The 57,671-nt window shown below is 72.6% G+C and carries 48 protein-coding genes and 1 pseudogene (2 of these 49 only partly in view); 25 read left to right on the top strand and 24 right to left on the bottom strand.

Annotated features, from left to right (window positions below; translation table 11 throughout):
- Together EV562_RS06145 and EV562_RS06140 are read right to left on the bottom strand one after the other, a co-directional pair.
- Positions 1-139 carry the start of a citrate synthase gene (locus EV562_RS06145; protein WP_133885640.1) on the bottom strand. The gene continues 1,151 nt to the left of window position 1, outside the view, so 139 of the gene's 1,290 nt are visible here — the first part of the coding sequence; the start codon lies at positions 137-139; its stop codon lies beyond the left edge, outside the window.
- Positions 140-376: 237 nt separating this feature from the next.
- Positions 377-2,641, bottom strand: coding sequence for an ATP-dependent RecD-like DNA helicase (locus EV562_RS06140; RefSeq protein ID WP_133885639.1), 2,265 nt, complete (start codon positions 2,639-2,641; stop codon positions 377-379).
- 393 nt (positions 2,642-3,034) lie between these two features.
- Between EV562_RS06140 and EV562_RS35430 the strand changes: the two are divergent.
- Positions 3,035-3,145 (top strand): annotated as a pseudogene (locus EV562_RS35430) (ATP-binding protein); the annotation flags it as partial.
- A 15-nt stretch (positions 3,146-3,160) separates the two neighbouring features.
- Here the strand turns inward: EV562_RS35430 and EV562_RS06125 are convergent.
- From EV562_RS06125 to EV562_RS06115, 3 genes are all read right to left on the bottom strand, one after another.
- A complete protein-coding gene (locus EV562_RS06125) occupies positions 3,161-3,814 on the bottom strand; it encodes a hypothetical protein (RefSeq protein ID WP_133885638.1) in 654 nt (217 codons plus the stop codon).
- A gap of 36 nt (positions 3,815-3,850) precedes the next feature.
- Positions 3,851-4,468 (bottom strand): TOPRIM nucleotidyl transferase/hydrolase domain-containing protein, encoded by a 618-nt coding sequence (locus EV562_RS06120; RefSeq protein ID WP_133885637.1) that lies wholly within the window; start codon positions 4,466-4,468, stop codon positions 3,851-3,853.
- A 131-nt stretch (positions 4,469-4,599) separates the two neighbouring features.
- Positions 4,600-5,595, bottom strand: a complete 996-nt coding sequence (locus EV562_RS06115; RefSeq protein ID WP_133885636.1) for an RNA polymerase sigma-70 factor — start codon at positions 5,593-5,595, stop codon at positions 4,600-4,602.
- A gap of 131 nt (positions 5,596-5,726) precedes the next feature.
- Between EV562_RS06115 and EV562_RS06110 the strand changes: the two genes are divergently transcribed.
- Positions 5,727-6,212: a carboxymuconolactone decarboxylase family protein gene (locus tag EV562_RS06110; protein ID WP_133885635.1), complete on the top strand. Its 486-nt coding sequence runs from the start codon at positions 5,727-5,729 to the stop codon at positions 6,210-6,212.
- Positions 6,213-6,298: 86 nt separating this feature from the next.
- Here the strand turns inward: EV562_RS06110 and EV562_RS06105 are convergent, their stop codons facing one another.
- Both EV562_RS06105 and EV562_RS06100 read right to left on the bottom strand, forming a co-directional pair.
- Positions 6,299-7,495: a macrolide family glycosyltransferase gene (locus EV562_RS06105; RefSeq protein WP_243859978.1), complete on the bottom strand. Its 1,197-nt coding sequence runs from the start codon at positions 7,493-7,495 to the stop codon at positions 6,299-6,301.
- A 58-nt stretch (positions 7,496-7,553) separates the two neighbouring features.
- Complete coding sequence (locus tag EV562_RS06100) at positions 7,554-8,207, bottom strand: CatB-related O-acetyltransferase (RefSeq protein ID WP_166661612.1); 654 nt, start codon at positions 8,205-8,207, stop codon at positions 7,554-7,556.
- Positions 8,208-8,306: 99 nt separating this feature from the next.
- Between EV562_RS06100 and EV562_RS06095 the strand changes: the two genes are divergently transcribed.
- The 6 genes from EV562_RS06095 (at position 8,307) to rbsD (ending at position 15,035) form a co-directional block, all read left to right on the top strand.
- Positions 8,307-8,930 carry a TetR/AcrR family transcriptional regulator gene (locus EV562_RS06095; RefSeq protein WP_133885633.1) on the top strand — a complete coding sequence of 208 codons (624 nt, stop codon included), beginning with the start codon at positions 8,307-8,309 and terminating at the stop codon, positions 8,928-8,930.
- Between the two features lie 167 nt (positions 8,931-9,097).
- Positions 9,098-10,153 carry a LacI family DNA-binding transcriptional regulator gene (locus EV562_RS06090; RefSeq protein WP_133885632.1) on the top strand — a complete coding sequence of 352 codons (1,056 nt, stop codon included), beginning with the start codon at positions 9,098-9,100 and terminating at the stop codon, positions 10,151-10,153.
- Positions 10,150-11,697 carry a sugar ABC transporter ATP-binding protein gene (locus EV562_RS06085; RefSeq protein WP_133885631.1) on the top strand — a complete coding sequence of 516 codons (1,548 nt, stop codon included), beginning with the start codon at positions 10,150-10,152 and terminating at the stop codon, positions 11,695-11,697. The genes EV562_RS06090 and EV562_RS06085 overlap by 4 nt, the downstream gene beginning before the upstream one ends.
- Complete coding sequence (locus EV562_RS06080) at positions 11,687-13,642, top strand: substrate-binding domain-containing protein (protein WP_133885630.1); 1,956 nt, start codon at positions 11,687-11,689, stop codon at positions 13,640-13,642. The genes EV562_RS06085 and EV562_RS06080 overlap by 11 nt, the downstream gene beginning before the upstream one ends.
- Before the next feature lie 101 nt (positions 13,643-13,743).
- On the top strand, positions 13,744-14,649 hold the full coding sequence (locus EV562_RS06075; protein ID WP_133885629.1) for a ribokinase: 906 nt from the start codon (positions 13,744-13,746) through the stop codon (positions 14,647-14,649).
- On the top strand, positions 14,646-15,035 hold the full coding sequence (gene rbsD, locus EV562_RS06070) for a D-ribose pyranase (RefSeq protein ID WP_133885628.1): 390 nt from the start codon (positions 14,646-14,648) through the stop codon (positions 15,033-15,035). Before EV562_RS06075 ends, rbsD begins: the two co-directional genes overlap by 4 nt.
- 226 nt (positions 15,036-15,261) lie before the next feature.
- Here rbsD and EV562_RS06065 read toward each other — a convergent pair whose 3' ends face one another.
- The 3 genes from EV562_RS06065 to EV562_RS06055 are packed head-to-tail and all read right to left on the bottom strand — an operon-like array spanning position 15,262 to position 18,433.
- Entirely contained in the window at positions 15,262-16,128 is an 867-nt protein-coding gene (locus EV562_RS06065) for a sugar phosphate isomerase/epimerase family protein (RefSeq protein WP_133885627.1), read from the bottom strand.
- Complete coding sequence (locus tag EV562_RS06060) at positions 16,125-17,285, bottom strand: dihydrodipicolinate synthase family protein (RefSeq protein ID WP_133885626.1); 1,161 nt, start codon at positions 17,283-17,285, stop codon at positions 16,125-16,127. The genes EV562_RS06065 and EV562_RS06060 overlap by 4 nt, the downstream gene beginning before the upstream one ends.
- Positions 17,282-18,433 (bottom strand): Gfo/Idh/MocA family oxidoreductase, encoded by a 1,152-nt coding sequence (locus tag EV562_RS06055; protein ID WP_166661611.1) that lies wholly within the window; start codon positions 18,431-18,433, stop codon positions 17,282-17,284. The genes EV562_RS06060 and EV562_RS06055 overlap by 4 nt, the downstream gene beginning before the upstream one ends.
- 228 nt (positions 18,434-18,661) lie before the next feature.
- Between EV562_RS06055 and EV562_RS06050 the strand changes: the two genes are divergently transcribed.
- Entirely contained in the window at positions 18,662-19,729 is a 1,068-nt protein-coding gene (locus tag EV562_RS06050) for a LacI family DNA-binding transcriptional regulator (protein WP_133885625.1), read from the top strand.
- A 556-nt stretch (positions 19,730-20,285) separates the two neighbouring features.
- Positions 20,286-21,086, top strand: coding sequence for a sugar phosphate isomerase/epimerase family protein (locus tag EV562_RS06045; RefSeq protein WP_166661610.1), 801 nt, complete (start codon positions 20,286-20,288; stop codon positions 21,084-21,086).
- On the opposite strand, the gene EV562_RS06040 is transcribed toward EV562_RS06045, so the two are convergent.
- Together EV562_RS06040 and EV562_RS06035 are read right to left on the bottom strand one after the other, a co-directional pair.
- Positions 21,070-21,717: a GNAT family protein gene (locus EV562_RS06040; RefSeq protein ID WP_133885623.1), complete on the bottom strand. Its 648-nt coding sequence runs from the start codon at positions 21,715-21,717 to the stop codon at positions 21,070-21,072. The two genes, EV562_RS06045 and EV562_RS06040, sit on opposite strands and share 17 nt — an antisense overlap.
- Positions 21,714-22,652, bottom strand: coding sequence for an EamA family transporter (locus tag EV562_RS06035; RefSeq protein WP_133885622.1), 939 nt, complete (start codon positions 22,650-22,652; stop codon positions 21,714-21,716). Before EV562_RS06035 ends, EV562_RS06040 begins: the two co-directional genes overlap by 4 nt.
- 102 nt (positions 22,653-22,754) lie before the next feature.
- Between EV562_RS06035 and EV562_RS06030 the strand changes: the two genes are divergently transcribed.
- Together EV562_RS06030 and EV562_RS06025 are read left to right on the top strand one after the other, a co-directional pair.
- Positions 22,755-23,714: a LysR family transcriptional regulator gene (locus tag EV562_RS06030; RefSeq protein WP_133885621.1), complete on the top strand. Its 960-nt coding sequence runs from the start codon at positions 22,755-22,757 to the stop codon at positions 23,712-23,714.
- Positions 23,715-23,912: 198 nt separating this feature from the next.
- Positions 23,913-25,760 carry a glycoside hydrolase family 3 protein gene (locus EV562_RS06025; RefSeq protein WP_133885620.1) on the top strand — a complete coding sequence of 616 codons (1,848 nt, stop codon included), beginning with the start codon at positions 23,913-23,915 and terminating at the stop codon, positions 25,758-25,760.
- 89 nt (positions 25,761-25,849) lie between these two features.
- Here the strand turns inward: EV562_RS06025 and EV562_RS06020 are convergent, their stop codons facing one another.
- From EV562_RS06020 to EV562_RS06010, 3 genes are all read right to left on the bottom strand, one after another.
- Entirely contained in the window at positions 25,850-27,274 is a 1,425-nt protein-coding gene (locus EV562_RS06020) for a S28 family serine protease (protein WP_133885619.1), read from the bottom strand.
- A 64-nt stretch (positions 27,275-27,338) separates the two neighbouring features.
- Positions 27,339-27,731: a hypothetical protein gene (locus EV562_RS06015; RefSeq protein ID WP_133885618.1), complete on the bottom strand. Its 393-nt coding sequence runs from the start codon at positions 27,729-27,731 to the stop codon at positions 27,339-27,341.
- Positions 27,732-27,818: 87 nt separating this feature from the next.
- Complete coding sequence (locus EV562_RS06010) at positions 27,819-31,559, bottom strand: ABC transporter ATP-binding protein (protein WP_133885617.1); 3,741 nt, start codon at positions 31,557-31,559, stop codon at positions 27,819-27,821.
- 275 nt (positions 31,560-31,834) lie between these two features.
- Here EV562_RS06010 and EV562_RS06005 point away from each other — a divergent pair, with 275 nt between their 5' ends.
- The gene (locus tag EV562_RS06005) at positions 31,835-32,644 is read left to right on the top strand and encodes an endonuclease (RefSeq protein WP_133885616.1); all 810 of its coding nucleotides are present in this window, start codon (positions 31,835-31,837) and stop codon (positions 32,642-32,644) included.
- A 19-nt stretch (positions 32,645-32,663) separates the two neighbouring features.
- Here EV562_RS06005 and EV562_RS06000 read toward each other — a convergent pair whose 3' ends face one another.
- The 5 genes from EV562_RS06000 to EV562_RS05980 form a co-directional block, all read right to left on the bottom strand.
- Entirely contained in the window at positions 32,664-33,293 is a 630-nt protein-coding gene (locus EV562_RS06000; RefSeq protein ID WP_133885615.1) for a class F sortase, read from the bottom strand.
- 64 nt (positions 33,294-33,357) lie between these two features.
- Positions 33,358-34,140: a hypothetical protein gene (locus EV562_RS05995; protein ID WP_133885614.1), complete on the bottom strand. Its 783-nt coding sequence runs from the start codon at positions 34,138-34,140 to the stop codon at positions 33,358-33,360.
- A gap of 190 nt (positions 34,141-34,330) precedes the next feature.
- Positions 34,331-36,016: a thiamine pyrophosphate-binding protein gene (locus EV562_RS05990; RefSeq protein ID WP_133885613.1), complete on the bottom strand. Its 1,686-nt coding sequence runs from the start codon at positions 36,014-36,016 to the stop codon at positions 34,331-34,333.
- Positions 36,013-36,981, bottom strand: a complete 969-nt coding sequence (gene speB, locus EV562_RS05985; protein WP_133885612.1) for an agmatinase — start codon at positions 36,979-36,981, stop codon at positions 36,013-36,015. Before speB ends, EV562_RS05990 begins: the two co-directional genes overlap by 4 nt.
- 52 nt (positions 36,982-37,033) lie before the next feature.
- Positions 37,034-38,503, bottom strand: a complete 1,470-nt coding sequence (locus EV562_RS05980) for a sodium:solute symporter (RefSeq protein ID WP_133885611.1) — start codon at positions 38,501-38,503, stop codon at positions 37,034-37,036.
- 198 nt (positions 38,504-38,701) lie between these two features.
- Here EV562_RS05980 and EV562_RS05975 point away from each other — a divergent pair, with 198 nt between their 5' ends.
- Together EV562_RS05975 and EV562_RS05970 are read left to right on the top strand one after the other, a co-directional pair.
- Positions 38,702-40,240 carry a PucR family transcriptional regulator gene (locus EV562_RS05975; protein ID WP_133885610.1) on the top strand — a complete coding sequence of 513 codons (1,539 nt, stop codon included), beginning with the start codon at positions 38,702-38,704 and terminating at the stop codon, positions 40,238-40,240.
- A 60-nt stretch (positions 40,241-40,300) separates the two neighbouring features.
- Positions 40,301-41,089, top strand: coding sequence for a phosphatase (locus tag EV562_RS05970; RefSeq protein ID WP_133885609.1), 789 nt, complete (start codon positions 40,301-40,303; stop codon positions 41,087-41,089).
- Positions 41,090-41,098: 9 nt separating this feature from the next.
- On the opposite strand, the gene EV562_RS05965 is transcribed toward EV562_RS05970, so the two are convergent.
- From EV562_RS05965 to EV562_RS05950, 4 genes are all read right to left on the bottom strand, one after another.
- Entirely contained in the window at positions 41,099-42,076 is a 978-nt protein-coding gene (locus EV562_RS05965) for a cation diffusion facilitator family transporter (RefSeq protein ID WP_133885608.1), read from the bottom strand.
- A 5-nt stretch (positions 42,077-42,081) separates the two neighbouring features.
- Positions 42,082-42,954, bottom strand: coding sequence for an acyl-CoA thioesterase II (locus EV562_RS05960; protein WP_133885607.1), 873 nt, complete (start codon positions 42,952-42,954; stop codon positions 42,082-42,084).
- Between the two features lie 10 nt (positions 42,955-42,964).
- Positions 42,965-44,122 (bottom strand): acyl-CoA dehydrogenase family protein, encoded by a 1,158-nt coding sequence (locus EV562_RS05955; protein ID WP_133885606.1) that lies wholly within the window; start codon positions 44,120-44,122, stop codon positions 42,965-42,967.
- A 129-nt stretch (positions 44,123-44,251) separates the two neighbouring features.
- On the bottom strand, positions 44,252-44,869 hold the full coding sequence (locus EV562_RS05950) for a TetR/AcrR family transcriptional regulator (RefSeq protein WP_133885605.1): 618 nt from the start codon (positions 44,867-44,869) through the stop codon (positions 44,252-44,254).
- Between the two features lie 96 nt (positions 44,870-44,965).
- Between EV562_RS05950 and EV562_RS05945 the strand changes: the two genes are divergently transcribed.
- From EV562_RS05945 to EV562_RS05900, 10 genes are all read left to right on the top strand, one after another.
- On the top strand, positions 44,966-46,582 hold the full coding sequence (locus EV562_RS05945; RefSeq protein WP_133885604.1) for a carboxyl transferase domain-containing protein: 1,617 nt from the start codon (positions 44,966-44,968) through the stop codon (positions 46,580-46,582).
- Positions 46,583-46,650: 68 nt separating this feature from the next.
- Positions 46,651-48,588: an acetyl/propionyl/methylcrotonyl-CoA carboxylase subunit alpha gene (locus EV562_RS05940; RefSeq protein ID WP_133886031.1), complete on the top strand. Its 1,938-nt coding sequence runs from the start codon at positions 46,651-46,653 to the stop codon at positions 48,586-48,588.
- On the top strand, positions 48,585-49,538 hold the full coding sequence (locus EV562_RS05935; protein ID WP_133885603.1) for a hydroxymethylglutaryl-CoA lyase: 954 nt from the start codon (positions 48,585-48,587) through the stop codon (positions 49,536-49,538). The genes EV562_RS05940 and EV562_RS05935 overlap by 4 nt, the downstream gene beginning before the upstream one ends.
- A 5-nt stretch (positions 49,539-49,543) precedes the next feature.
- The gene (locus EV562_RS05930) at positions 49,544-50,704 is read left to right on the top strand and encodes an acyl-CoA dehydrogenase family protein (RefSeq protein ID WP_133885602.1); all 1,161 of its coding nucleotides are present in this window, start codon (positions 49,544-49,546) and stop codon (positions 50,702-50,704) included.
- A gap of 126 nt (positions 50,705-50,830) precedes the next feature.
- Positions 50,831-51,880, top strand: a complete 1,050-nt coding sequence (gene desE, locus EV562_RS05925; protein ID WP_133885601.1) for a siderophore-binding protein DesE — start codon at positions 50,831-50,833, stop codon at positions 51,878-51,880.
- Between the two features lie 38 nt (positions 51,881-51,918).
- The gene (locus EV562_RS05920; protein WP_133885600.1) at positions 51,919-52,788 is read left to right on the top strand and encodes a siderophore-interacting protein; all 870 of its coding nucleotides are present in this window, start codon (positions 51,919-51,921) and stop codon (positions 52,786-52,788) included.
- A gap of 153 nt (positions 52,789-52,941) precedes the next feature.
- Positions 52,942-54,384, top strand: coding sequence for a lysine decarboxylase DesA (gene desA, locus EV562_RS05915; RefSeq protein WP_133885599.1), 1,443 nt, complete (start codon positions 52,942-52,944; stop codon positions 54,382-54,384).
- The gene (locus EV562_RS05910) at positions 54,368-55,648 is read left to right on the top strand and encodes a lysine N(6)-hydroxylase/L-ornithine N(5)-oxygenase family protein (RefSeq protein WP_133885598.1); all 1,281 of its coding nucleotides are present in this window, start codon (positions 54,368-54,370) and stop codon (positions 55,646-55,648) included. The genes desA and EV562_RS05910 overlap by 17 nt, the downstream gene beginning before the upstream one ends.
- Positions 55,645-56,232: a GNAT family N-acetyltransferase gene (locus tag EV562_RS05905; protein ID WP_133885597.1), complete on the top strand. Its 588-nt coding sequence runs from the start codon at positions 55,645-55,647 to the stop codon at positions 56,230-56,232. Before EV562_RS05910 ends, EV562_RS05905 begins: the two co-directional genes overlap by 4 nt.
- Positions 56,229-57,671: the 5' portion of an IucA/IucC family siderophore biosynthesis protein gene (locus EV562_RS05900; RefSeq protein ID WP_133885596.1), read on the top strand. Its footprint extends 327 nt past the window's final position; only the first 1,443 of its 1,770 coding nucleotides appear in the window; its start codon is at positions 56,229-56,231; its stop codon lies off the right edge, out of view. Before EV562_RS05905 ends, EV562_RS05900 begins: the two co-directional genes overlap by 4 nt.

Raw genomic sequence — 57,671 nt, 5'->3', positions numbered from 1 at the left:
AACCGCTGTCCAGCGTCACCAGCCCGGTCTGGGCGCGGAGCTTCCCGATGTCGAAGCCCTTGTCGCCGACGGTGCTGTCGATCACCGGGTAGGTGTACTCGCCATCGCCGTACCGCAGTACTACAGAGTTGTCGCTCACGTCTTCCCTCACCGACGTAGTGCCTCATCTTCGAGGTGCCCTGACTGTCTCTACCATCCCCCACTTGGCTCAGGAGAGTGCACTCGGGGTCGACCATCGGGCCTATCGGCGGCACTCAGTGCCGTCAACTTGCTCATCCTGCCCCCTCCGGCGCCCATCCGGAAGTGCTGTGTGACCTTTACGACTCGTTTGATCGATCATTTTTTTCACACGGTCCGTGGGGCCCGCCGGAAGGTTTCAGGGCCGGGGCCCCGCCAGCCGGAAGTCGAGCGCCGTGCACCGCCGCCCGGCCGACACCGTCCGGACCGCCTGCCCGATCGCCTTGCGCGACCCGACCAGCACGACCAGCTTCTTCGCCCGGGTGACCGCCGTGTACAGCAGGTTCCGCTGGAGCATCATCCAGGCCCCGGTCGTCACCGGGATGACCACCGCCGGGTACTCGCTGCCCTGGGACCGGTGGATGGTGACCGCGTACGCGTGGGCCAGCTCGTCCAGTTCGTCGAAGTCGTAGGGCACCTCCTCGTCCTCGTCCGTCAGCACGGTGAGCCGCTGGTCCACCGGGTCGAGCGAGGTGACGACGCCGACGGTGCCGTTGAAGACGCCGTTCTCGCCCTTGTCGTAATTGTTGCGGATCTGGGTGACCTTGTCGCCGACCCGGAAGACCCGGCCGCCGAACCGCTTCTCGGGCACGTCCGGGCGCCCCGGGGTGACGGCCTGCTGGAGCAGCCCGTTCAGCGTCCCGGCGCCGGCGGGTCCGCGGTGCATGGGCGCGAGCACCTGCACGTCCCGGCGCGGGTCCAGCCCGAACTTCGCGGGGATGCGCCGCGCCGCCACGTCGACGGTCAGCCGCCCCGCCTCCTCGGTGTCGTCCTCGACGAAGAGGAAGAAGTCCTTCATGCCGTCGGTGACGGGGTGCTGCCCGGCGTTGATCCGGTGCGCGTTGGTGACGACGCCGGACTGCTGGGCCTGCCGGAAGACGCGGGTGAGGCGCACGGCGGGCACCGGGCTGCCCGGGGCCAGCAGGTCCCGGAGCACCTCCCCCGCACCCACGCTGGGCAACTGGTCGACGTCCCCGACGAGCAGCAGGTGGGCACCCGGGGCGACGGCCTTGACGAGCTTGTTGGCCAGCAGGAGGTCCAGCATCGACGCCTCGTCGACCACGACGAGGTCGGCGTCCAGCGGCCGCTCCCGGTCGTAGGCCGCGTCGCCGCCGGGCTTCAGCTCCAGCAGCCGGTGCACGGTGGACGCCTCGGCGCCGGTCAGCTCGGCGAGCCGCTTGGCGGCCCGGCCGGTGGGCGCGGCCAGCACCACCTTCGCCTGCTTGGCCCGGGCCAGCTCGACGATCGACCGGACGGTGAAGGACTTGCCGCAGCCGGGCCCGCCGGTGAGGACGGCTACCTTCTCGGTCAGCGCGAGCCGGACGGCCGCCTCCTGCTCGGGCGCGAGGTCGGCGCCCGTACGCCCCTTCAGCCACCCCAGCGCCTTGTCCCAGGCCACGTCCCGGAAGCCGGGCATCCGGTCCTCGTCCGTGCGGAGCAGCCGGCGCAGCTGTCCGGCCAGGGCCAGCTCGGCCCGGTGGAAGGGCACGAGGTAGACGGCGGTGACGGGGTCGCCGCCCTCGGGTCCCGGCACCTTCTCCCGTACGACACCGGGGTCTGCCTCCGGGTCGTCCGCCGGCTCGGCGGCCAGCTCGCCGAGGCACTCGATGACGAGCCCGGTGTCCACCTGGAGCAGCTTCACCGCGTCCGCGATCAGCTTCTCCTCGGGGAGGTAGCAGTGCCCCTGGTCGGTGGCCTGCGACAGCGCGTACTGCAGCCCGGCCTTCACCCGCTCCGGGCTGTCGTGCGGGATCCCGACCGACTGGGCGATCTTGTCGGCGGTGAGGAAGCCGATGCCCCAGACGTCGGCGGCGAGGCGGTACGGCTGGTTCTTCACCACGGAGATGGAGGCGTCGCCGTACTTCTTGTAGATCCGCACGGCGATCGACGTCGACACCTCGACGGTCTGGAGGAAGAGCATGACCTCCTTGATCGCCTTCTGCTCCTCCCAGGCGTCGGCGATCTTCCTGGTCCGCTTCGGCCCGAGACCGGGCACCTCGATGAGCCGCTTCGGCTCCTCCTCGATGATCGTGAGGGTGTCCAGCCCGAAGTGCTGCGTGATCCGGTCGGCGAAGACCGGCCCGATGCCCTTGACCAGCCCGGACCCGAGATAGCGCCGGATGCCCTGCACGGTGGCGGGCAGCAGCGTCGTGTAGTTCTCCACGTGGAACTGCTTGCCGTACTGGGGGTGCGACCCCCAGCGCCCCTCCATCCGCAGCGACTCCCCCACCTGCGCGCCCAGCAGCGCGCCGACGACGGTCAGCAGGTCGCCGGCGCCTCTGCCGGTGTCGACGCGGGCGACGGTGTATCCGTTCTCCTCGTTGGCGTACGTGATCCTCTCCAGGACGCCTTCGAGGACGGCGAGCCGCCGCTCACCGGGGGCCGCGGGGGGCTGGTCGGTCATGATCCGACGGTACCGGTGGGGTGTGACAGCGGACGTCCCGGAGCGGGTCTGCTCGGTACTCTCGGGGCATGGACTACGCCGGGATGCGCGCCATCGCCCAGGACCTGGGGGCTTTCGCGGAGCAGCTCGAAGGGTCGTGGACCGTCGAAATCGGGCCGTCCGGTCCGATACTGGCGATGACGTGTCCGTCGAAGCGGCACGATCCAGGTCCACTCCGACCCGTGCAAGGGCCGCTACGGCCGCACGGAGCCGTACATCTTCGGCGACGCGGTCGCTTTCGGGACGTGGAAGGTCGAGACGTCGGAGTTCCGCCGGTACGGCAGGGACGGTTGGCGGCGCGGCTGCGACCTCAGGGCCGCGAGGAAGGGGCGAAGGCGACGCGGGGCAAGGCGAGGGCGGGGGCTGGCGCTGGTGCGGGCCTGCGCGGACGGGTGGGGGTGGCATCCGCCCGCCAGGCACGGCAACCGGGGCACGTACGTGTGGTGTGAGCTGGCGGCGGCCTGAGAGAGGCCGCTCGGATCAGCCCGTGATCGAGAAGAAGAGCGTGTCCTGCGTGTACCAGTCGATGTTCTTCGTCGCGTACTCCCACTCCTCGTGCTCGAACTCCAGCTTCTCGATCACCTGGCGGACCTCGTACCGGAAGTCCTCGTCCATCCGGTCCAGCACCGCGCGGTAGGCGTCCGCCATGGGCTTGGTCCTGGACAGCGGGAGCGTGCCGATGTGCGGTCCGTCCACGGGATACGGCAGGGAGAAGGGCATGCCCGCCGGGGGCCCGGAGAAGAGGTGGTCGTACAGCAGGAGGTCGGGGGCCACGCCCAGCCGGCGCAGCTCGTCGTCGAGCAGGCCGAAGAAGGTGGCGGGCTTGGAGTACACGCCCAGGTCGGACGGGTCGGAGGCGTTGCAGTCGATGACGAGCTGGAGTGCGTGGTGGTAGGCGCCCGCCACGTAGTCCCCCTGCGCGCTCGCGTGACCGGCCACCAGGTGTTCGAGCGCGTCCGGTATGGACAGGCCCAGGTCGATGTCCTGCCCGTCGAGGTCGCGCTGGCGCTGCCGTGCCCGCTCGCGCATGATGCCGAGACGGCGCCGCTGATCGGCCGTCAGGTCCTCGGCGGCTCCCAGGAAGGCGAGGACGTCGGCCTTGTCGGCCGTGCTGTAGGAGATGATCCGGCTCATGATCGGCATCCTGTCAGCCGGCACTGACAGCGGCCGTCACAGCGCCGCGAACAGTCCCGCGAGCGGAGCCGGTGTGCGGGCCGGTTCCAGGGCCTCGACCAGGATGCGGCCGTAGTGGATCTTGCGGCCGGACTTGGTGCCGAGGAAGCGGCGGAGCTGCTGCTGTGCGGCGCGGCCCTGCTGGGCGGGCTGCCGCAGGAAGGTCTGGAGGCGGCGCGACTCCCCCTCCCCCACCACGAGTTCGGTCACCACGCTCACGCCCAGCGCGCGGATGAGCTCGTCCTCCAGGTCGGCCGCGCAGACGAAGAGGCCGTCCGGCTCGGCGTCGGCGCGGCGCAGGGCCCGGACGTAGAAGTCCTGCTCCCGCTCGTCGCACAGGCCCACCAGGCGCAGGTCCAGGCCGTCGGGGCCGAGGAGTTCGGCGAAGCGGCCGACGCTCATCGCGCCGCCCATCGGGAGGACGCAGACGCCGTCCGCCGCCAGGTCCCGGCCGCGGCGCGCGGCCATCGCCTCGACCGCCGCCGCGTCGCTCGGTCCTTCGAGGAGGACGGCGGTGTGTACGGCCAGCCGATCCGCCAAGTCCTGCGCCGGGCCGCCGGGGCCGCCCGCCGCCCAGGCGGTGACCGCGTCCCGGAGCATCCCCATGTTCGCCATGGGGGAAGTCTCCGCCCCCGCCCGCCGTGACGGTAGTGGGTTTTCGACTCGCGTCCCGGTGGCAGTCCCTGTGGCTCAGCGGCCCTGCGGCCCCGCGGCTCAGCGGCCCCGCGGCTCAGCGGCCCCGTGGCTCAGCGGCTCAGGACGGTCTCCTCGCGCATGAACGACAGTTTCTCCGGGTTGCGCACCGCGTAGAGCCCGGTGATCCGGCCGGCCTCGATGCGGACCGCCACCACCGTGTCCAGCTCGCCGTCGAGCCGGATGACCAGGGCCGGGTGCCCGTTGACCTGAGCCGGGTCCATGGTCATCGTGACCGGCAGCTTGACCAGGCCGCCGAGCATGAGGCGGGCCACCTTGTCGGCCCCGTTGACGGGCCGCAGGACGGCCTGCTTGATGCCGCCGCCGTCGCCCAGCAGGACGACGTCCGGCGCGAGGATGTCGAGCAGGCCCTGGAGGTCTCCGGTCACCACGGCCCGCCGGAACGCGGCGAGCGCGTCCTGGGTCTCGGACCGGGAGACGGCCTCGCGCGGGCGGCGTGCGGCGACGTGCGCGCGGGCCCGGTGGGCGATCTGCCGGACGGCGGCCGGGCTCTTCTCCACCGCCTCGGCGATCTCGTCGTAACCGAGGTCGAACACCTCGCGCAGGACGAACACCGCCCGCTCGACCGGCGCCAGCGTCTCCAGGACCAGCATCATCGCCATCGACACGCTGTCCGCCAGCTCGACGTCCTCGGCCACGTCGGGCGTGGTCAGCAGCGGCTCGGGCAGCCAGGAGCCGACGTAGGACTCCTTGCGGCGGCCGAGCGTACGCAGCCGGTTCAGGGCCTGGCGGGTGGTGATCCGGACCAGGTAGGCACGCCGGTCGCGCACCGTGCCGAGGTCGACGCCCGCCCACTTCAGCCAGGTCTCCTGGAGGACGTCCTCCGCGTCGGCGGCCGAGCCGAGCATCTCGTAGGCGACCGTGAAGAGCAGGTTGCGGTGGGCGACGAAGTCCTCGGTGGCCGCGTCCACGGCCGTCCCGTCCCCGGCGGGGACCGCCCGCCCGGTGGCGTCGCCCTGTGCGTGTCCGTCGTTCTCGCTGGTCACCCGCTGCTCCCGTTCGGTCGGTTCCGGAGGTGTCACGCGCACGAGACACCGGTCGCCGCTGTTCTGTGACACCCGCCCCGGGTGGCCTGTGCCACATCGTCGTCCTGTCACACGGCTCGGGCCACCGGCGTCTTGTGTGCGTCACCGAGGCACCGACAGCGAGGACGAAGATCATGGACACCCGATTCAACCTGTTCGAGAACGAGCTCGGCGGCCGGTTCGCGAAGCGGTTCGCGGGCACCGGGATGCTGGTTCACCAGTCGACGCTGCCGCGGGCCACGCAGGAGCTGGTCTCGCTGCGCGCCAGTCAGATCAACGGTTGCGGCCACTGCATCGACATGCACGTCAAGGAGGCCGCGGCCGCCGGGGAGAGCGCCGTCCGGCTGCACCTGGTCGCCGCCTGGCGCGAGTCCACGGTGTTCACCGAGGCCGAGCAGGCGGCGCTGGCGTTCGCCGAGGAGGGCACCCGGCTCGCCGACGCCCACGAGGGCGTCTCCGACGAGACCTGGGAGCTGGTGCGCAAGCACTACGACGACGACCAGGTGGCCGCACTGATCTGCCTGGTCGCCCTGATCAACGCGGCCAACCGGCTCGCCGTGATCACGCACCAGAAGGGCGGCTCGTACGAGGCCGGCATGTTCGAGGCGGCGATGGCCTGACCTCCGCGGGGGGCCGCACGGGGGGCGGCAGCGGAACCCGGGGTGAGGACGCCCCGGGTTCCGCTTGCTCCTTCCCTGCCCTGTTCTCAGCGCGCCGGGCCCCCGGCGGCGGCCAGGACGTCCTCGACGAGGTCGGCGGCGCGCGCGGTGCCGCCCTCGGCCCGGCCGTCGGCCTGCAACTGCCGGGACCGGTCGATCCGCTCCGGATCCGCGACCAGGTCGTCCAGCACCGCGCGGAGGGTCTCGGCGGTGGCGTCTGCGGTGTCCACGCGGCGGGCGACCCCCAGTTCCACGAGCCGGTCGGCGTTCATGAACTGCTCGGCTCCCTGCGGCACGGCGATCATGGGGACGCCGGCGAGCAGCCCCTCGCCGCAACCGCCCATGCCGGCGTGGGTGACGAAGGCGTCGGCCTGCTCCAGGATCGCCCGCTGCGGGACCCAGGAGTGCACCTCGACGTTGGCCGGGACGGTGCCGAGTTCCCCGGGGTCGGTGTACTTGCCGATCTGCAGTACGACGTGCCAGCCGGGCAGGTCGCCGAAGGCGGCGACGCACTGACGGTAGAACTCCGGTTGGCGCGTGTACGCCGAACCGAGCGAGACCAGCAGCACGTGGTCCGCGGCCGCCGGACGGGTCCAGCCGTCCGCGTCGGCCGGGGTGTCGAAGCAGGGGCCGACGAAGGTCACCGTGTCGGTGTCGACCCGGTCGGCGTGCGGCTGCATCGCGCGTGGGATCAGGGCGAGGGCCCGGGCGGGCGGGCCGGAGAAGGCGTCGACGTCCGTGGTGGCCGCCCCGCAGCCGGCGAGCCACCGCGCGAACCTGTCCCGGTACGCGTCGGCGCCCGGCAACTTCCGCAGGTGGGCCGCGACTTCCTCCTGGTAGCCGTCCCAGCCGACGAACGTCGGGGACAGCTGCACCAGCGGACGCCCCTGCGCCTCGGCGAGGGCACGCGCGGCATAGGCGCCGATGTCGTAGAGGTACAGGTCGGCCGGATCGTCGTCGTAGGCGGCGTGCAGTTGCGGGAGCGCCTGGACGGCGTCGTCGAGGAAGAGGCTCGACGCGGCGATGGGATCGGTGGGCCAGTCGTTGTCCGCGACGGGCAGCGTGGAGGTGCAGGGCACCAGCTCCGCGCCGGTGGACTCGATCCGGTCGGCCACGAACGGGTCGTTGGCGTAGGTGACCCGGTGCCCGCGGGCCACCAGCTCGCGGATGAGCGCGAGGCTGGGCAGGACATGGCTGACGATGGGGACGCCGACCATCGCTATGTGGGCGCGGCGACGGGACATGGGCGATCACTCGTTTCTGGCGCGGGGCGGGTTCGGGCGGTGCGGCGAGGAGGCGGTGTCAGGGCCGGTCGATCCGCGCGGCGGCCTCCTCCAGGTCGGCGACGCTCCCCGACATGATCGTCCGTACGTGCGCGGTGATGTGCCGCACGGGCCAGTCCCACCACGCCACGGCGAGGAGCCGGGCGACGTCCTCGGCGTCGTAGCGGGTGCGGATCAGCCGGGCTGGATTGCCGCCGACGATGCCGTAGTCGGGGACGTCGGCGGTGACCACGGCGCCGGCCGCGACGATCGCGCCGTGCCCGATGCGCACACCCGGCATGACGGTGGCGCCGTGGCCGAACCACACGTCGTTGCCGACGACCGTGTCTCCCCGGCCCGGCAGCCCGGTGATCAGGTCGAAGTGCTCGGCCCAGGAGCCGCCCATGGTGGGGAACGGGAAGGTGGAAGGGCCGTCCATGCGGTGGTTGGCGCCGTTCATGATGAACCGGGTGCCCGTCCCCAGCGCGCAGTACTTGCCGATGACGAGCCGCTCGGGACCGTAGTGGTAGAGGACGTTGCGCGTCTCGAACGCGGTCGGGTCGTCCGGATCGTCGTAGTAGGAGAAGTCACCGACCTCGATCAACGGTGACTTCACGAGCGGCTTGAGCAGCACCACGCGCGGGTGCTCGGGCATCGGGTGGAGGACGGTGGGGTCAGCGGGAACGGGCGGCATCGTGGAGGCGTTCCTCTCCGGTGAGGCTAGAGCGACAACCGTCGCATTAAGATGCTGACACAGCCCTGCCGCCTTGATCAACCGGATACTGGATTGCCGATGACAGACCCACTGGACACGACGGACCGCCGTCCGGGCGGCCGCACCGCCCGCGTCCGCGCCCAGGTCCTCGACGCGGTGCGCGCCGAACTCGCCGAACGCGGGCACGAAGGACTCACGATGGAGGGGGTCGCGGCGCGGGCCGGAGTGCACCGCGCCACGGTCTACCGGCGCTGGCGCGACGTCGGCGGCCTGCTCGCCGACGTCATCGGCGCCGCCGGTGAGATCGACTGGCAGCCGCCGGACACCGGCTCGCTGCGCGAGGACCTGACGGTTCTCAATCGGGAGATCCAGGAATCCCTGGTCGTGCAGCCGTCGTTCGCCGTCGCCCTGATGGCCGCCTCGTTCCACTCCGAACAGGCCGCGCGGGCCCAGACACGGCTGTGGACGGACCGGTACGCCCAGTGCGAGGTCCTCGTCGAGCGTGCCGTCGAGCGCGGCGAACTCCCCGGACAGCACCTGGACGCGCGGAGCCTGCTGATCGCCGCCACGGCGCCGGTCTACCACCGGTTGGTGCTGCTGCGGGCCGATCCGGACCCGCGCCTCCCGGAACAGGCCGCGCGGGCGGCGGTCCTGGCGGCCGCCGCGGGCGCCTTCCGCGTCCGCCGGGAAGAGAGCGCGTGACCGACCACGCCCCAGGTCCGTTCGTTTCGCCGTAGCCACGGGAACAGGACCGTCCCGCCCCTGCCCGGTCACGATTGGGTCTCGGCGGGACTCCACCCCTTGATTCCCTCCCGTGTAATCGTTTCCAATCCTCCGTGTAATCGATTCCACGAGGAGGTGGAACGACGATGGCGAGCATCAAGGACGTTGCCGCCGAGGCGGGCGTGTCCGTCGCCACGGTCTCGCGGGCGCTCAACGGCCACCCCTCGGTCAGCCCGGCCGCCCGCGCCCGCGTACTGGCCGCCGTCGAGACGCTGGGCTACCGGCCGAACGCCGTCGCCCGCTCCCTGCGCACCGACCGGACCCGCACCCTGGGCCTGGTCATCAGCGACGTGATGAACCCGTACTTCACCGAGCTGGCCCGCTCCGTCGAGGAGGAGGCCCGCGCGCTCGGCTACAGCGTCATCATCGGCAACGCCGACGAACGCCCCGACCTCCAGGACCACCACGTCACCACGCTCCTCGACCGGCGGATCGACGGGCTGCTCGTCTCCCCCACCGACGGCGGCTCCCCGCGCATGCTGGAGGCCGCCCGGGCCGGGACGCCGATGGTCTTCGTCGACCGGTGGATCCCGGGCGTGGACGTGCCCGTGGTGCGGTCGGACGGGCGCGCCGCGGTACGGGACCTGGTCGCGCACCTGTACGGGCTCGGGCACCGCCGGCTCGCGATCATCGCCGGGCCCGCCGCCACGACCACCGGACGCGAGCGCGTCGACGCCTTCCGCGAGGCGCTCGGCGCGTACGGGCTCCCGCTGCCCGACGCCTACATCGGCCAGGGCGACTTCCAGGCCGGCAGCGGGCGCCGGGTCACCGAGGGCTTCCTCGACCTGCCCGAGCCGCCCGGGGCCGTCTTCGCCGCCGACAACCTGATGGCGCTCGGCGCGCTGGACGCCGTACGCGCGCGGGGGCTGCGCGTCCCCGAGGACATAGCGCTGGCCGCGTTCGACGACATCCCGTGGTTCGTGCACACCGATCCGCCCGTCACCGCGATCGCCCAGCCCACCCGCGAGCTCGGCCGTGCCGCCGTACGCGCCCTGGTCGAGCGGATCGCGGGGCGCGCCGGGGAGTCCGTCGCCCTCCCGGCGCGGCTCGTCGTACGCCGCTCGTGCGGTGAACCCGGCGAGCCCGGCGAGCCCGCCCCCACGACCCCGTCCCCGTCCCCCGTACGAAGGAGTACGCCGTGAGCAGCCGCAGTCCGGACGAGTTGCTGCGCATCGAGGGCATCCGCAAGACCTTCCCCGGCGTGGTCGCGCTCGACAGCGTCGACTTCGACCTGCGCCGGGGCGAGGTGCACGTGCTCCTCGGTGAGAACGGCGCGGGCAAGAGCACGCTCATCAAGATGCTCTCCGGCGCCTACACGCCCGACGCCGGGCGGATCCTGGCCGGCGGCGAGGAGGTGCGCATCCACGGTGCGCAGGACGCCGAGCGCCTCGGGATCGCCACGATCTACCAGGAGTTCAACCTGGTCCCCGACCTGACGGTCGCCGAGAACATCTTCCTGGGCCGCCAGCCGCGCCGGTTCGGCATGATCGACCGGAAGCGGATGGAGGCCGACGCCGAGGTGCTCCTGGAGCGGGTCGGGGTCAGCGTGTCCCCCCGCGCCCGGGTGCGCGAACTCGGGATCGCACGGCTCCAGATGGTCGAGATCGCCAAGGCGCTCAGTCTCGACGCGCGCGTGCTCATCATGGACGAGCCGACCGCCGTACTGACCTCCGAGGAGGTCGAGAAGCTGTTCGCCATCGTGCGGCGGCTGCGCGAGGACGGCGTCGGGATCGTCTTCATCACCCATCACCTGGAGGAGATCGCCGCGCTCGGCGACCGGGTCACCGTGATCCGGGACGGCCGCAGCGTCGGCCAGGTGTCCGCCGCCACCCCCGAGGACGAGCTGGTGCGGCTCATGGTCGGACGGTCCATCGAGCAGCAGTACCCGCGCGAGCGCACCGGCGCCGGCGCGCCCCTGCTCAAGGTGGAGGGACTCACCCGGGACGGCGTCTTCCACGACGTGGGCTTCGAGGTGCGGGCCGGTGAGGTCGTCGGCATCGCGGGGCTGGTCGGGGCCGGGCGCACGGAGGTGGTGCGGGCGGTGTTCGGCGCCGACCCGTACGACGCGGGGACCGTGCACGTCGAGGGCGCGCCGCTGCGCCGGCACGACGTGAACGCGGCCATGGCGGCCGGGATCGGGCTGGTGCCCGAGGACCGCAAGGGTCAGGGGCTCGTGCTCGACGCCTCCGTCGAGGAGAACCTCGGGCTCGTCACGCTCCGGTCCACCGCACGCGCCGGACTCGTCGACCTCAAGGGGCAGCACGCGGCGGCCGAGCGGATCGCCGAGCAGCTCGGCGTGCGGATGGCCGGGCTCGGGCAGCACGTGCGGACGCTGTCCGGCGGCAACCAGCAGAAGGTCGTCATCGGCAAGTGGCTGCTGGCGGACACCAAGGTGCTGATCCTCGACGAGCCGACGCGCGGCATCGACGTCGGCGCCAAGGTCGAGATCTACCAGCTCGTCAACGAACTGACCGCGGCCGGAGCCGCCGTGCTGATGATCTCCAGCGATCTGCCGGAGGTCCTCGGCATGAGCGACCGCGTGGTCGTCATGGCGCAGGGCCGCGTCGCGGGCGAACTCCCCGCCGAACAGGCCACCCAGGACGCCGTGATGGCGCTCGCCGTCAGCACGCAGCACACCAGCGACTCCCCCCACGACGACGGAACGGAGGCCTCCCGTGGCCACTGACACGCTCAAGAGCAAGCCGGGCGCGCAGGGCGCCACGGGCGGTCTGCGCCGCCTGCTGCTCGACAACGGCGCGCTGACCGCGCTGATCGTCCTCGTCATCGCCATGTCGGCGCTGTCCGGGGACTTCCTGACCACCGACAACCTGCTCAACGTCGGCGTCCAGGCCGCCGTCACCGCGATCCTCGCCTTCGGCGTCACCTTCGTCATCGTCTCGGCGGGCATCGACCTGTCGGTCGGTTCGGTCGCCGCGCTGTCGGCCACCGTGCTGGCCTGGAGCGCCACCGAGGCCGGCATACCGGTCGCGCTCGCGGTGCTGCTGTCCGTCCTGACGGGCATCGCCTGCGGCCTGGTCAACGGCTTCCTCATCTCCTACGGGAAGCTGCCGCCGTTCATCGCGACGCTCGCCATGCTGTCGGTGGGGCGCGGTCTGTCGCTGGTCATCTCGCAGGGTTCGCCGATCGCCTTCCCCGACTCGGTCTCGCACCTCGGCGACACCCTCGGCGGGTGGCTGCCGGTGCCGGTGCTCGTGATGATCGTGATGGGGCTGATCACGGCCTTCGTCCTCGGACGCACTTACATCGGCCGGTCCATGTACGCCATCGGCGGCAACGAGGAGGCCGCGCGGCTGTCCGGGCTGCGGGTGAAGCGGCAGAAGCTCGCCATCTACGCGTTCTCCGGTCTGTTCGCCGCCGCCGCGGGCATCGTGCTCGCCTCCCGGCTGGCCTCCGCGCAGCCGCAGGCCGCGCAGGGCTACGAGCTGGACGCCATCGCCGCCGTCGTCATCGGCGGTGCCTCGCTGGCGGGCGGCACCGGCAAGGCGTCGGGGACGCTGATCGGCGCGCTGATCCTCGCCGTGCTGCGCAACGGCCTCAACCTGCTGTCCGTCTCCGCGTTCTGGCAGCAGGTCGTCATCGGTGTCGTCATCGCGCTGGCGGTGCTCTTCGACACCCTGCGGCGCAAGGCGGGCGCGGTCACACCGGCGGCCGGGGCGTCCGGCGGCGGCAACCGGGGCAGGCAGGCGCTCACGTACGTGATCGCGGCCGTCGTCGCGGTGGCCGTCGTCGGCGCGACCTCGCTGCTGCACAACGGCTCCTCCGGCGGCAAGGACCAGAAGATCGGGCTGTCGCTGTCCACGCTCAACAACCCGTTCTTCGTGCAGATCAGGAACGGCGCCGAGGAGGAGGCGAAGAAGCTGGGCGTGGACCTGACGGTCACCGACGCCCAGAACGACGCCTCCCAGCAGGCCAACCAGCTCCAGAACTTCCTCAGCGGCGGCCTGTCCTCGGTCATCGTCAACCCGGTGGACTCCGACGCGGCCGGCCCCTCGGTGCGCTCGGCGAACAAGGACGACGTCCCCGTCATCGCCGTGGACCGAGGCGTCAACAAGGCCGAGACGTCGGCTCTGGTCGCCTCCGACAACGTCGAGGGCGGCAAGCTGGGCGCCCGTGCGCTCGCCGAGAAGCTCGGCGGCAAGGGCACGATCGTCGTCCTCCAGGGCCAGGCCGGCACCTCCGCCAGCCGGGAGCGCGGGGCGGGCTTCGCGGCCGGGCTGAAGGAGTACCCGGGCATCGAGGTCGTCGCCGCGCAGCCCGCGGACTTCGACCGCACCAAGGGCCTCGACGTGATGACCAACCTGCTCCAGGCGCACCCGGACGTCGACGGCGTCTTCGCGGAGAACGACGAGATGGCGCTGGGCGCGATCAAGGCGCTGGGCGCCAAGGCCGGCAAGTCGGTCCAGGTCGTCGGCTTCGACGGCACCCCGGACGGACTGAAGGCGGTGGAGACGGGCTCGTTGTACGCGTCCGTCGCGCAGCAGCCGAGGGAACTGGGCAGGATCGCCGTACGGAACGCGCTGCGGGCGGCCGAGGACGAGAAGGTGGAACAGACGGTGAAGGTGCCCGTGAAGGTCGTCACCAAGGAGAACGTGGCGGGCTTCGAGGGCTGAGCCCGGCCCGCCGGGTGCGCGGGCGGGCGGTCGGTCACGGCGACCGTCCGCCCGCCCCGTTCGGATTCACTCGTTCGATTCATTCGATCGGAGAACGACTGATGTACGACTACGACCTGCTGGTCGTGGGATCGGCCAACGCCGACCTGGTGATCGGTGTCGAGCGGCGGCCCGAAGCCGGTGAGACGGTGCTCGGCTCCGACCTGGCCGTCCATCCGGGCGGCAAGGGCGGCAACCAGGCCGTCGCCGCCGCCCGGCTCGGTGCCCGCACCGCCCTGCTGGCCCGGGTCGGCGACGACGCGCACGGCCGGCTGCTGCTCGACGCGCAGCGGGCGGCCGGCGTCGACACGGTCGGTGTCCTGGTGGGCGGCGCCCCGACCGGGGTCGCGCTGATCACCGTCGACCCGTCCGGGGACAACAGCATCGTGGTCTCGCCGGGCGCCAACGGACGGCTGGGGCCGGGCGACGTGCGCGCCGCGGCCAGCCTCTTCCACGCCTCCCGGGTGGTCTCCACGCAGTTGGAGATCCCGCTGGAGACGGTCGTGGAGGTCGTCCGCTCCCTCGCGCCGGACAGCCGCTTCGTGCTGAACCCGTCGCCGCCGAGGCCGCTTCCGCAGGAGGTGCTGGCGGCCTGCGACCCGCTGATCGTCAACGAGCACGAGGCGAAGGTCGTCCTCGGCGAAGCCTGCGTGAGCGAACGCCCGGAGGACTGGGCCGCGCTGCTGCTGGCCAAGGGCCCGCGCTCGGTGGTGGTGACCCTGGGCGCCGAGGGCGCGCTGGTGGCCTCGGCGGCCGGGGGCGTGACCCGGGTGCCGTCCGTGGAGGTGGACGCCGTGGACACGACCGGCGCCGGTGACGCGTTCACCGCGGCGCTGGCCTGGCGCCTCGGCACCGGCGAGTCGCTCGCCGACGCGGCGGCGTACGCGGCCCGGGTGGGCGCGGCGGCGGTCACCAAGGCGGGGGCGCAGGAGTCGTACCCGACGGCGGCGGAGGCCGAGGCGCTGTGAAGAAGGCGGGAATACTCAACCGTCACCTCGCGGGTGCCCTCGCCGGACTCGGCCACGGCGACGGGGTCCTGGTGTGCGACGCGGGCATGCCCCTTCCCGACGGGCCGCGCGTCGTCGACCTGGCCTTCCGGGCCGGGGTGCCGTCGTTCGCGGAGGTGGTGGACGGCCTGCTCGCGGAGCTGGTCGTCGAGGGTGCGACGGCGGCCCGGGAGGTCCGGGAGGCCAACGCGGAGTGCGCCGCGCTGCTCGACGGGCTCTTTCCGGCGCTCGCACTCGTCCCGCACGAGCGGCTGAAGGAACTGGCGGCGGGCGCCCGGCTGATCGTGCGCACCGGGGAGGCCCGGCCGTACGCCAATGTGCTGCTGCGGTGCGGGGTCTTCTTCTGAGGACCGCGCGTCGCGGATGTCCGCAGCGGACAGCGGGGCGCGCAGTCCGCAGCGGACCGCCCGTGGACGCGCCGGAGACGTTTGAGGGGGCCCGGTCGACGACCGGGCCCCCTCGGGTTTCCCCTCCCCTTCGGAACTCCGGGATTTCCCCCCCGGGTACCCCCACGGGAGTTCCGATGCCCAGTACGACCCGCGGACCCCCTGGAGGGTTGCACGGTCGCCGGAACTATTTTCCGGGACCCGAGTCCGCCGGTCCGTCACCGGCGTGCGCGGCGAACCGGGCCGCCGTCTCGGCCAGCACCTCCCGCCCGTCGCGCGCCCACAGCCCCTCGTTGAACAGCTCGACCTCGATCGGGCCGGTGTACCCGGCGGCCTCGACGTACGCCTTCCACTCGCGCATGTCGATCGCGCCGTCGCCGATCTGGCCGCGGCCGTTGAGGACGCCCTCGGGCAGGGGGGTGGTCCAGTCGGCGAGCTGGAAGGTGTGGATGCGCCCGCCCGCACCGGCCCTCGCGATCTGCTCGGGGGCCCGGTCGTCCCACCAGACGTGGTACGTGTCCACGGTGACGCCGACCTGGTGGGCCGGGAAGCGTTCGGCGAGGTCCAGCGCCTGGGTGAGGGTGGAGACCACGCAGCGGTCGGCGGCGTACATGGGGTGGAGCGGTTCGATGGCCAGGCGTACGCCGTGCTGTTCGGCGTACGGTGCCAGCTCCGCCAGCGCGTCCGCGATGCGTTCCCGGGCGGCGCGCAGGTCCTTGTCGCCGGCGGGCAGGCCGCCCGAGACCAGGACCAGGATGTCGGTGCCGAGGGCGGCGGCCTCGTCGACGGCGCGACGGTTGTCGGCCAGGGCCGCGGCCCGCTCCCCGGGGTCGGTCGCCGTGAGGAAGCCGCCGCGGCACAGGGTGGTGACCCGCAGGCCCGCGTCCCGGACGAGTTTCGCGGCCGCCTCCACGCCGTAGGCCTGCACCGGCTCGCGCCACAGGCCGACGTTGCCGACGCCCAGGTCGCGGCAGGCGGCGGTCAGTTCGGGCAGCGAGAGCTGTTTGACCGTCATCTGGTTGATGCTGAAGCGGGACAGGCCGGGTCGGCTCATCGGTTCACTCCGTACAGCGCGAGCAGGTTCCGCATGCGCTCCTCGGCGAGCTTCGGGTCCGGGAACAGGCCGAGACCGTCGGCGAGTTCGTAGGCGCGGGCGAAGTGCGGCAGGGAGCGCGCCGACTGGAGACCGCCGACCATGGTGAAGTGGCTCTGGTGGCCGGCCAGCCAGGCCAGGAGGACCACGCCCGTCTTGTAGTAGCGGGTGGGGGCCTGGAAGAGGTGGCGGGAGAGTTCGACCGTGGGGTCGAGGAGGGCGCGGAAGCCGTCCGTGTCCCCGGTGTCGAGGACGCGGACCGCCTCGGCGGCCAGCGGGCCCAGCGGGTCGAAGATGCCGAGCAGGGCGTGGCTGAAGCCCTGGTCGTCGCCCGCGATCAGCTCGGGGTAGTTGAAGTCGTCGCCGGTGTAGCAGCGCACGCCCTGCGGCAGGCGGCGGCGCAGGTCGACCTCGCGCCGGGCGTCCAGGAGGGAGACCTTGATGCCGTCTACCTTGTCGGGATGGGCGGCGATGACCTCCAGGAAGGTGTCGGTCGCCGCGTCCAGGTCGGCGGAGCCCCAGTAGCCCTCCAGGGCCGGGTCGAACATCGGACCCAGCCAGTGCAGGATGACCGGTTCGGCGGCCTGGCGCAGGAGGTGGCCGTAGACCTCCAGGTAGTCGTCCGGGGTCCGCGCGGTGGCGGCGAGGGCGCGGGAGGCCATCAGGATCGACCGGGCGCCCGACTCCTCGACGACGGCCAGCTGTTCCTCGTACGCCGTGCGGACGTCCGCGAGGGTGGTGCCGGCGGTCGCGGTCAGCTGGTCCGTGCCGACGCCGCAGGCGATGCGGCCGCCGACCGCCTTCGCCTCGGCGGCGGAGCGGCGGATCAGCTCGGCCGCCGTGGGCCAGTCCAGGCCCATGCCGCGCTGTGCGGTGTCCATCGCCTCGGCGACGCCCAGCCCGTGCGACCACAGGTGGCGGCGGAAGGCGAGGGTGGCGTCCCAGTCGACGGCGGCGGGCGCGTCGGGGGTGGTGTCCGCGTACGGGTCGGCCACGACGTGCGCGGCCGAGAAGACCGTACGGGAGGTGAAAACGCCTCCCGGGGAGAGGGTCCGCGGCTCGGTGCGGGGTTCGTAGGCGCGCAGGGTGCCGTCGGGGCCCGGCAGGTGGAGGGTCACAGGCCGATCTCCGGTACGTCGAGGCGGCGGCCCTCCGCGGAGGACTTCAGGCCCAGCTCGGCGAGCTGGACGCCGCGGGCGCCGGCCAGCAGGTCCCAGTGGTAGGGGGCGTCGGCGTAGACGTGCTTGAGGAACAGCTCCCACTGGGCCTTGAAGCCGTTGTCGAACTCCCCGTTGTCGGGCACCTCCTGCCACTGGTCGCGGAAGACCTCGGTGGCGGGGACGTCCGGGTTCCACACCGGCTTCGGGGTGGCCGAGCGGTGCTGGACGCGGCAGCCCCGCAGGCCCGCGACGGCGGAGCCCTCGGTGCCGTCGACCTGGAACTCGACCAGCTCGTCCCGGTGGACGCGGACCGCCCAGGAGGAGTTGATCTGCGCGATCGCGCCGCCGTCGAGCTCGAAGACGCCGTACGCGGCGTCGTCGGCGGTGGCGTCGTAGGGCTTGCCCTTCTCGTCCCAGCGCTCGGGGACGTGGGTGGCGGTGAGGGCCTGGACGGACTTCACCCGGCCGAACAGCTCGTGCAGGACGTACTCCCAGTGCGGGAACATGTCGACGACGATGCCGCCGCCGTCCTCGGCACGGTAGTTCCAGGACGGGCGCTGCGCCTCCTGCCAGTCGCCCTCGAAGACCCAGTAGCCGAACTCGCCGCGCACGGACAGGATCCGGCCGAAGAAGCCGCCGTCGATCAGGCGCTTGAGCTTGAGCAGGCCGGGGAGGAAGAGCTTGTCCTGGACGACGCCGTGCTTGACGCCCTTGTCCCGGGCCAGGCGGGCGAGTTCGAGGGCGCCGTCGAGGCCGGTGGCGGTGGGCTTCTCGGTGTAGATGTGCTTGCCCGCGGCGATCGCCTTCGTGATCGCCTCCTCGCGGGCCGAGGTCACCTGGGCGTCGAAGTAGATCTCGACGCTGTCGTCGGCCAGGACCGCGTCCAGGTCCGTGGAGACGTGCTCCAGCCCGTGCCGCTCGGCCAGCGCCCGCAGCGCGTGCTCGCGTCGGCCGACCAGGACCGGCTCCGGCCACAGCACGGTGCCGTCGCCCAGGTCGAGGCCGCCCTGTTCGCGCAGCGCCAGGATGGAGCGGACCAGGTGCTGGCGGTAGCCCATGCGCCCGGTCACACCGTTCATGGCGATACGCACCGTCTTGCGTGTCACGTCATTCCCTTCGTACGAGCCATGCCGCGAGCCGCGGATCGAGCCCGAGCCGTACAGCAAGCGCTTTCTATACAGAACGAAGCTAGCCTGTGGACGGTGGTCTGGACAAGACCGCGGTTCGGGTGGGGTTCGGGTGAGTTGTTCGAGGGGACGTCCGGCGGCGGGCGGTGGCCTTAGGGTCACCCGGTACGGCGTTCGGCTCACACGCGCGATGCGGAGGACGAGGACATGACGGTGACACTGGCGGACGTGGCGGCCCGCGCCCAGGTCTCCCCCGCGACGGTGTCGCGCGTACTGAACGGGAACTACCCCGTGGCCGCGTCCACCCGGGAGCGGGTGCTCAAGGCGGTCGACGAACTGGACTACGTGCTCAACGGCCCCGCGAGCGCACTGGCCGCGGCCACCTCCGACCTGGTGGGCATCCTCGTCAACGACATCGCCGACCCGTTCTTCGGCATCATGGCCGGCGCCGTCCAGTCCGAGATCGGCGGTCCCGGCGGCAGAGCGGGCGGCGAGAGACTCGCCGTGGTCTGCAACACCGGCGGCACCCCGGAGCGCGAGCTGACCTACCTCACGCTGCTCCAACGGCAGCGGGCGGCGGCCGTGGTGCTGACCGGCGGCGCGATGGAGGACGAGGCCCACCAGGCGGCGGTGGCGGCGAAGCTGCGCAGGCTCACGGAGGCCGGGACCCGGGTGGTGCTGTGCGGGCGGCCGCCAGCGCCGGACACCGGGGCGATCGCGCTCACCTTCGACAACCGCGGGGGCGGGCGGGAGCTGACCGAGCACCTGATCGGCCTCGGGCACCGGCGGCTCGGCTACATCGCGGGTCCCGAGGAACGCACCACGACCCGGCACCGGCTGGAGGGGCACCGCACCGCGCTCGCCGCGCACGGCATCGAGGAGGACCCCCGCTGGACGGTCCACGGCCGCTACGACCGGCAGGCGGGCTACGAGGCCACGCGGGAGCTGCTGCGCAGGGACCCCTCGCTGACCGCGGTCGTCGCCGCGAACGACACGGTCGCGCTGGGCGCGTGCGCGGCGCTGCGCGACGCGGGGCTGCGGATCCCGGACGACGTGTCGGTGGCCGGCTTCGACGACCTGCCGTTCAGCATCGACGCGGTGCCCGCGCTGACGACGGTGCGGCTGCCGCTGGCGGAGGCGGCGGCGCGGGCGGGGCGGGTCGCGATGGGGCGGGAGGAGGCGCCGGCGGGCGGGATCGCCACGGTGCGGGGGGAGTTGCTGGTGCGGGGGTCCTCCGGACGGCCGCGGGGGTCCTCCGGACGGCCGCGAGGGTGAGACGGGCCGTCGGTCGTCGCGGTGGGCCCGCGTCGGGGTGGCCGTTCTGGGGGCTGCGCCCCCAGGCCCCCCTCCGGCCCTGAACGGGCCTCGTCCTCAAACGCCGGACGGGCTGGGAGTGCCGGCCTGCGTCGCCGTGCGGATGGCTGGGAATGCCGGCGCGCGTCGTCTGCGGATGGGCTGGGAATGCCGGCCTGCGCCCCTGTGCGGACGGGCTGGGTGGGAGAGACGGCCTGCGTCTCCGTGCGAACGGCCTGGGAATGCCGGCCCGCATCGTCTGCGGACGGGCTGGGAATGCCGGCCTGCGCCCCCCTGCGAACGGCCTGGGAATGCCAGCCCGCGTCCCCGAGCGGACGGCCTGGGAGAGACGGCCTGCGTCGCCGTGCGGACGGTCTGGGAGAGACGGCCGGCGTCGTCTGCGGATGGGCTGGGAATGTCGCCTGCGCCCCCGTGCGGACGGGCTGGGAGCGACGGCCTGCGTCCCCGGGTGACCGGGCTGGATTCACCGGTTCGCGTCGACAGGTAAAACAGGTGATCGCGGGTACGCTCCGTGGGCATGAAGCTGGCGTTCTCCACTCTCGGTGTTCCCGGACTGCCCCTGGCCGACGTGCTGGGGCTCGCGACCGCGCACGGTTACCACGGTGTCGAGTTGCGCGCCCATCCCGAGGAACCGGTCCACCCGGGCCTCGGCCCCGACGAACGGGCCGCGGTGGCCGCCGAGTTCAAGGCGGCCGCTGTCGAACCGCTCGGTGTGGCCGGGTACGTGCGGGTCGCCGCGCCCGGTGACGACGACGCCGTGATCGCCGAGGTGCGGGGCCTGCTGGACCTCGCCCACGACCTGGGCGCCCCCTACGTACGGGTCTTCCCCGGCGGCGGCACCGACCAGAGCGCCGAGGAGGCCGACGCGGTGGCCGCCCGGCGGCTGGGCACGGCCGCCGAGTACGCCACCGGACTCGGCGTGCGCATCCTGCTGGAGACCCACGACTCGCACCGCACGGGCGCCGACGCGATGCGCGTCCTCGGGCTGGTCGGGCACCGGCAGGTCGGCGCCCTGTGGGACGTGATGCACACCTGGCTGGGCGGGGAGCAGCCCTCGGAGTCGTACGCGGCGCTCTCCCCGCACCTGGGCTACGTGCAGGTCAAGGACATCGCCTCCGCCGAGGACACCACGCCGCTGGCCCTGGGCGCCGGGGTGCTGCCGCTCACCGAGGTGGTGGACGTGCTGTCCCGGCACGGCTGGGACGGCTGGCTGTGCTGGGAGTACGAGAAGCGGTGGTACGAGGACGCCGCGCCGCTCCCCGACCTGCTCGCGCAGGGACGCGAGCACCTCGCCCGGCTGCTCAGCGACGCGGCGTAGACACCGGCGGCGCCGCTCCCGAGCGCACCCGGCTCTCCAGCCGCTCCCGGCACCGCGGCCACTCGGCCGACGTGATCGAGTAGATCGCGGAGTCGCGCAGCCTGCCCTCCTCCCCCGGCACGGAGGAGCGGGACCAGTTGCGCAGGACGCCCTCGAAGCGGGCACCGGCCTTCTCGATCGCGGCGCGGGAGCGCCGGTTGCGGGCGTCGGTCTTGAGGTCGACGCGGGACACGCTCCAGACCTCGAAGGCGTGGCGGAACAGGAGGAGCTTGGCCTCGGCGTTCATGCCCGTGCCCTGCGCGGAGCGGGCCAGCCAGGTGAAGCCGACCTCGACGGCGTCGAGCGCGTCGTCGGTGAGCCAGGAGCGGGGTTCCCAGTAGGAGGTGGCGCCCACGGCGCGGCCGGTGGCGAGGTTGACCTGCGCGTAGGGCGCCAGCCGTCCGGTGGCCGCCCTGGCCAGCTGGGCGTCGATGTAGGCGCCGACCTCGCCGGCCTCCGGGACCCACGTGAACGCGTAGGTGGCGCGGTCCTCCTGCGCCGCCGCCTCGAGGTCGGCCGCGTGCTGATGCCCCAGCGGCTCCAGTCGCACCCGTATGCCTTCGAGGACCGGGGCGTTCAGTGTGAAGGTCACCGGACGGATTCTTCAGCCGGGGCGGGGAGGCGTCCAGCGAATTCCGGGGAGATGCGGACGGTCGTCCCCCGCCGCCGCCTGCGGGCAGGGGTGAGCGTGGTCAGGGCCACCCCGCCCACCAGCAGGGCCGCGGCGCACCAGCGCAGCGGGGTCACCGCCTCGCCCAGGAAGAGGGCCGCCGACGACATGCCGAAGACCGGGACCAGGAGCGAGAACGGGGCCACCGTCGAGGCGGGGTGACGGCGCAGCAGCCAGCCCCAGGCGCCGAAGCCGAAGACGGTCGAGACCCAGGCGACGAACAGGATGGTGCCCGCCCCCTGCCAGTCCAGGGCGCGCAGCGCCGCGAGGTCCTCGCCGGGACCCTCGGTGAGCAGGGAGAGGGCCAGCAGGGGCAGCACGGGGACCGTGGAGACCCACACCATGAAGTTCAGGGCGTCGGGCGGGGACGCCTTGCGCGTCAGGACGTTGGACACACCCCACGCCGCCGCCGCGCCGATCACCATCAGGAAGGCGCCCAGCGGGCCCGAGGTGCCCTCGTCGACCGCCGCCACCGCGATGCCGGACAGCGCGACCAGCATGCCCAGCACCTGGACGCGGGAGGGCCGTTCGCGCAGTACCGCGGCGGCGATCACCGCGGTGAACACCGCCTGGATCTGCAGGACGAGGGAGGACAGCCCGGCCGGCATGCCCGCGTCCATGCCCACGAAGACCAGGCCGAACTTGGCCACGCCCAGGACCAGTCCCACCGCCACGATCCACTTCCAGGCCACCTTCGGGCGGCCCACCAGGAAGACGGCGGGCAGCGCGGCGGCCAGGAAGCGCAGGGCGGAGAAGAGGAGCGGCGGGAAGTGGTCGAGGCCGATCTCGATGACCGTGAAGTTCACGCCCCACACGGCGGCGACGAGCACGGCGAGGACGAGGTGGGAAGGTCGCATGCGTCGAGGATCGACCCGGCGGACCGTGTAGCACCAGCGATGATTGCTGCATGGTTGGATGAAGCAGCGCTGTCCTTTCCTCGTCCGTCACCGGGAGCCGCCATGCTCGACCTCCAGCGTCTGCGTGCCCTGCACGCCGTGTCCGTGCACGGGACGGTCGGCGCGGCCGCGGCGGCGCTCGGTTTCACCCCGTCCGCCGTGTCGCAGCAGATCGCCAAGCTGGAGCGGGAGACCAGGACGGTGCTCCTGGAACGGGAGGGCCGCGGCGTGCGGCTCACCGACGACGCCTGGCACCTGGTCGACACGGCGAGGGAGCTGCTGGCCCTCGTGGAGCGGGCGGAGACCCGGCTGGAGGAGCGGCGCGGGGTGCCCTCGGGGCGGCTGACCATCGCCGCGTTCGCGTCGGCCGCGCGCGGCCTGCTGCCGTCCGTCCTGGCCGACCTGGCGGTGCGCCACCCCGCGCTCGACGCGCGGCTCACCGAGGTCGACCCGCACCTGTCCGTGGACCTGGTGGCCAAGGGTGCCGTCGACCTGGTGGTGGCGCACGACTGGGACATCGCCCCGCTGCCGGCGCCGGCCGGGGTCGAGCAGGCGCCGATCGGCGAGGACCTGTGCGACCTGCTGGTCCCCGAGGGCCACCGCCTCGCGGGGAGGACCGCCGTGAAGCGGGCGGAGCTGGGCGGGGAGCGGTGGATCTGCCAGCCGCCCGGGCGGGTGTGCCACGACTGGCTGCTGCGGACGCTGCGGGGTGCCGGTCACGAGCCGGACATCGTGCACCAGGCGGACGAGAACCCGACGCTCGTCGCGCTGGTCGCGGCCGGTCTCGGCATCGCCCTCATCCCCCGGCTGGGGCGTGGCCCGCTGCCGGCGGGGGTGGTGGAGGTGCCGCTCGACCCGATGCCGGTACGGCGGCTGTACGCGCTGTGGCGCACGGGCGCGGCGCGCCGCCCGGCGATCGCGGAGACGGTCCGCACGCTGCGGGCCCGCTGGCCGGACGCCTCGGCCCACGGCACCCCGGCGCCCGGGACCGCGGCCGTGGCCGTGGCCGTGGACTCCGCCTGACCCACGTCCTGGCCCGCCGGCCCTGGCCCGGTCCGGGCGGGACGGGACGGGCGGGCGTCTTTCCAAGGGCTCGGCCGCGCCGCCGGGGCACGTCCGCCGCCCGGGCGACTCGTGTGCGGTCCCTTGACTGGCGAAAACTTCCCGGATATTGGTGACTCCTTGGCAGTTTCCTTCAGCAGCCCTCCGGAAGGAGCGCACGTGCACCACAGCAGCACGGCCGGCACGGGAAGCACCGCACAGCCCTCCAGACGTACCGTCCTCACCGCCACCGCGGTCGTCACCGCGGCTCTCGCGGCCGGGGGCGGCACGGCGTACGCCGACGCCCGCAGGCCCGACGACGACAAGCTCCGCGGCCTCATCTCCCGGATGACGCTGGAGGAGAAGGTCGGTCAGCTCTTCGTCATGCGGGTCTACGGCCACTCCGCGACCGATCCCGACCAGGCGGACATCGACGCCAACCTGGAGGAGATCGGCGTCCGCACCGCGGCCGAGCTGATCGCCCGGTACCGGGTCGGCGGCATCATCTACTTCGCGTGGGCGCACAACACCCGCGACCCGCAGCAGATCGCCGACCTGTCCAACGGCATCCAGAAGGCGTCCCTGGAGCAGCCGCGCGGCCTCCCGGTGCTGATCTCCACGGACCAGGAGCACGGGATAGTGGCCCGCGTGGGCGCTCCCGCCACCCTCTTCCCGGGCGCGATGGCCGTCGGGGCGAGCGGGTCGCGCTCCGACGCCCGCACCCTCGGCCGGATCGCGGGTGCCGAGCTGCGCGCGCTGGGCATCCGTCAGGACTACGCCCCCGACGCCGACGTGAACGTGAACCCGGCCAACCCGGTGATCGGCGTGCGGTCCTTCGGCGCCGATCCGGAGGCGGTGGCGGAGCTGGTGGCCGCCGAGGTGACGGGGTACCAGCGCTCGGGGGTCGCCGCCTGCGCCAAGCACTTCCCGGGGCACGGCGACACCGCCACCGACAGCCACACCGGCTTCCCGGTCATCACGCACACCCGCGAGCAGTGGGAGGAGCTGGACGCACCGCCCTTCCGCGCCGCGATCGAGGCGGGCATCGACGCCATCATGACCGCCCACCTGATGGTGCCCGCGCTCGACGACTCCGGCGACCCGGCGACGCTGTCCCGTCCCATCCTCACCGGCATCCTGCGCGAGGAGCTGGGCTACGACGGGGTGGTGGTCACCGACTCCCTCGGCATGGAGGGCGTACGGACGAAGTACGGTGACGAGCGGGTGCCGGTGCTGGCGCTGAAGGCGGGCGTGGACCAGCTGCTCAACCCGCCCGACCTGCCGCTCGCCTGGAACGCCGTCCTGACGGCCGTACGGGAGGGCGAACTCACCGAGGCGCGGCTCGACGAATCGATCCTGCGCGTGCTGCGGCTGAAGGCCAAGCTGGGGCTGTTCCGGGACGCGTACACCACGCGCCGGGACGTGGACCGGACCGTCGGCACCCGGGCGCACCTGGCCGCGGCCGACCGGATCGCCGAGCGGTCCACCACGCTGCTGGTCAACGAGGGCCCGCTGCTGCCGCTTTCACGCCGCAGGCACCCCAGGCTGCTGGTCGTGGGCGCCGATCCGGCCTCGCCGTCGGGCACGACCGGGCCGCCCACCGGAGTCCTCGCGCAGGCGTTGACGGAACTGGGCTTCACGGTCACCGCCCTGTCCACCGGGACCGCGCCCTCCGCCGCCGTCGTCGACCGCGCCGTCGCGGCGGCCGGGGACGCCGACGCGGTGGTCGTCGCCACGTACAACGTGACCGCGGGCAGCAGCCAGCGCACCCTGGTCACGCGGCTGTCGGAGACCGGGAAACCGGTCGTCGCGGTCGCCGTCCGCAATCCGTACGACGTGGCCCAGCTCCCGGGCGTCCCCGCCGTACTCGCCGCGTACTCCTGGACCGACGTGGAGGTGCGGGCGGCGGCCCGGGTGATCGCCGGGCGGGTGCGGCCGCGCGGGAAGCTGCCGGTGCCGGTGGTGCGCGCGGACGATCCGGAGACGGTGCTCTTCCCGCTGGGGCACGGGCTGACCTACCGGTCGTAGCCGGTCACGGCCGCCCGCCGGGCGGGGAGGCGAGGGTGCCCGGCCGCTGCGAGCGGCCGGGCACCGTCGTCACGCCCCGGCGGGGGGCGTCACGGGCGCAGCGCCGGCTCGCGCTCGACGTCCCGCTTGTCCAGCCTCGCGTCGAACGCCGCCAGCGGCCTGGCCGCCGACGGGTTCTCCTGGACCTTGGCGGGTGCGACGCCCGCCCAGTCCAGGATGCGGGCGGTGGCGAGGGCCTTCTGGTCGGGGACCAGACCGGCCACGTTCGCGCCGTGGTTCATGCCGGGCGCGGTGAGGACGTAGCTGTCCCGCGCGCCGTGGCCGAGGCGGAAGCGCTCGGCGCCCCACGGGTCGTTCTCGCCGTACACGAACAGCATCTGCCGGGCGTTGTGCTTCACCCACGTGTCGACGTCCCGCATCGCCCACGGCTCGAACTTCATCGGGATCGAGCGGGGCACGAAGTTGCGCGGCGGCTGGTAGCCGTAGCGGACGTACTTCTTCTCGATGTGCGGGAAGTGGATCGTGGGCGCGCCCAGCTGGGTGCCCGCCTGGTAGTAGTACGGCGTGTACGTCTCCAGGCCCTGGTCGGTGTAGGCGGAGAAGCCGGAGATGGTGTCGACGGAGTCCCAGATCGCGTCGTCGGTGGCGTTCTTCGCGTCGGCCGGGATGTCGGCGCAGTCGGCGAGGGTGCTGTACTGCCAGAAGCCCCAGACGTAGTCGAGGACGACGGCCTCGTAGGCGCGGTCGAGGCTGCCGATGGTGTCGAAGGTGTAGCCGTTCTCGGCCGCGTACGACGCGTACTTCTTCTCCAGCGGCGCCCGGCGCACCAGCGCCTCGCGCTGCACGCCGTTCAGCTTGTCGCGGCACTCCTCGGTGCCGACGCGGGTGAAGAAGCGGTCGTAGGCCGAGTCCTCCTTGTTCACCACGTCGTTGGGGGCGACGTAGGCGACGACGCCGTCCATGTCACGCGGGTAGAAACGCTCGTAGTAGGTGGCGGTCATGCCGCCCTTGGAGCCGCCGGTGGAGATCCAGTTCTCGGCGTAGAGCGGCTTCAGTGCCTGGAAGATGCGGTGCTGGTCGCTGGCGGCCTGCCAGATGTCCAGCTTGGACCAGTCGGCCGGGGCGGGCCGGGACGGGGTGAAGTAGCGGTACTCCATGGAGACCTGGTTGCCGTCCACGATCTGGGTCGGCTCGCGGCGGCTGGGGGTCGTGGAGACGTTGTAGCCACCGGTGTAGAAGACCGTCGGCCGGTTCACGTCCTTGTGCAGCACGGTGATCCGCTGCTGGAACGTGCCCTTGGACGGATGCCGGTGGTCCACCGGCTGGGTGTAGTTGAGGACGAAGAAGCGGTAGCCGGTGTACGGCTTCTCCTCGATCAGGCTCATGCCCGGTATGGACAGCAGCCGGTCCTTGATGTCGACGGCCTTCGGCTCGGCGGCGGTGGCCGCGCCCGCCGTGCTGACGGTGCCTATGAGCACCACGAGCGCCAGCAGCCATCTGAGCGCCTTGCGCATGCACCCTCCCTGTGAAACGGATGTTCGCCGGAAGCTATCGGAGCCGGTCCCGCGAACACCAGGGTCAGCAGAGGATCCAGCCGGAACTGACCGCGCTCCCGGACACCTTGCCGGTCACCCACACACAGCGCTTCCCGGCGTGCACGGTCACCGGCCCGGCCAGCCGGGCGAACCGGCCCGAGTCCACGACGGCCCGGCCGCCCCGCGCCCGTACGCCGACCGACATCTGCCGCTTCGCACCGGGCTTCCGGGGGACGGTGACGGCGCACACGTAGCCGCCGCGCTTGTGGACGAGGACGGAACCGGTGGCGAAGTGCAGCGTGCGCACCGCCCGGCCCGGGCATCCCGTGGCGGCCCGCGCCTCCTGCGGCAGCGCGACGCCGAGCAGCGCGGCCGCGCTCAGCACGGCCGTGCCGAGCGCCAGCCGACGGCGGGTTGCGGCACCGGCCCGGCCCACTGCGGTCCCCCTCCGTAGGGCGATCACCGACGACGTACGCAGGTACGGACGCACGGCCGGTGTCGAATGGTTGCGCGAACGGCGGGCTCAGCGCGCCGCGCCGACCGGCTCCTCCGGCTCGGGGGCGCCGACGAAGGTCCGCCACAGCCGCGCGTACCGCCCGTCCAGGGCCAGCAGTTCGTCGTGCGTGCCGTCCTCCGCGACCCGTCCGCCGTCCATGACGACGACCCGGTCCGCGCGGGCGGCCGTGGTGAGCCGGTGCGCGACCACGAGCGTCGTGCGGCGGCCCGCGACGCGGTCGGTGGCCTGGTTGACCTGTGCCTCGGTGGCCAGGTCCAGGGCCGCCGTCGCCTCGTCGAGGAGCAGCACGTCCGGGTCGACCAGCTCGGCCCGGGCCAGCGCGATCAGCTGCCGCTGGCCCGCGGAGAGGTTGCGGCCCCGCTCGGCGACCTCGTGGAGGTAGCCTCCGGCGAGCGTGGCGATCATCTCGTGCGCGCCGACCGCCCGCGCCGCCGCCTCCACCTCGGCGTCGGTGGCGTCCGGCCGGCCGTAGGCGATGGCGTCCCGGACCGTGCCGGGGAAGAGGTACGCCTCCTGCGGGACGACGCCGAGCCGGTGCCGGTAGGAGGTGAGGTCGAGGGCGCGCAGGTCCTGCCCGTCGACGGTGACCCGGCCACCGGTCGGGTCGTAGAACCGGGCCACCAGCTTCACCAGGGTCGACTTGCCCGCGCCGGTCTCACCGACGAAGGCGACGGTCTGCCCGGCCGGGATGCGCAGGTCGATGCCGCTCAGCGCCGCCTCCGCGGCGTCCTCGCCGCCGTAGCCGAAGTGCACGTCCTCGAAGGCGATCTCGCCGCGCAGCGAGGTCACCTCGGACGGCTTCTCGGCGGCGCGGGTCGAGGTCGGCTCCCGCAGCAGTTCCTGGATGCGGCCCAGTGAGACGGACGCCTGCTGGTAGCCGTCGAAGACCTGGGAGAGCTGCTGGACCGGCGCGAAGAACAGGTCGATGTAGAGCAGGTACGCCACCAGCGCGCCGGTCGTCAGCGTGGCTTCGTCGATCCGCCCGCCGCCCACGACCAGCACGGCCGCGGCGGCCGCCGAGGACAGCAGCTGCACGAACGGGAAGTAGATCGAGATCAGCCACTGTCCGCGGATGCGGGCCTGCCGGTAGCTGTCGCTGCGCTCGGCGAACCGGCGCCCGCCGTCGTGCTCGCGCCGGAAGGCCTGCACGATCCGCAGGCCCGCCACCGACTCCTGGAGGTCGGCGTTGACCGTGGACACCCGCTCGCGGGCCAGCTCGTACGCCTTGACGCTCGCCTTGCGGAAGAAGTACGTGGCGATGATCAGCGGCGGCAGCGTCGCGAAGACGATCAGGGCGAGCTGCACGTCGATCACCAGCAGGGCGACCATGATGCCGAAGAAGGTGACGACCGAGACGAAGGCGGTGACGAGTCCCGTCTGCAGGAACGTCGACAGCGCGTCCACGTCCGTCGTCATCCGGGTCATGATCCGGCCGGTCAGTTCGCGTTCGTAGTAGTCGAGGCCGAGCCGCTGGAGCTGGGCGAAGATCTTCAGCCGCAGCGAGTACAGGATCCGCTCGCCGGTCCGTCCGGTCATGCGGATCTCACCGGTCTGCGCCCCCCACTGGGCGAGGACGGCGAGCAGTCCGAGCAGCGAGGACGCCCACACCGCGCCGAGGGCCACCTGGGTGACGCCGTCGTCGATGCCGTTGCGGATCAGCACCGGCAGCAGCAGGCCCATGCCCGCGTCCACGGCCACCAGGGCGAGGCTGATCAGCAGCGGGGTGCGGAAGCCGCGCAGCAGGCGCCGCAGGCCGTAGGACGACTCGGGCCGCACCGCCTGCGCCTCGTCGATGTCCGGGGTGCCGTCGGCCGGGGGCAGCGCGTCGACCTGGGCGAGCAGCTCCGGGGTGGCCGGGGTGCCGGCGAGCGCCGTGTCCTTGGGCGCGCGGTCGCCGGTCCACAGCCGGGGCGTGACGCCGCGCTCGGCGTCGAACTCGGCGTCCAGCTCGTCCCGTACGGAGGTGTCCTCCGCCTTCTCGGCGGGGCGCGTGTGGCCGGGCGAGACGGCGCCCAGCTCGTCGGGGTCGGTGAGCAGGCGGCGGTAGAGGGCGGACCGCTCCTGGAGCTCCTCGTGGGTGCCGAGGTCGGCGAGCCGGCCCCGGTCGAGGACGGCGATGCGGTCGGCGAGGCCGAGGGTGGAGCGGCGGTGGGCGATGAGGAGCGTGGTGCGGCCCCGCATGACCTGCTTCAGCGCCTCGTGGATCTCGTGCTCCACGCGGGCGTCCACGGCGGAGGTGGCGTCGTCGAGGACGAGCAGCCGGGGGTCGGTGAGGATCGCCCGGGCGAGCGCGACGCGCTGGCGCTGGCCGCCGGAGAGGGTCAGCCCGTGCTCGCCGACGGTCGTGCCGTAGCCCTCGGGCAGCTCGGTGATGAACCCGTGCGCCTGCGCGGCCCGCGCGGCGGCCTCGATCTCCTCGTCGGTGGCGTCCGGGCGGCCGTAGGCGATGTTGGCGCGGACCGTGTCGGAGAAGAGGAAGGAGTCCTCGGGCACCAGCCCCACGGCGGCCCGCAGCGAGTCGAGGGTCAGCTCGCGCACGTCGTGGCCGCCGACGAGGACGGCGCCGCGCGTCACGTCGTAGAAGCGTGGCAGGAGCAGCGAGACGGTGGACTTGCCGGACCCGGAGGAGCCGACGACGGCGAGGGTCTCACCGGCGCGGATCTCGAAGGAGAGCCCGTCGAGGACCGGCCTCGGCTCCCCGTCGCCCGTGTCGTAGCCGAAGGCGACGTCGTCGAACTCGACGGTCGCGGGCGCGTCGGCCGGCAGCGTCTTCGTGCCGTCCTCGATGGCCGGCTCGGTGTCGATCAGCTCCAGGACCCGCTCGGTGCCCGCGCGGGCCTGCTGGCCGACGGTGAGCACCATGGCCAGCATGCGGACGGGACCGACGAGCTGGGCGAGGTAGGTGGAGAAGGCGACGAAGGTGCCGAGGGTGATGTGTCCGCGTACCGCCAGCCAGCCGCCGAGGGCGAGCATGGCGACCTGCCCGAGCGCGGGGACCGCCTGGAGGGCCGGGGTGTAGGTGGCGTTCAGCCTGATGGTGCGCAGCCGTCCGGCGAAGAGCCTGCGCCCGACCTCCCGGAGCTTCCCGGTCTCCTGCTCCTCCTGCCCGAAGCCCTTGACCACGCGTACGCCGCTCACCGAGCCGTCGACCACCCCGGCGACGGCGGCGGCCTGGGCCTGCGCGTACCAGGTGGCGGGGTGCAGCCGGGTGCGGCTGCGGCGGGCGATGAACCAGAGCGCGGGCGCGACGGCCAGCGCGACCAGGGTGAGCGGCAGGGAGAGCCACGCCATGATCACGAGGGAGATCAGGAAGAGCAGGACGTTCCCGATGGTCATCGGGAGCATGAACAGCAGGCCCTGGATCAGTTGGAGGTCGCTGGTGGCCCGCCCGATCACCTGCCCCGTGGACAGCTGGTCCTGCCGTCTGCCGTCCAGCCGGGTGATCGTCCCGTACATGTCGGTGCGCAGGTCGTGCTGGACGTCGAGGGCGAGCCGGCCGCCGTAGTAGCGGCGCACGTAGGTCAGGCCGTACACGGCGAGCGCGGCGCCGATCAGGAGGCCGGCCCACACGGCCATGTCCCTGGTCTTGTCGCCGATCACGTCGTCGATGATCACCTTGGTGATCAGCGGGACGAAGGCCATGACGGCCATTCCGCCCAGTGAGGACCCCAGGGCCAGTACGACGTCCTTGGGATACCGCCAGGCGTACCCCGCCAGTCGTCGCACCCAGCCCCGTTGCGCGTCCACGCCGTGCCCTCCGGTCGGTCGTTCCTGCTCACCTGATCTACCGGAAGGCACCAACACGGGCGAGCGGGGATTTCATCCCGCCGTAACAATCGGCCGGGTGATCGGCGCCGGGCGGGGTGGGGCGGCCGGGTCGTACGGCTGCGCCTGTTCCGGGCCGAACCGGCGTATACGGCCACCGTCACGCAATCGCCACGCTCCGTACACCCCACCTCCTACATGTCCATGTCACGCTCGATCTACCGCACGACTCCACACGCGTAGATCGGACACCCCACATGCTCGCGATACGCACCCGCCGCCGGAAAGCGGCGGCTCTCGCCGCGGCCGTACTCGCCGTGCTCGCCACCCCCGGCCTGACGGCGAGCCCGGCCACGGCGACCACGGCGACGAACACGGACTACGACGCGACGTACTACAAGGACGCGATCGGCAAGACGGGCACGAGCCTCAAGTCGTCCCTCCACACGATCATCAGCGACCAGACGAAGGTCTCGTACGCGGCGGTCTGGGACGCGCTCAAGGCCACCGACGAGGACCCGGGCAACAGCGGCAACGTGATCCTGCTCTACTCGGGCGTCTCCCGCAGCAAGTCGCTCAACGGCGGCGACAGCGGCGACTGGAACCGTGAGCACGTGTGGGCCAAGTCCCACGGCGACTTCGGCACCTCCACCGGCCCCGGCACCGACCTGCACCACCTGCGCCCCTCGGACGTGGGGGTCAACAGCGCCCGGGGCAACAAGGACTTCGACGACGGCGGCAGCGCGGTCAGCGGGGGCGGCGGCAGCCTCACCGACTCCGACTCCTTCGAACCCCGCGACGCCGTCAAGGGCGACGTGGCCCGCATGATCTTCTACATGGCGGTCCGCTACGAGGGCGGCGACGGCTTCCCCGACCTGGAGGTCAACGGCCAGGTCGGCAACGGCAGCAACCCGTACATCGGCAAGCTCTCGGTGCTGAAGACCTGGAACGACGAGGACCCGCCGGACGCCTTCGAGGAGCACCGCAACCAGGTCGTCTACGACGACTACCAGCACAACCGCAACCCGTTCATCGACCACCCGGAGTGGGTGGAGTCGATCTGGTAGGCGGCCGGGCCTCTTGCGGTCAGCCCACGAGGGCGGCGTACACGATGACGTTGTCCGGACGGTGGCCGTGCGTGATCTCGCCGCCGCAGGTGATCAGGCGCAGTTCGGGACGGTCGGTCCTGCCGTAGACCTTGTCGGTGGGGAACGCGTCCTTGTCGACCTGCTCCAGCGCGGTGACCGCGAAGACCGCGCGGGTGCCGTCCTCGCGGGTGACGGTGATCGGGTCGCCGGGCTCGATCCTCCCGACGTTCCGCATGACCGCCGGACCGTTCACCGTGTCGAAGTGGCCCACGAGGACGGCCGGCCCGACCTCACCGGGCGTGACGCCGTTCTCGTACCAGCCGATGCGGTCGGCCCGGGCCACGGAGGGCACCTCGATGGTGCCGTCGTCGTTCAGGCCGAGGCGGAGCAGGGGACCGGTGTCGACCCCGGCAGCGGGGACGGAGACGCGTACCGGCACGGACGCCGGCAGCGGGTCCGGGGCGGTCGTCCCGCTCGGTGCGGTGGTGACGGTCGTCGCGGTGGCGAAGGGTCTGAGGTTGGGGGCCGGCGTGGCCCCGGGCCCGTCCGCCCCGCAGCCGGTGAGTACGGCGGCGAGGGGCAGGGCGAGCAGGGCCGCGGCCGCTCGGCATCCGGCGGTCAGGCGCATGGTCGGTTCTCCTTGCGGGCCCTGGTCCGGCGGACCGGACCAGGGCGTGGTGTGCTGTCCGGCTTCAGCGGGTGACGGACGACCGGCGGCGGCGCAGTGCGACGAAGCCGAGACCGGCGGCACCGGCGGCCGCGGCCGCTCCGCCGACCGCCACGAGCGACGAGCCGTCGCCGTCCGCCGCCTCGTAACCGGCCGCGACGCCTCCCTTGGGCACGACGGACGTCTGAACGCCACCGCTCCGCCCCGAGGTGCCCGAGCCGTCGGTCCGGTAGGTGAAGGCGCACCCCTTCGGCAGAGCCGGGAACGAGGTGACCGACGCCGGGTGGCCGCCGCCCTCCATGTTCGTCCGCAGCCGCGGGTGCCTGCTGTCGGGCCCCAGGATCTCGGCGAGGAAACCGGCGCTCGCGGGCAGCTTCGGATGCGTGCGGTCCAGCGACAGGCCCGGGAGGTAGCCGTCCTCGCCGGAGGCCTGGAAGAGGACGGACGGCCCGGACGGGGCGATCGTCAGGAGCGCGGCGGTGCCGGCACCTATGTTCTGGCGCTTGGTCACCACACAGCGCACCGGGGTCACCGGACCCTGACCGTCCGAACCGCCGTCGGTGACGGAGGGCTTCGGGGCCGGGGAGTTGACGGGCGTCACCGGGCCCTGACCGTCGGAACCGCCGTCGGTCACCGAGGGCGTCGGGGCCGGCGAGGTCACGGGGGTGACCGGGCCCTGGCCGGGCGAGCCGCCGTCCGTGACCGAGGGCGTCGGGGTCGGGGTGGGAGAGGAGTCGGCGACGGCGGTCATCGCGGAGGTCAGGACCACGCCGGTCACCGCGACGGCGCCGACGGCTCCGCGCAGCACGCGCCGGCGGAGGGAGAAGGAGGACGGAGCAACAAAAGTGGACGCAACGGACTTGTGCAAGGAAGGGTCACCTTTCCGGTCGACGTGACCCCTTGAAGCTATAAATCGCCCCCCGGTGGAAGCATGCGCTCCGCGTCACAGCACTGTCACAGACCCCGCGCGGCTCTCGGACGACTCCCGTGACGCGCCGTCAGCCCAGGTGCGTCGGCGCGAACATCCTCAGCACGGCCGGGAGGACCACCACCGACGGCCCCGGTGCGGCCAGGGCCTTCGCGAGGTCGGCCTCCAGGGTCTGCGGGGACGTCCGTACGCCCGGCACGCCGAAGGACTCGGCGAGGGCCACGTAGTCCGGGCGGGTCAGCTCCGTCGCCGTCGGCTCGCCGAAGGCGTCGGTCATGTACTCGCGCAGGATGCCGTAACCGCCGTCGTCGACGATCAGCCAGGTGACGTTCAGGTCGTACTGGCGGGCGGTGGCCAGTTCGGCGATGGAGTACAGGGCGCCGCCGTCGCCGGAGACCGCCAGCACCGGGCGGGTGGGGTCGGCCGCCGCGGCTCCCAGGGCCGCCGGGAAGCCGTATCCGAGGCCGCCGGCGCCCTGGGCGGAGTGCATGGTGTTCGGGGCCTTGGCGTCGAAGGCCGACCACGCCCAGTAGGCCAGGATCGTCATGTCCCAGAAGGACGGGGCGTCGGACGGGAGGGCCCTGCGGACGGCGGCCAGCACGTCCTGCTCCAGGGTGAGTTCCTGGGACGCGATGCGTTCGCGGACCCGGTCCAGTACGTCCCGCACGCGTGCGGGGGCGGTGGCATCGGTGCGCTCGTCCACCGTCTCCAGCAGCGCCTGGAGGGCGAGGCGGGCGTCGGCGTGGATGCCGAGGGCGGGGTGGTTGGACTCCAGCTTGCCGAGGTCCGCCTCGATCTGGATCACCCGGCCGCGCGGCGCGAACGTGTGGTAGTTCGAGGAGAGTTCGCCGAGGCCCGAGCCGACGACGAGCAGGACGTCCGCGTCCTCCAGGAAGTCCGTGGTGTGGCGGTCCTCCAGCCAGGACTGGAGGGAGAGGGGGTGCGTCCAGGGGAACGCGCCCTTGCCGCCGAAGGTGGTGACGACGGGGGCCTGGAGGCGTTCCGCGAGCTGCCGGAGCTTCTTCGAGGCGTCCGCCCGGACCACTCCCCCGCCCGCGATGATCGCGGGGCGCTCGGCGCGGGTCAGCAGGTCGGCGGCGACCGCCGTCAGTTCGGGGCGCGGGGGGAGTTCCTCGGGGAAGGTGTCGCCGCCGGTCACGACCGGGATCGGCGTCTCGGCCAGGAGCACGTCCTGCGGGATCTCCACCCACACCGGGCCGTGCGGGACGGTCAGCGCCGACGTCCAGGCCTCGGCGATCGCGGAGGGGATCTGGGACTGGGTGCGCACGGTGTGGACGGACTTCACCACGCCGCGGAAGGACGCCGCCTGGTCGGGGAGTTCGTGCAGGTAGCCGTGGCGTCCGCCGCCGAGGCCGGCCGTCGGGACCTGGCTGCCGATCGCCAGGACGGGCGCGGAGGCCGCCCGCGCCTCCTGGAGCGCGGCCAGCGAGGTGAGGGCTCCCGGGCCGGTCGACAGGAGCAGCGGGGCGGCCTCGCCGGTGACACGGCCGTAGGCGTCGGCGGCGAAACCGGCGTTGTTCTCCACCCGCAGGCCGATGTAGCGCAGGTCGGAGCGGCGCAGGGCGTCGAACATGCCGAGGGCGTGCTGGCCGGGCAGGCCGAAGACGGTGGTCGCGCCGAGCCCGGCCAGGGTCTCCACGACGAGGTCTCCGCCGTTGCGGCCGGGGGGAGGATTCAGTGCGGCCTCCGTCTGGGCGGCGGTCGGACGGAGTACCAGGTCGTGGTCGTGGGTCACTTCGCGCGGGCCTCTGCGATCTGGCGGGACATGATGGTGGTCAGTTCGTACGCGGTGTGGGACGCGGCGACGGAGGTGATCTCCGCGTGGTCGTAGGCCGGGGCGACCTCGACGACGTCGGCCGACACCAGGTTGCAGGACGCCAGGCCGCGCAGGATCTCCAGCAGCTCGCGGGAGGTCATGCCGCCGGCCTCGGGGGTGCCGGTGCCGGGGGCGTGGGCGGGGTCCAGGCAGTCGATGTCGATGGAGATGTACAGCGGGCGGTCGCCGATGCGCTGGCGGAGCTGGTCGGCGACCTCGTCGGCGCCGCGGCGGTAGACGTCGGCGGAGGTGACGATGCCGAAGCCCATCTTCTCGTCGTCGGTGAGGTCCTTCTTGCCGTACAGCGGGCCGCGGGTGCCGACGTGGGAGAGCGCGGAGGTGTCGAGGATGCCCTCCTCCACCGCGCGCCGGAAGGGCGTGCCGTGGGTGTACTCGGCACCGAAGTAGGTGTCCCAGGTGTCCAGGTGGGCGTCGAAGTGGAGCAGGGCGACCGGGCCGTGCTTCCGGGCGACCGAGCGCAGCAGCGGCAGGGCGATGGTGTGGTCGCCGCCCAGTGTCATCAGGCGGGCGCCGGTGCCGAGGAGGTCGTCCGCGGCGGCCTCGATCGTCTCGACGGCCTCGTTGATGTTGAACGGGTTGACGGCTATGTCGCCGCCGTCCGCGACCTGGGCGAGGGCGAAGGGGGAGGCGTCCTGCGCCGGGTTGTAGGGGCGCAGCAGGCGGGATGCCTCGCGGATGGCGTTGCCGCCGAAGCGGGCGCCGGGGCGGTAGGAGACGCCCGAGTCGAACGGCACGCCCACGACGGCGACGTCGGCGGCGGTGACCTCGTCCAGGCGCGGGAGCCGGGCGAAGGTCGCGGGTCCGGCGTAACGCGGGATCCGGGAGGAGTCGACGGGGCCGCGGGGCGTCTCGTTGCTGCTCATGCACTGCCTTCCTTCTTACGCTTCGTCGCGTATGTACTGCCGCTGCCCGACTCTACTGGTGAGCCGGGACCGCCGGTTCGGACTGGGGTTCGGGGGCCCGGCCGGCGATGCGTTCGCGCCAGGCGGTGAGGATCGCCTCGTCGGTGGGGCGGGTCGCCAGGGAGACGGCGACGTAGACGACGAGGGAGGCCGGCAGGCCGTAGTAGACGGGCTCGTTGGCGAGGATGCCGTAGCCCGCCATCAGGCCGACGACCGCGAGTCCGCCGACGGCGACCGCCGCGAGGGCGCCCTGGGCGGTGCCGCGCTTCCACAGCAGCCCGCCGAGGATGGGGACGAGCAGGCCGCCGACGAGGAGGTTGTAGGCGACGGTGAGGGCCTCGACCACGTCGTTGAGGCCGATGGCGATCAGGATCACCGCGACGCCCATGGCGAGGATGAAGACGCGGTTGCCCTTCACCTCGTCGTGGCCCTCCGCGCGCTCCGCACCCCGGACCGCGCCGCGCACCCGGGACCAGATGTCGTTGTTGGCGACGGTGGCGCAGGCGATGAGGGCGCCGGAGGAGGTGGACATCACGGCCGCCAGGGCGGCGGCCAGCACCAGGCCGCGCACGCCGACCGGCAGTTCGTCCTTGACGATGGTGGCGAAGGCGTCGTCGGGACTGGCGAGCTTGGGGTAGAGCACCTTGGCGGCGGTGCCGATGACGGCGCCCGCGACCGCGTAGACGAGGCAGTAGGTGCCGGCGACGGTGCCGCCCCACTTGGCGGTGCGGTCGCTGCCCGCGGTGAAGACGCGCTGCCAGATGTCCTGACCGATGAGCATGCCGAAGGTGTAGATCAGCACGTAGGTGAAGATCGTCTCGCCGCCGATGCCCAGCGGGTCGAAGTACTCGGTCGGCAGCTGCGCCTTCATCGCGCCGAAGCCGCCGGCCTTGACGACCGCGACGGGCAGCAGCAGGAGCAGGACGCCGATGGTCTTCACCACGAACTGCACCATGTCGGTGAGGGTGATGGACCACATGCCGCCGAGCGTGGAGTAGGCGACGACGATGGAGCCGCCGAGGACGATCGCGAGGGTGCGGTTCACGTCGAAGAGGACGTCGAAGATCGTGGCGTAGGCGATGGTGGAGGTGACGGCCAGCATCAGGGTGTACGCCCACATGACGACGCCGGAGATGACGCCCGCCCGGCCGCCGTAGCGCAGGTCGAGCATCTCGGAGACGGTGTACACCTTCAGCCGGGCGATGCGCGCGGAGAAGAAGACCGACAGGGCGAGGATGCCCAGTCCGATGGTGACGACCATCCAGGCGCCGGAGAGGCCGTACTGGTAGCCGAGGCCGACGCCGCCGATGGTGGACGCGCCGCCGAGGACGATGGCCGCCATGGTGCCGGAGTACATGGCCGGGCCGAGGCGTCGTCCGGCGACGAGGAACTCGCTCTTGGACTTCGCGCGGCGCATGCCCCACCAGCCCATGGCCAGCATGCCGGCCAGGTAGACGACGATCACGATGTAGTCGACGGCCATGGGGGGGGGCCTCCTTCGCGCGTTCTCGGTGGCGTGTCGTGCGGCGGGTCGTTCCGGTGGCGCTGCGCGGGGACATCCGCCCGTACCCGCGGCCGCCGGTGTGGATTCCGGTTCGGGTCGACACTAGGTGGCCGAAAAGCGACTGCGAAGTGTACGTTTCCTCCATCGGGGGTCGCCTGAGTGGAGGAATCGTCCATCGTGCAGGAGCCGTCCGCCGGGCAGGAGCCGTCCGTACCGCCCGCCCCGCCCACTCCCCCGGTGCCGCTCGCGGCCCTGCTGTCCTGGGGCGACCTGGGGCTGCGCCAGGTCACCGGGCCGCCGGCCGCGGACGTGACGATCACCTGGGCCCACACGTCGGAGATGTCCGACCCCTATCCGTATCTGCTGGGCGGCGAGCTGCTGCTCACCGCGGGCGTCCACATTCCGCGCGGGACGGGCCCGGACACCTCGTACTTCGACGACTACGTCGCCCGGATCGTGGCGGCGGGCGGCGCGGCCCTCGGCTTCGGGGTGGCGCCGGTGCACGACACGGTGCCCGGGGCGCTGGTCGCGGCCTGCGAGGCGTACGGGCTGCCGCTGGTGGAGGTGCCGCCGCGGACGACGTTCTCGGGCGTGGCCCGGGCGGTGTGGCAGCTGATGGCACGGGCCAGGACTGCCGAGCTGCGCCGGATCACGGAGGCCCAGCAGGGTCTGGCAGCCGCCGCCTCGCGTCCCGATCCGGTGCCGTCGGTGCTGCGCCGGCTGGCCGGGCGGCTGGAGGGGCGGGCGGTCCTGTACGGGCCGGAGGGCACCGAGATCGCGGCGGCGGGGCGGGAGCCCTCCGGCGAGGTGCGGCGGGCGCTGGCGGAGCTGGCCCGGTTCGTCACCGGGCACGCCTCCAGCACCGCCACGGACACGGCGGCCGGGACCAGACTCACCGCGTACGCCCTCGGCACCGGGCCGGGCTTCGTCCTCGGGGTCGCCGCCCCGCACCGGGAGGCCGGGGACCACACCATCGCGTCCGTCGCCGCCGTGCTGCTCACCCTGCTCACCGGCGAGCACCGGAGCGGCACCGGGGCGGCCCGCTCCTCGGCCCTCGTACGGCTGCTGCTGGGCGCCCGGCGCGAGGAGGTCGCCCCGCTGCTCGGCGGCGGGGAGGGCGACGGCGGCACCACCCGCTGGTACGTGGTGCACGCCCGTCCGGACACCGGCACCCCCGACGCGGTCTCGGCGTCGGCCCTGGGCGCGGCCCTCGGCTCCGCCCTGGTCGACCCGGCGCAGGACGTCGTACGGGTGCTGGTGCCGGCCGGCCCGCGGCAAGGGTCGGGAGCGGCCCCCGCGGAACCCGCCGCCCAGCCCGGCTGGACGCTCGGCGTGAGCGCCGGCGTCGCCCCCGCCGAGTGGCCCGCCGCCGACGTCCAGGCGGCGCGGGCGCTGGCACGGGCCGTGGCCACCCGGTCCCCGCTGGTCCGGCACGCCGAGCGGCGGGGGTTCGCCGACCTCGTGCCGGCCGGGGAGGCCGAGGCGCACGCGCGGGCGCTGCTCGCGCCGGTCGACGCCGTGCCCGCGCTCCCCGAGACGCTGCGTGCCTGGCTCTCCCTGCACGGCAGCTGGGACCGCACGGCCGTCGCCCTGTCCGTGCACCGCAACACCGTCCGGCAGCGCATCGCCCGGTGCGCCGCCCTGCTGGAGGCCGACCTCGACGACCCGGACGTGCGGATGGAGCTGTGGTTCGCGCTGCGGCACCCGCGGGCGTGACCCGCGTCCCAGCGCGGACGTGCCGAAGACGCCCACGGGCGGCTGCTCCACAATGGAGCCATGCCGATACCCGGGACACCCAGCCGCGCCGAACTCGCCGAGCACCTCGTCAGGACGCGTATCGCGGGCGACGTCGCCACTCCCCGCGAGAACAACCTCTCCCACTACCGGAAGCTGGCCAACGGCGACCGGGGGTTCTGGCTCGGTCTGGAGCTGGGCGACCGCTGGAGCGACGAGCAGGACGTGCTCGCGGTGATGGCGGAGCGGGTCGGCGTCAACGACGACCCCGAGCACCGGTACGGCCAGGACACCATCGACCCGGAGCTGACGATCTCCGCCCTGGAGCGGATGGCGGCGCGGCTGCGCAAGGCGGCCGACGGCGGGCAGCGGGTGCTGTTCGCCACCGGTCACCCCGGCGGGCTGCTGGACGTGCACCGCGCCACGGCCGCCGCGCTGCGCTCCGCCGGCTGCGAGATCGTCGTGATCCCGGAGGGGCTGACCACGGAGGAGGGGTACGTCCAGCAGTTCGCGGACGTCTCGGTGCTCGAGCACGGGGCCTCGCTGTGGCACACCCACTCGGGCGAGCCGATGAAGGCCATCCTGACCGGCCTGGAGCGCGAGGGCCGTCCGCTGCCCGACCTGGTGGTCGCCGACCACGGCTGGGCCGGGTACGCCGCCCAGCACGGCGTGGACTCGGTCGGCTACGCGGACTGCAACGACCCGGCGCTCTTCCTCGCCGAGTCCGAGGGCACCCTCCAGGTCGCGGTGCCGCTGGACGACCACGTGGTCAGCCCGCGCTACTACGACCCGATGACGGCGTACCTGCTGACGGAGGCGGGCCTGAAGTAGCCGGCTCGGCTACGGCCAGGGGTTGAGGCCCTCGGAGCGGCGCTGCGCGAATCCCGGCGTCGGGTCGAGGTAGACCCGGCGCACCACCGGGAACTCCTCGCGCAGCCGCTGCTCGGCCCGCTCGCACGCCCACTCGATCTGCGCCGCCGTCGACACGTCCCGGAAGTCGACCTTCGCGGCGACCAGCGCCTCCCGCGGCCCCTGCACGAGGGTGGTCAGCTCCAGCACGGCCTCGATGTGCTCGACGGCGACCAGTTCCGCCCGCATCCGTTCCCGCACGGAGCGCGGCAGGGGGCGGCCGACCAGGAACTCGGCGTTGGAGCGGCCCAGCACCCAGGCGACGTACAGGAGCAGCGCGCCGATGCACAGCGACGCGGCGCCGTCCCAGACGCCGGAGCCGGTGAGCTGTCCGCCGAGCAGTCCGCCCGCGGCCAGCAGCAGTCCGGCGAGCGCGGCGGAGTCCTCCATGACGACGGCCTTGACGGCGGTGTCGGGGGTGCGGCGCAGGTAGCGGCCGAAGGACACCCGGTGCCGGGCGGCCTCGCCGCGGACCTGCTTGAGGCCGGTGCGCAGCGAGTAGCCCTCCAGGAGGAAGGCGACGGCCAGGACGACGTACGAGACCAGCGGGTCGCCGAGGTCCTCGCCGTGGGTGAGGGTGTGGACGCCGTCGTAGAGGGAGAAGACGGCGCCGCCGACGAAGGTGGCGACGGCGGCGAGCAGGGCCCAGATGTAGCGCTCGGGGCCGTGGCCGAGGGGGTGGTCCTCGTCGGCGGGGCGGACGCTGCGTTTGAGCGAGGTCAGCAGCAGCACCTCGGTGACGGTGTCCGCGACCGAGTGCGCGGCCTCGGAGAGCATGGCGCTCGAGCCGCTGATCACGCCGGCCACCGCCTTGGCGACGGCGATGCCCAGATTGGCGAAGGCGGCGACGAGCACCGTGAAGGTGCTGTCGCCGCCGCTGTCCTTCGCGTCCGCTGCCGTGTCCGCCATGCCCCTCAGTGTTCCCGAGGGACGCGGACCACGCCTTCCTGGACGACCGAGATCGCGAGCCGCCCGTCCTGGGTGTGGATGCGGGCCTGGCCGAGACCCCGGCCGCCGGACGCGGAGGGGGACTGCTGGTCGTACAGCAGCCATTCGTCGGCGCGGAAGGGCCGGTGGAACCACATGGCGTGGTCCAGCGAGGCGCCGACGACGTCGCCGACGGCCCAGCCGCCGCGGCCGTGCGCGAGAAGGACCGAGTCGAGGAGGGTCATGTCGGAGACGTAGGTGGCGAGGACGACGTGCAGCAGGGGGTCGTCCGCGAGTTTGCCGTTGGTGCGGAACCACACCTGGGAGTGCGGCTCGCGCGGGGTGCCGAAGTCGCCGAAGGGCGGGTCGTCGACGTAGCGCAGGTCGACGGCGGCCCGTGCCTCCAGGAACCGCTCCACGGTGTCGGCGGGCAGGTGCGGGTAGCCGCGCAGCCGTTCCTCGCCGGTGGGGAGGGTCGCCGGGTCCGGTGCGGGCGGCATCGGGGCCTGGTGGTCGAGTCCCTCCTCGTACGTCTGGAAGGACGCCGACAGGGTGAAGATCGGCTTGCCGTGCTGGACGGCGACGACGCGGCGGGTGGTGAAGGAGCGGCCGTCGCGCAGCCGGTCGACGTTGTAGACGATCGGGGCGCCGGGGTCGCCGGGGCGCAGGAAGTACGCGTGCAGGGAGTGCGCGTGCCGGTCCCCGGGGACCGTGCGGCCGGCGGCGACCACGGCCTGGGCCGCCACCTGGCCGCCGAAGACCCGGGGGACGACGGCGGACCGGGAGCGGCCGCGGTAGATGTCCTCCTCGATCCGCTCGAGGTCGAGCAGGTCGAGGAGGGACTGGAGTGCTTCGCTCATGTCCTGTGGTCTACAGGCCCATGTTCTTCGCGATGATCGACTTCATGATCTCGCTGGTGCCGCCGTAGATGCGGTTGACGCGGTTGTCCGCGTACAGGCGGGCGATCGGGTACTCGTTCATGTAGCCGTAGCCGCCGTGCAGCTGGAGGCAGCGGTCGATGACGCGGTGGGCGACCTCGGTGCAGAACAGCTTGGCGGACGCGGCCTCGGCGGGGGTCAGCTCCCCCGCGTCCAGGGCCTCGGTGGCGCGGTCGACGACGGCCTCGGCGGCGTCCACCTCGGCCTGGCAGGCGGCCAGCTCGAACTTGGTGTTCTGGAAGTGGGCGACCGGCTTGCCGAAGACGGTGCGGTCCTGCACGTACTGCTTGGCGAACCGGACGGCGGCCTTGGCCTGGGCGTAGGCGCCGAAGGCGATGCCCCAGCGCTCGGAGGCCAGGTTGTGGCCGAGGTAGGAGAAGCCCTTGTTCTCCTCGCCGAGCAGGTCCTCGACGGGGACCTTGACGTCGACGAAGGCCAGCTCGGCGGTGTCGGAGGTGCGCAGGCCCAGCTTGTCCAGCTTGCGGCCGACCGAGTAGCCCTCGGACTTGGTGTCCACGGCGAACAGGGAGATGCCGTGGCGGCGGTCCTCGGCCGTGGGCGCGGCGGTGCGGGCGCAGACGATGACGCGGTCGGCGTGCACGCCGCCGGTGATGAAGGTCTTGGCGCCGTTGAGGACGTAGTGGGTGCCGTCCTCGGAGAGCCTGGCGGTGGACTTCATGCCCGCGAGGTCGGAGCCGGTGCCGGGCTCCGTCATCGCGATGGCCCACATCTCCTCGCCGGTGACGAACTTCGGCAGGTAGCGCTTCTTCTGCTCGTCGGTGGCCAGCATGTTGATGTAGGGCAGGGCGAGCAGCACGTGGACGCCGGAGCCGCCGAACTGCACGCCTGCCCGGGCGGTCTCCTCGTAGAGGACGGCCTCGAACTTGTGGCTGTCCATGCCGGCGCCGCCGAACTCCTCGGGCACGTTGATGCCGAAGATGCCCAGCTCACCGAGCTTGTAGTAGAACTCGCGCGGCGCCTGGCCCGCGGCGAACCACTCGTCGTAGACGGGGACGACCTCGGCCTCGATGAAGGCGCGGAGGGTCTCCCGGAACGCCTCGTGGTCCTCGTTGAACACCGTACGGCGCACCGCGCCACCTCCAGGGTACGAATATCTAAGCGCTTGCTCAGATACCACCGTACCGGCGGGTAGCCAGAGGCGTCCAGAGCGGGGCCCGGGTAACCCTCGTCACTCCCCGCTCACCCGAAGGGCCGCCCGTCACGCCTCCCCCACCGCCGCGAACGCCCCCCGCGCCATCCGGTGCAGCAGCGACGCCGTGACCGCGCGGCCGGGCAGGGCGCCGGGGCGGCCCAGGTGCGGGGTGGAGTTCAGGAGGCCGAAGACCGAGTGGACCGCGGAGCGGGCGGCGGGCTCGGCGACCGACGGGTAGACCTGCCGGAGCACCCCGACCCACAGCTCGACGTACTGCCGCTGCAGCTGCCGCACCATCTTGCGGTCGGCGTCCCGGAGGCGGTCCAGCTCGCGGTCGTGCAGGGTGATGAGCGGACGGTCGTCGAGCGCGAAGTCGATGTGCCCCTCGATGAGCGAGTCGAGGACCGCCTCGGGTTCCGTCGCGCCGGTGCCCGCTCCGGAGCCGTCCGCCTCCGCCAGCCGCCGTTTCGCCCCGGTCAGCAGCGAGTCGCTGATCCCGACCAGCAGCTCGGCGAGCATCGCGTCCTTGCCGGGGAAGTGCCGGTACAGGCCGGGGCCGCTGATACCGACCGCGGCGCCTATCTCGTCGACGCCGACCCCGTGGAAGCCGCGCTCGGCGAAGAGCCGGGCGGCCTCCTTGAGGATCTGCTCACGGCGGGTGGGGGCGTCGGTTCTGGTGGCCATGGGGTCGATTCTAGACAGGCGGGTTAGCGGTCGTTAACCTGAAGGAAATGCGTTAACGCTCATTAACTGGTCGATCACTGGTGAGGGGACCGCAGGATGCACGAGGCACCGGAGCTGACGACGGCGGTGGATCCCGCCTCGGAGGCCTTTCGGGCCAACGAGGAGGCGCACGCCGTCCTCGTTCAGGAGCTGCGCGCCAAGCTCGCGGCGGCCCGGCTGGGCGGCGGCGAGCGGGCGCGGGCCCGGCACACCGCGCGCGGCAAGCTGCTGCCGCGCGACCGCGTGGACACGCTGCTCGACCCGGGCTCGCCCTTCCTGGAGCTGGCGCCGCTCGCGGCCGACGGGCTCTACGACGGAGCGGCCCCGGCGGCCGGCGTGATCGCCGGGATCGGCCGGGTCAGCGGCCGGGAGTGCGTGATCGTCGCCAACGACGCCACCGTCAAGGGCGGCACGTACTACCCGATGACCGTCAAGAAGCACCTGCGGGCGCAGGAGGTGGCGCTGGAGAACCGGCTGCCGTGCCTGTACCTCGTCGACTCGGGCGGCGCCTTCCTGCCGATGCAGGACGAGGTCTTCCCGGACCGCGAGCACTTCGGGCGGATCTTCTACAACCAGGCCCGGATGTCCGGCGCCGGCATCCCGCAGATCGCCGCCGTCCTCGGCTCCTGCACTGCGGGCGGCGCCTACGTCCCGGCGATGAGCGACGAGGCGGTGATCGTCCGCAACCAGGGCACGATCTTCCTGGGCGGCCCGCCGCTGGTGAAGGCGGCCACCGGTGAGGTGGTCACGGCCGAGGAGCTGGGCGGCGGCGAGGTCCACTCGCGCATCTCCGGCGTGACCGACCACCTCGCCGAGGACGACCCGCACGCCCTGCGCATCGTGCGGCAGATCGTCTCCACCCTGCCGGAGCGCTCCACGCTCCCCTGGGGCGTGCGGGCGGCCGTCGAGCCGAAGGTCGACCCGCAGGGCCTGTACGGCGCGGTCCCGGTCGACCCGCGCACCCCCTACGACGTCCGCGAGGTCATCGCGCGCGTGGTGGACGGCTCCCGCTTCGCCGAGTTCAAGTCGGAGTACGGCCAGACCCTGGTGACCGGCTTCGCCCGGATCCACGGCCACCCGGTCGGCATCGTCGCCAACAACGGCATCCTGTTCGCCGAGTCGGCCCAGAAGGGCGCCCACTTCATCGAGCTGTGCGACCAGCGCGGCATCCCGCTGGTGTTCCTGCAGAACATCTCCGGGTTCATGGTGGGCCGCGACTACGAGGCCGGCGGCATCGCCAAGCACGGCGCCAAGATGGTGACGGCGGTGGCGTGCACGCGCGTGCCGAAGCTGACGGTGGTCGTCGGCGGGTCGTACGGCGCGGGGAACTACTCGATGTGCGGGCGGGCGTACTCGCCGCGGTTCCTGTGGATGTGGCCCAACGCCAAGATCTCCGTGATGGGCGGCGAGCAGGCCGCGTCCGTGCTGGCCACGGTCAAGCGGGACCAGCTTGAGGCGCGCGGCGAGCAGTGGCCGGCCGAGGAGGAGGAGTCCTTCAAGGCACCGGTCCGCGCCCAGTACGAGCGCCAGGGCAACGCCTACTACGCGACCGCCCGCCTGTGGGACGACGGCGTGATCGAGCCCGCCGACACCCGGCAGGTACTGGGCCTGGCCCTGACCGCGTGTGCCAACGCGCCGCTGGGCGAGCCCCAGTTCGGCGTCTTCCGGATGTGAGGAGGGGCCCCATGCAGGACAACACGAACAAGACGCACAGTACGAACGGCACGAACGGCACGCCGCGCATGTTCGACACCGTGCTCGTCGCCAACCGCGGCGAGATCGCCGTCCGCGTCGTCCGGACGCTGCGCTCGATGGGAGTGCGCTCGGTGGCGGTCTTCTCCGACGCCGACGCGGACGCGCGGCACGTGCGGGAGGCGGACGAGGCGGTACGGATCGGCCCGGCGCCCGCGACGGAGAGCTACCTGTCGGTGGAGCGGCTGCTGGAGGCGGCGGCGCGGACGGGGGCGCAGGCCGTGCACCCGGGGTACGGCTTCCTCGCCGAGAACGCCGCCTTCGCGCGGGCCTGCGAGGAGGCGGGGCTGGTCTTCATCGGGCCGTCCGCCGACGCGATCGCCCTGATGGGCGACAAGATCCGGGCCAAGGAGACGGTGAAGGCGGCCGGGGTGCCGGTCGTGCCCGGCTCCAGCGGCAGCGGGCTCACGGACGAACAGCTGGCCGCGGCCGCCCGCGAGATCGGCACCCCGGTGCTGCTCAAGCCGTCGGCGGGCGGTGGCGGCAAGGGCATGCGGCTGGTGCGGGACGAGGCGGTGCTGGCCGACGAGATCGCCGCCGCGCGCCGCGAGGCCCGCGCCTCCTTCGGCGACGACACGCTGCTGGTGGAGCGGTGGGTCGACCGTCCCCGGCACATCGAGATCCAGGTGCTGGCCGACGGCCACGGGAACGTGGTGCACCTGGGCGAGCGCGAGTGCTCGCTGCAGCGCCGGCACCAGAAGGTGATCGAGGAGGCGCCGAGCGTCCTGCTCGACGAGGCGACGCGGGCGGCGATGGGCGAGGCGGCCGTGCAGGCGGCCCGCTCCTGCGGCTACCGGGGCGCGGGCACGGTCGAGTTCATCGTGCCGGGCGGCGACCCCTCCTCGTACTACTTCATGGAGATGAACACCCGCCTCCAGGTCGAGCACCCGGTGACCGAGCTGGTGACCGGCCTGGACCTGGTGGAGTGGCAGCTGCGGGTGGCGGCCGGCGAGCGGCTCGGGTTCACGCAGGACGACGTACGGCTGACCGGGCACGCGATCGAGGCCCGGCTGTGCGCGGAGGACCCGGCGCGAGGCTTCCTCCCGTCCGGCGGCACGGTGCTGAGGCTGCGCGAGCCCGAGGGCGACGGCGTGCGCACCGACTCGGGTCTCAGCGAGGGCACCGAGGTGGGCAGCCTGTACGACCCGATGCTCTCCAAGGTGATCGCGTACGGCCCCGACCGGGAGACCGCGCTGCGCAGGCTCCGGGCGGCGCTGGCCGGGACGGTCACCCTGGGCGTGCCGACCAACGCCGGGTTCCTGCGGCGGCTGCTCGCGCACCCGGCGGTGGTGGCGGGCGACCTGGACACCGGCCTGGTGGAGCGCGAGGTCGACGGCCTGGTCGCCACCGGCGTACCGGACGAGGTGTACGAGGCGGCGGCCGCCGTACGGCTGGAGGCGCTGCGTCCGCGCGGGGAGGGCTGGACCGACCCGTTCTCGGTGCCCAGCGGCTGGCGCACCGGCGGCGAGCCGAAGCCGGTCTCCTTCCACCTGCGGGTCACCGAGCCGGTGGAACACACCGTGCGCGGTGCCCACACCGTCACCGAGGACCGGGTGACGGTGACCCTGGACGGCGTGCGGCACACCTTCCACCGGGCCGCCGACTGGCTCGGCCGCGACGGCGACGCCTGGCACGTGCGCGACCACGACCCGGTCGCCGCCTCCCTGAACCGGGCCGCCCACGCGGGCGCCGACTCGCTGACCGCGCCGATGCCGGGCACGGTGACGGTGGTGAAGGTCGCCGTCGGCGACGAGGTGAGCGCCGGGCAGAGCCTGCTGGTGGTGGAGGCGATGAAGATGGAGCACGTCATCTCCGCCCCGCACGCGGGCACCGTCGCCGAGCTGGACGTGACGCCGGGCACCACGGTCGCCATGGAGCAGGTGCTCGCGGTCATCGCACCCACCGACGAGGCGAAGGAGACGGCATGAGCACCCCGGAGCTGGGCCTGCCCATGGCCGTACCGGCGGAGGGCCTGCCCGCCCGCGTCCGCATCCACGAGGTGGGCGCGCGCGACGGACTGCAGAACGAGAAGGCGACCGTGCCCACGGCCGTCAAGGCGGAGTTCGTCCGCCGCCTGGCCGGCACCGGCCTGACCACGATCGAGGCGACGAGCTTCGTCCACCCCAAGTGGGTCCCCCAGCTGGCGGACGCCGAGGACCTGTACCCGCGGATCTCCGACCTGCCGGTGTCGCTGCCGGTGCTGGTGCCGAACGAGCGCGGCCTCGACCGGGCCCTCGCGCTCGGCGCGCGCCGCGTCGCGGTCTTCGCCAGCGCCACGGAGTCCTTCGCCAAGGCGAACCTCAACCGCACGGTGGACGAGGCGCTGGCCATGTTCGAGCCGGTGGTGACGCGGGCGAAGGCGCAGGGCGACGACGTCCACGTACGGGGCTATCTCTCGATGTGCTTCGGCGACCCGTGGGAGGGCCCGGTCCCGGTCGCCCAGGTGGTGCGGGTCTGCCGGGCGCTGCTGGACATGGGCTGCGACGAGCTGAGTCTCGGCGACACCATCGGCGTGGCGACCCCGGGCCATGTGACGGCCCTGCTCGCCGCGCTGACCGAGGCGGGCGTGCCCGTGTCCGCGCTGGGCGTGCACTTCCACGACACCTACGGCCAGGCCCTGGCCAACACGCTGGCCGCGCTGCAGCGGGGCGTCACCACGGTCGACGCCTCCGCCGGCGGCCTCGGCGGCTGCCCGTACGCGAAGTCCGCCACCGGCAACCTCGCCACCGAAGACCTCGTGTGGATGCTGCGGGGCCTCGGCATCGACACCGGGGTCGACCTCGGCCGTCTCGTCGCCACAAGCGTCTGGATGGCCGCCCATCTGGGACGGCCCAGCCCGTCCCGCACCGTTCGTGCCCTCTCCCACCAGGAGTCGTGACAGCCATGGACCACAAGCTCTCCCCCGAACTCGAGGAACTGCGCCGGACGGTGGAGGAGTTCGCCCACGACGTCGTCGCGCCCAAGATCGGCGACTTCTACGAGCGGCACGAGTTCCCGTACGAGATCGTCCGCGAGATGGGCCGCATGGGCCTGTTCGGGCTGCCCTTCCCCGAGGAGTACGGCGGCATGGGCGGCGACTACTTCGCCCTCGGTGTGGCGCTGGAGGAGCTGGCCCGGGTCGACTCGTCGGTGGCGATCACGCTGGAGGCGGGCGTCTCGCTGGGCGCGATGCCGCTGCACCTGTTCGGCACCGAGGAGCAGAAGCGCCAGTGGCTGCCCCGGCTGTGCTCCGGGGAGATCCTGGGCGCGTTCGGGCTGACCGAGCCGGACGGCGGCAGCGACGCGGGCGCGACGCGCACCACGGCCCGCCTGGACGAGGCGACGAACGAATGGGTCATCAACGGCACCAAGTGCTTCATCACCAACTCGGGGACGGACATCACGTGCCTGGTGACGGTCACGGCGGTCACCGGCCGCAAGCCCGACGGCCGGCCGCTGATCTCGTCGATCATCGTCCCGTCGGGCACCCCGGGCTTCACGGTGGCCGCCCCGTACTCGAAGGTCGGCTGGAACGCGTCGGACACCCGTGAGCTGGCCTTCGCCGACGTGCGGGTCCCGGCGGCGAACCTGCTGGGCGAGCAGGGGCGCGGCTACGCGCAGTTCCTGCGCATCCTGGACGAGGGCCGGGTGGCGATCGCCGCGCTGGGCACGGGGCTCGCGCAGGGCTGCGTGGACGAGTCGGTCGCCTATGCGAAGGAACGTCACGCCTTCGGCCGGCCCATCGGCGCCAACCAGGCCATCCAGTTCAAGATCGCCGACATGGAGATGAAGGCCCACACGGCGCGTCTGGCCTGGCGGGACGCGGCCTCGCGGCTGGTGGCGGGCGAGCCGTTCAAGAAGGAGGCGGCGGTGGCGAAGCTGTACTCGTCGACGGTCGCGGTGGACAACGCCCGGGACGCCACGCAGATCCACGGCGGGTACGGCTTCATGAACGAGTACCCGGTGGCCCGCATGTGGCGGGACGCGAAGATCCTGGAGATCGGCGAGGGCACCAGCGAGGTGCAGCGGATGCTGATCGCCCGGGAGCTGGGGCTGGCGGGCTGAGGACGTGACGCCGGGGGCGGGGCCGCACCGGCCCCACCCCTGGACAAGATCTGAGGTTAGGCTAACCTACCTTCGAATTGTCCCGCGGGGCAGGACGCCCCGCACCGTTCGAAGGCAGCCACCACCATGTCCCACGCCAGTGCCACCCACCCGACCCGCCGCGGAATCCTCGCCGCCGGCGGCGCCCTCGGCCTCGGTGCCGTGCTCGCGGCCTGCGGCGACGACGACGGCAAGAGCGGTGGCCCGGGCGACGGGTCGGGCGGCGCCGCCAAGTCCGGTCCCTGGTCCTTCAAGGACGACCGCGGCACCACCGTGAAGCTGGACGCGGTGCCGACGGGCATCGTCGCCTTCACCGGCGTCGCCGCCGCGCTCTTCGACTACGGCGTCCAGGTCAAGGGCGTCTTCGGCCCGACCACCACGAAGGACGGCAAGCCCGACGTGCAGGCCGGCGACCTCGACGTGGACAAGGTCACCGTCCTCGGCAACGAGTGGGGCAAGCTCAACGTCGAGAAGTACGCCTCCCTCGCCCCCGAGGTGCTCATCACCACGACGTTCGACACCGCCGGCACCCTGTGGTCCGTCCCGGAGGAGTCGAAGGACAAGATCGCCAAGCTCGCCCCGAGCGTCGCGATCTCGGTCTTCGACCGCCAGCTCACCCAGCCGCTCCAGCGCATGTGGGAGCTGGCCGAGTCGCTCGGCGCGGACATGAGGGCCAAGAAGGTCACCGACGCCAAGGCGGCCTTCGACAAGGCCGCCGCCCGGCTGCGCGCGGCCGCCAAGGCCCGGCCCGAGATCCGGGTGCTGGCCGGCTCCGCGAGCCCCGACCTCTTCTACGTCTCCGGCACCAACCTCTCGGTGGACCTGGAGTACTTCAAGGCCCTCGGCGTGAACTTCGTGGAGCCCTCCGAGGACGCCAAGAAGGCGACCGGCGGCTGGTTCGAGTCCCTGAGCTGGGAGAACGTCGACAAGTACCCGGCCGACGTGATCATCATGGACGACCGCGCCTCGACCATCCAGCCCGCGGACATCACCGAGGGCACCTGGAAGAAGCTCCCCGCGGTCAAGGCCGGCCAGGTGATCGCCCGCTCCCCCGAGCCGATCCTGTCCTACGACAAGTGCACGCCCCTGCTGGACAACCTGGCCGAGGCGATCGAGAACGCCAAGAAGGTCGGCTGACCCCTTCCTCCCGCGCCCCGACTTCCCCGGAGCACCCCATGACGACGGCCGTCGCCGCCCCGTTCCGCTTCTTCTCCCTCCAGGTCGCACGGACGAGGCGGCTCGGCCCGTCCCTGGCCCGGGTCACCTTCGCGGGAGGCGACCTGCACGCCTTCCACTCCGACGGCCTCGACCAGTCGCTGTCGCTGTTCCTGCCGCACCCGGGGCAGGCGGAGCCCGCGGTGCCGGTCGAGCTGGGCGAAGGTTGGTGGCAGGGGTGGCGTGAACTGCCCGAGGACGTACGGGCGGTGATGCGCTCGTACACGCTGCGGGCGCTGCGCCGGGACGGCGACGGGCAGACCGTCGAGATCGACATCGACTTCGTCCTGCACGGGGTCGGACCGGCGGGGTCCGGTGCGGGCCCCGCGCCCGGCCCCGCCGCCCGCTGGGCCGCCGGCGCCGCCCCCGGCGACCGCGTGCTGCTGCTCGGCCCGGCGGTCGCCGACAACCGGGCGATCCGCTTCCGGCCGCCCCAGGACACCGACCTGGTGGTGATCTGGGGCGACGAGACCGCCGTGCCGGCCGCCTGCGCGGTCGTGGAGTCGCTGCCGGCCGGCACCCGGGCCCGGGTCTGGCTGGAGGTACCGCACGCCGAGGACGTACAGGACCTGCGGACGGCCGCGGACGCCGAGATCACCTGGCTGGTCAGGGACGGGGCCGCGGGGCCCGAGGCGGCCCTCGCCGCCCTCCGCGGCGCCCGGTTGCCGCACGCCGAGCGCCCCTACGTCTGGATCGCGGGCGAGTCCGGGAGCGTCAAGCGACTGCGGCGGCACTTCGTGGGCGAGCGCGGCATCGACCGCCGGCGCGTCACCTTCGTCGGGTACTGGCGACGGGGCCTGACGGAGGAACAACTCCGCGAGCAGGGCTGACGCCACACGGGAGGCGACAGTGACGGCGGTCACGCACCGGCATGCGCATGGGCATCATGAGTTAGGTTAGGCTAACCTAAGTTCGATCACGGGTTCCGTCCCGCCCTCACTCCCGTCCCCTCTCGGCCCGTCCCCAAACCGGAGGACCCCCACATGCGTTCGCACCTGCTCAACGACACCAACGCGGAGCAGTACCGCCGCTCCGTGATCGAAGGAGTCGAGCGGGTGGCCGCCAAGATCGCCACCACCGACCGCCCCTTCACCGGTGTCACGGTCGACGCCCTCTCCCCCCGCATCGACGAGATCGACCTCGACCGGCCCCTGCACGACACGGCCGCGGTCCTCGACGAGCTGGAGGACGTCTACCTCCGCGACGCCGTCTACTTCCACCACCCGCGCTACCTCGCCCACCTCAACTGCCCCGTCGTCATACCTGCGGTGCTCGGCGAGGCGGTGCTGTCCGCCGTCAACTCCTCCCTGGACACCTGGGACCAGTCGGCCGGCGGCACGCTCATCGAGCGGAGACTGATCGACTGGACCACGGCGCGGATCGGCCTGGGCCCGGCCGCCGACGGCGTGTTCACCTCCGGCGGCACCCAGTCCAACCTCCAGGCGCTGCTGCTCGCCCGCGAGGAGGCGAAGGCCGAGAGCCTCGCCGACCTGCGCATCTTCGCCTCCGAGGTCAGCCACTTCAGCGTGAAGAAATCGGCGAAGCTGCTCGGCCTGGGACCCGACGCCGTCGTGTCGGTCCCCGTCGGCCACGACAAGCGCATGCAGACCGTCGCCCTCGCCCGGGAGCTGGAGCGCTGCGCGCGCGAGGGCCTGGTCCCCATGGCCGTCGTCGCCACCGCCGGCACCACCGACTTCGGCTCCATCGACCCGCTGCCCGAGATCGCCGGGCTGTGCGAGCAGTACGGCGTGTGGATGCACGTGGACGCGGCCTACGGCTGCGGGCTGCTGGCCTCCCTGAAGTACCGGGACCGGGCCGCCGGCATCGAGCGGGCCGACTCCGTCACGGTGGACTACCACAAGTCCTTCTTCCAGCCGGTGAGTTCGTCGGCCGTGCTGGTCCGCGACGCGGCCACCCTGCGGCACGCCACCTACCACGCCGAGTACCTCAACCCGCGCCGCATGGTGCAGGAACGTATCCCCAACCAGGTGGACAAGTCCCTGCAGACCACCCGCCGCTTCGACGCGCTCAAGCTGTGGATGACCCTGCGCGTGATGGGCGCCGACGGTATCGGCGAGCTCTTCGACGAGGTCTGCGACCTGGCCTCCGAGGGCTGGAGACTGCTCGCCGCCGACCCGCGCTTCGACGTGGTCGTCGAACCGTCGCTCTCCACCCTGGTCTTCCGCTACATCCCGGCGGCCGTCACCGACCCCGCCGAGATCGACCGCGCCAACCTCTACGCCCGCAAGGCGCTGTTCGCCTCCGGCGACGCCGTGGTCGCGGGCACCAAGGTGGCCGGCCGCCACTACCTGAAGTTCACCCTGCTCAACCCCGAGACGACCACGGCCGACATCGCCGCCGTCCTCGACCTGATCGCCGGCCACGCCGAGCAGTACCTGGGAGACTCCCTTGACCGCGCTTCCTGAAGCCAGCGCCCCGTACGACTTCGTCGGGATCGGCCTCGGCCCCTTCAACCTCGGCCTGGCCTGCCTCACCGAGCCCATCGCCGAGCTGAACGGCGTCTTCCTGGAGTCCAAGCCGGACTTCGAGTGGCACGCCGGCATGTTCCTGGAGGGCGCGCACCTGCAGACCCCGTTCATGTCGGACCTGGTCACGCTCGCCGACCCGACCTCGCCGTACTCCTTCCTCAACTACCTGAAGGAGCAGGGCAGGCTCTACTCGTTCTACATCCGGGAGAACTTCTACCCGCTGCGCGTCGAGTACGACGACTACTGCCGCTGGGCCGCCCGCAAGCTGAGCAGCGTCCGCTTCTCCACCACGGTCACCGAGGTGACGTACGACGAGCGGGAGGAGCTGTACGCCGTCGCCACCACCTCCGGCGACACCTACCGCGCCCGCCGTCTCGTCCTCGGCACCGGCACCCCGCCGCACATCCCGGACGCCTGCCGCGGCCTGGCCGGGGACTTCCTCCACAACTCCCGGTACGTCCAGCAGCGGGCGGAGCTGGTGAAGAAGAAGTCGATCACGCTGGTCGGCAGCGGCCAGTCCGCCGCCGAGATCTACCTGGACCTGCTGGGCGAGATCGACGTCCACGGCTACCGGCTCAACTGGGTCACCCGCTCCCCGCGCTTCTTCCCCCTCGAATACACCAAGCTCACCCTGGAGATGACCTCACCGGAGTACGTGGACTACTACCACGCGCTGCCCGAGGACACCCGCTACCGCCTCACGGCCGAGCAGAAGGGCCTGTTCAAGGGGATCGACGGCGACCTGATCAACGAGATCTTCGACCTGCTCTACCAGAAGAAGCTCGGCGGCCCCGTCCCCACCCGCCTGCTCACCAACTCGGCGCTGACCGAGGCCCGGTACGCGGACGGCACGTACACGCTCGGCTTCCGCCAGGAGGAGCAGGGCAGGGACTTCGAGATCGAGACCGAGGGCCTGGTCCTCGCCACCGGCTACCGGTACGCCGAGCCGGAGTTCCTCAAGCCCGTGCGCGACCGGCTGCGCTACGACTCCCGGGGCAACTTCGACATCGCCCGCAACTACGCCGTCGACGTCACCGGGGGCGGGGTGTTCCTGCAGAACGCGGGAGTCCACACGCACAGCATCACCAGCCCCGACCTGGGCATGGGTGCCTACCGCAACAGCTGCATCGTCCGGGAGCTGCTCGGCAGCGAGTACTACCCGGTCGAGAAGACGATCGCGTTCCAGGAGTTCAGCGCATGAGCACCACCAGCACCACCCGCACCATCCGCTCCGCCACCGGCCCGGGCGCCGCCCGCGTCGGCCACCTCACCCTGCGGCCCGTCGACCCGCTGAAGGACGCCGTACTGCTGCACAGCTGGCTCACCCACCCCAAGTCCGCGTTCTGGATGATGCAGGACGCCGCACTGGTGGACGTCGAGCGGGCGTACATGGAGCTGGCCGCCGACGAACACCAGCAGGCCCACCTCGGCCTGCACGACGGCGTGCCCGCCTTCCTGACGGAGCGCTACGACCCCGCCCACCGGGAGCTGGTCGGGCTGTACGAGCCCGAGCCGGGCGACGTCGGCATGCACTTCCTGGTCGCCCCCACCGACCGGCCCGTGCACGGCTTCACCCGCGCCGTGATCACCACCGTGATGGCCGAGCTGTTCGCCGACCCGGCGACCCGGCGGGTCGTCGTCGAACCGGACGTCGCCAACACCGCCGTCCACGCCCTGAACGCAGCCGTCGGATTCGTGCCCGAGCGCGAGATCCAGAAGCCGGAGAAGAAGGCGTTGCTGAGCTTCTGCACCCGCGAGCAGTTCGAGAAGGCGGTGTCCGCGTGAGCCTCGCCGACGCCGTCGCCCACCTCTCCCCCGAGCGCTGGGAGCAGGCCAACCGCCTCCTGATCCGCAAGGCGCTGGCCGAGTTCACGCACGAGCGGCTGCTGGCCCCCGAGCCGGACGGGGAGGGGTACGTCGTGCGCAGCGACGACGGCGAGACCGCCTACCGCTTCACCGCCACCGTCCGCGCCCTGGACCACTGGCAGGTGGACGCCGGCTCCGTGACCCGCCACCGCGACGGGGCCGAGCTGCCGCTCGCCGCGCTGGACTTCTTCGTCGAGCTGCGGCGGACGCTGGGCCTGAGCGACGAGATCCTGCCGGTCTACCTGGAGGAGATCTCCTCCACCCTCTCCGGCACCTGCTACAAGCTGACCAAGCCGAAGGTGACCTCCGCCGAGCTGGCCCGGGCCGGCTTCCAGGCCGTCGAGACCGGCATGACCGAGGGCCACCCGTGCTTCGTCGCCAACAACGGACGGCTCGGCTTCGGCATCCACGAGTACCTGTCGTACGCGCCCGAGACCGCGAGCCCCGTCCGGCTGGTGTGGCTGGCCGCGCACCGTTCGCGGGCCGCGTTCACGGCGGGCGTCGGCATCGAGTACGAGTCCTTCGTCCGGGACGAGCTGGGCGAGGGGACCGTCGACCGCTTCCACGGCGTGCTGCGCGAGCGCGGCCTGGACCCGGCGGACTACCTCCTCATCCCGGTCCACCCCTGGCAGTGGTGGAACAAGCTCACCGTCACCTTCGCCGCCGAGGTCGCCCGCGGGCACCTGGTGTGCCTGGGCGAGGGCGACGACGAGTACCTGGCCCAGCAGTCGATCCGCACCTTCTTCAACGCCTCGCATCCCGGGAAGCACTATGTGAAGACGGCCCTGTCCGTCCTCAACATGGGCTTCATGCGCGGCCTGTCGGCGGCGTACATGGAGGCGACCCCGGCCATCAACGACTGGCTCGCCCAGCTGATCGAGGGCGATCCGGTGCTGAAGGCCACGGGGCTGAGCATCATCCGGGAGCGGGCGGCCGTCGGCTACCGGCACCTGGAGTACGAGCAGGCCACCGACCGCTACTCGCCGTACCGCAAGATGCTGGCGGCGCTGTGGCGGGAGAGCCCCGTGCCCTCGCTCCAGGACGGCGAGACGCTCGCCACCATGGCCTCCCTGGTCCACGTCGACCATGAGGGCGCCTCCTTCGCGGGCGCGCTGATCGAGCGGTCCGGGCTCACCCCCACCGAGTGGCTGCGGCACTACCTGCGCGCCTACTACGTCCCGTTGCTGCACAGCTTCTACGCCTACGACCTGGTGTACATGCCGCACGGCGAGAACGTGATCCTCGTGCTGGAGGACGGCGTGGTGCGGCGGGCGATCTACAAGGACATCGCCGAGGAGATCGCGGTGATGGACCCGGACGCGGTGCTGCCGCCCGAGGTCTCCCGGATCGCGGTGGAC

This window comes from Streptomyces sp. BK208 (assembly GCF_004364245.1).
GTDB lineage: Bacteria > Actinomycetota > Actinomycetes > Streptomycetales > Streptomycetaceae > Streptomyces.
This window is presented reverse-complemented; position numbering and strand designations above follow the sequence as displayed.

Excerpts from the sequence above, each read along its gene's own strand:
- EV562_RS06140 (WP_133885639.1), bottom strand. The coding sequence starts at position 2,641 with ATGACCGACCAGCCCCCCGCGGCCCCCGGTGAGCGGCGGCTCGCCGTC.
- EV562_RS06125 (WP_133885638.1), bottom strand. The coding sequence starts at position 3,814 with ATGAGCCGGATCATCTCCTACAGCACGGCCGACAAGGCCGACGTCCTC.
- EV562_RS06120 (WP_133885637.1), bottom strand. The coding sequence starts at position 4,468 with ATGGCGAACATGGGGATGCTCCGGGACGCGGTCACCGCCTGGGCGGCG.
- EV562_RS06110 (WP_133885635.1), top strand. The coding sequence starts at position 5,727 with ATGGACACCCGATTCAACCTGTTCGAGAACGAGCTCGGCGGCCGGTTC.
- EV562_RS06105 (WP_243859978.1), bottom strand. The coding sequence starts at position 7,495 with ATGTCCCGTCGCCGCGCCCACATAGCGATGGTCGGCGTCCCCATCGTC.
- EV562_RS06100 (WP_166661612.1), bottom strand. The coding sequence starts at position 8,207 with ATGCCGCCCGTTCCCGCTGACCCCACCGTCCTCCACCCGATGCCCGAG.
- EV562_RS06095 (WP_133885633.1), top strand. The coding sequence starts at position 8,307 with ATGACAGACCCACTGGACACGACGGACCGCCGTCCGGGCGGCCGCACC.
- EV562_RS06090 (WP_133885632.1), top strand. The coding sequence starts at position 9,098 with ATGGCGAGCATCAAGGACGTTGCCGCCGAGGCGGGCGTGTCCGTCGCC.
- EV562_RS06075 (WP_133885629.1), top strand. The coding sequence starts at position 13,744 with ATGTACGACTACGACCTGCTGGTCGTGGGATCGGCCAACGCCGACCTG.
- EV562_RS06065 (WP_133885627.1), bottom strand. The coding sequence starts at position 16,128 with ATGAGCCGACCCGGCCTGTCCCGCTTCAGCATCAACCAGATGACGGTC.
- EV562_RS06050 (WP_133885625.1), top strand. The coding sequence starts at position 18,662 with ATGACGGTGACACTGGCGGACGTGGCGGCCCGCGCCCAGGTCTCCCCC.
- EV562_RS06045 (WP_166661610.1), top strand. The coding sequence starts at position 20,286 with ATGAAGCTGGCGTTCTCCACTCTCGGTGTTCCCGGACTGCCCCTGGCC.
- EV562_RS06035 (WP_133885622.1), bottom strand. The coding sequence starts at position 22,652 with ATGCGACCTTCCCACCTCGTCCTCGCCGTGCTCGTCGCCGCCGTGTGG.
- EV562_RS06030 (WP_133885621.1), top strand. The coding sequence starts at position 22,755 with ATGCTCGACCTCCAGCGTCTGCGTGCCCTGCACGCCGTGTCCGTGCAC.
- EV562_RS06020 (WP_133885619.1), bottom strand. The coding sequence starts at position 27,274 with ATGCGCAAGGCGCTCAGATGGCTGCTGGCGCTCGTGGTGCTCATAGGC.
- EV562_RS06005 (WP_133885616.1), top strand. The coding sequence starts at position 31,835 with ATGCTCGCGATACGCACCCGCCGCCGGAAAGCGGCGGCTCTCGCCGCG.
- EV562_RS06000 (WP_133885615.1), bottom strand. The coding sequence starts at position 33,293 with ATGCGCCTGACCGCCGGATGCCGAGCGGCCGCGGCCCTGCTCGCCCTG.
- speB (WP_133885612.1), bottom strand. The coding sequence starts at position 36,981 with ATGAGCAGCAACGAGACGCCCCGCGGCCCCGTCGACTCCTCCCGGATC.
- EV562_RS05980 (WP_133885611.1), bottom strand. The coding sequence starts at position 38,503 with ATGGCCGTCGACTACATCGTGATCGTCGTCTACCTGGCCGGCATGCTG.
- EV562_RS05970 (WP_133885609.1), top strand. The coding sequence starts at position 40,301 with ATGCCGATACCCGGGACACCCAGCCGCGCCGAACTCGCCGAGCACCTC.
- EV562_RS05965 (WP_133885608.1), bottom strand. The coding sequence starts at position 42,076 with ATGGCGGACACGGCAGCGGACGCGAAGGACAGCGGCGGCGACAGCACC.
- EV562_RS05960 (WP_133885607.1), bottom strand. The coding sequence starts at position 42,954 with ATGAGCGAAGCACTCCAGTCCCTCCTCGACCTGCTCGACCTCGAGCGG.
- EV562_RS05950 (WP_133885605.1), bottom strand. The coding sequence starts at position 44,869 with ATGGCCACCAGAACCGACGCCCCCACCCGCCGTGAGCAGATCCTCAAG.
- EV562_RS05945 (WP_133885604.1), top strand. The coding sequence starts at position 44,966 with ATGCACGAGGCACCGGAGCTGACGACGGCGGTGGATCCCGCCTCGGAG.
- EV562_RS05940 (WP_133886031.1), top strand. The coding sequence starts at position 46,651 with ATGTTCGACACCGTGCTCGTCGCCAACCGCGGCGAGATCGCCGTCCGC.
- EV562_RS05935 (WP_133885603.1), top strand. The coding sequence starts at position 48,585 with ATGAGCACCCCGGAGCTGGGCCTGCCCATGGCCGTACCGGCGGAGGGC.
- EV562_RS05930 (WP_133885602.1), top strand. The coding sequence starts at position 49,544 with ATGGACCACAAGCTCTCCCCCGAACTCGAGGAACTGCGCCGGACGGTG.
- desE (WP_133885601.1), top strand. The coding sequence starts at position 50,831 with ATGTCCCACGCCAGTGCCACCCACCCGACCCGCCGCGGAATCCTCGCC.
- EV562_RS05920 (WP_133885600.1), top strand. The coding sequence starts at position 51,919 with ATGACGACGGCCGTCGCCGCCCCGTTCCGCTTCTTCTCCCTCCAGGTC.
- desA (WP_133885599.1), top strand. The coding sequence starts at position 52,942 with ATGCGTTCGCACCTGCTCAACGACACCAACGCGGAGCAGTACCGCCGC.
- EV562_RS05905 (WP_133885597.1), top strand. The coding sequence starts at position 55,645 with ATGAGCACCACCAGCACCACCCGCACCATCCGCTCCGCCACCGGCCCG.